The sequence below is a fragment of the Streptomyces qinglanensis genome, assembly GCF_900111245.1.
In the GTDB taxonomy this organism is placed as follows: domain Bacteria; phylum Actinomycetota; class Actinomycetes; order Streptomycetales; family Streptomycetaceae; genus Streptomyces; species Streptomyces qinglanensis.
Window position 1 is genome coordinate 1 of the sequence record NZ_FOGO01000013.1, and the last position, 57671, is coordinate 57671.

The 57671-nt window shown below is 73.1% G+C and carries 42 protein-coding genes and 1 pseudogene (1 of these 43 running past the window's edge); 25 read left to right on the forward strand and 18 right to left on the reverse strand.

Features of this window, described 5'->3' with window-relative positions; translation table 11 throughout:
• A partial coding sequence (gene ligA / locus BMX65_RS23905) for an NAD-dependent DNA ligase LigA (RefSeq protein ID WP_075002431.1) occupies positions 1 to 1977 on the forward strand: 1977 nt, incomplete at its 5' end.
• A 294-nt stretch (positions 1978 to 2271) separates the two neighbouring features.
• Entirely contained in the window at positions 2272 to 4509 is a 2238-nt protein-coding gene (locus BMX65_RS23910) for a putative bifunctional diguanylate cyclase/phosphodiesterase (RefSeq protein WP_239502226.1), read from the forward strand.
• Positions 4510 to 4630: 121 nt separating this feature from the next.
• Here BMX65_RS23910 and BMX65_RS23915 read toward each other — a convergent pair whose 3' ends face one another.
• The 5 genes from BMX65_RS23915 to BMX65_RS23935 are packed head-to-tail and all read right to left on the reverse strand — an operon-like array spanning position 4631 to position 8497.
• Complete coding sequence (locus BMX65_RS23915; protein ID WP_079172050.1) at positions 4631 to 5719, reverse strand: serine hydrolase domain-containing protein; 1089 nt, start codon at positions 5717 to 5719, stop codon at positions 4631 to 4633.
• Entirely contained in the window at positions 5716 to 6651 is a 936-nt protein-coding gene (locus BMX65_RS23920; RefSeq protein ID WP_075002432.1) for a DUF6895 family protein, read from the reverse strand. Before BMX65_RS23920 ends, BMX65_RS23915 begins: the two co-directional genes overlap by 4 nt.
• Positions 6648 to 7601 (reverse strand): DUF6895 family protein, encoded by a 954-nt coding sequence (locus BMX65_RS23925; RefSeq protein ID WP_075002433.1) that lies wholly within the window; start codon positions 7599 to 7601, stop codon positions 6648 to 6650. Before BMX65_RS23925 ends, BMX65_RS23920 begins: the two co-directional genes overlap by 4 nt.
• The gene (locus BMX65_RS23930) at positions 7598 to 8302 is read right to left on the reverse strand and encodes a hypothetical protein (protein WP_239502225.1); all 705 of its coding nucleotides are present in this window, start codon (positions 8300 to 8302) and stop codon (positions 7598 to 7600) included. Before BMX65_RS23930 ends, BMX65_RS23925 begins: the two co-directional genes overlap by 4 nt.
• Positions 8303 to 8311: 9 nt before the next feature.
• A complete protein-coding gene (locus BMX65_RS23935) occupies positions 8312 to 8497 on the reverse strand; it encodes a hypothetical protein (RefSeq protein WP_026004529.1) in 186 nt (61 codons plus the stop codon).
• A 238-nt stretch (positions 8498 to 8735) separates the two neighbouring features.
• On the opposite strand from BMX65_RS23935, the gene gatC reads away from it, so the two are divergent.
• Genes gatC through gatB form a run of 4 tightly spaced genes read left to right on the forward strand, consistent with a single transcriptional unit; the run spans position 8736 to position 12313 of the window.
• Positions 8736 to 9035, forward strand: coding sequence for an Asp-tRNA(Asn)/Glu-tRNA(Gln) amidotransferase subunit GatC (gatC, locus tag BMX65_RS23940; protein WP_075002435.1), 300 nt, complete (start codon positions 8736 to 8738; stop codon positions 9033 to 9035).
• 5 nt (positions 9036 to 9040) lie between these two features.
• A complete protein-coding gene (gene gatA / locus BMX65_RS23945; protein WP_075002436.1) occupies positions 9041 to 10537 on the forward strand; it encodes an Asp-tRNA(Asn)/Glu-tRNA(Gln) amidotransferase subunit GatA in 1497 nt (498 codons plus the stop codon).
• Complete coding sequence (locus tag BMX65_RS23950; protein ID WP_075002437.1) at positions 10534 to 10779, forward strand: hypothetical protein; 246 nt, start codon at positions 10534 to 10536, stop codon at positions 10777 to 10779. The genes gatA and BMX65_RS23950 overlap by 4 nt, the downstream gene beginning before the upstream one ends.
• 25 nt (positions 10780 to 10804) lie before the next feature.
• Complete coding sequence (gene gatB / locus BMX65_RS23955) at positions 10805 to 12313, forward strand: Asp-tRNA(Asn)/Glu-tRNA(Gln) amidotransferase subunit GatB (RefSeq protein ID WP_075002438.1); 1509 nt, start codon at positions 10805 to 10807, stop codon at positions 12311 to 12313.
• Between the two features lie 164 nt (positions 12314 to 12477).
• Here gatB and BMX65_RS23960 read toward each other — a convergent pair whose 3' ends face one another.
• A complete protein-coding gene (locus BMX65_RS23960) occupies positions 12478 to 13449 on the reverse strand; it encodes an MBL fold metallo-hydrolase (RefSeq protein WP_075002439.1) in 972 nt (323 codons plus the stop codon).
• 192 nt (positions 13450 to 13641) lie between these two features.
• Here BMX65_RS23960 and BMX65_RS23965 point away from each other — a divergent pair, with 192 nt between their 5' ends.
• Positions 13642 to 14085, forward strand: a complete 444-nt coding sequence (locus BMX65_RS23965; RefSeq protein ID WP_075002440.1) for a DoxX family protein — start codon at positions 13642 to 13644, stop codon at positions 14083 to 14085.
• 153 nt (positions 14086 to 14238) lie between these two features.
• Here BMX65_RS23965 and BMX65_RS23970 read toward each other — a convergent pair whose 3' ends face one another.
• Genes BMX65_RS23970 through BMX65_RS23980 form a run of 3 tightly spaced genes read right to left on the reverse strand, consistent with a single transcriptional unit; the run spans position 14239 to position 17457 of the window.
• Positions 14239 to 14991 (reverse strand): AIM24 family protein, encoded by a 753-nt coding sequence (locus BMX65_RS23970; RefSeq protein WP_075002441.1) that lies wholly within the window; start codon positions 14989 to 14991, stop codon positions 14239 to 14241.
• An 18-nt stretch (positions 14992 to 15009) separates the two neighbouring features.
• The gene (locus BMX65_RS23975; protein WP_075002442.1) at positions 15010 to 15696 is read right to left on the reverse strand and encodes an AIM24 family protein; all 687 of its coding nucleotides are present in this window, start codon (positions 15694 to 15696) and stop codon (positions 15010 to 15012) included.
• 12 nt (positions 15697 to 15708) lie between these two features.
• Positions 15709 to 17457: a TerD family protein gene (locus tag BMX65_RS23980; RefSeq protein ID WP_075002443.1), complete on the reverse strand. Its 1749-nt coding sequence runs from the start codon at positions 17455 to 17457 to the stop codon at positions 15709 to 15711.
• 550 nt (positions 17458 to 18007) lie between these two features.
• Between BMX65_RS23980 and BMX65_RS23985 the strand changes: the two genes are divergently transcribed.
• From BMX65_RS23985 to BMX65_RS24000, 4 genes are all read left to right on the forward strand, one after another.
• Complete coding sequence (locus BMX65_RS23985; RefSeq protein ID WP_075002444.1) at positions 18008 to 20320, forward strand: MMPL family transporter; 2313 nt, start codon at positions 18008 to 18010, stop codon at positions 20318 to 20320.
• Positions 20277 to 21068, forward strand: coding sequence for a hypothetical protein (locus BMX65_RS23990; protein ID WP_075002445.1), 792 nt, complete (start codon positions 20277 to 20279; stop codon positions 21066 to 21068). The genes BMX65_RS23985 and BMX65_RS23990 overlap by 44 nt, the downstream gene beginning before the upstream one ends.
• A gap of 307 nt (positions 21069 to 21375) precedes the next feature.
• Positions 21376 to 21570: a hypothetical protein gene (locus BMX65_RS23995; protein WP_075002446.1), complete on the forward strand. Its 195-nt coding sequence runs from the start codon at positions 21376 to 21378 to the stop codon at positions 21568 to 21570.
• A gap of 118 nt (positions 21571 to 21688) precedes the next feature.
• Positions 21689 to 24937, forward strand: a complete 3249-nt coding sequence (locus BMX65_RS24000; RefSeq protein ID WP_075002447.1) for a helix-turn-helix transcriptional regulator — start codon at positions 21689 to 21691, stop codon at positions 24935 to 24937.
• Between the two features lie 55 nt (positions 24938 to 24992).
• Here the strand turns inward: BMX65_RS24000 and BMX65_RS34190 are convergent.
• The 3 genes and pseudogenes from BMX65_RS34190 to BMX65_RS24010 all read right to left on the reverse strand — a co-directional run.
• Positions 24993 to 25148, reverse strand: a pseudogene (locus tag BMX65_RS34190) (DUF6191 domain-containing protein); the annotation flags it as partial.
• Positions 25090 to 26253 (reverse strand): PQQ-dependent sugar dehydrogenase, encoded by a 1164-nt coding sequence (locus BMX65_RS24005; protein WP_075002448.1) that lies wholly within the window; start codon positions 26251 to 26253, stop codon positions 25090 to 25092. The pseudogene BMX65_RS34190 and the gene BMX65_RS24005, both read right to left, overlap by 59 nt.
• A gap of 189 nt (positions 26254 to 26442) precedes the next feature.
• Positions 26443 to 27438: an aldo/keto reductase gene (locus tag BMX65_RS24010; protein WP_075002449.1), complete on the reverse strand. Its 996-nt coding sequence runs from the start codon at positions 27436 to 27438 to the stop codon at positions 26443 to 26445.
• Positions 27439 to 27644: 206 nt separating this feature from the next.
• Between BMX65_RS24010 and BMX65_RS24015 the strand changes: the two genes are divergently transcribed.
• The 6 genes from BMX65_RS24015 (at position 27645) to serA (ending at position 38017) form a co-directional block, all read left to right on the forward strand.
• On the forward strand, positions 27645 to 28622 hold the full coding sequence (locus BMX65_RS24015) for a 2-hydroxyacid dehydrogenase (protein WP_075002450.1): 978 nt from the start codon (positions 27645 to 27647) through the stop codon (positions 28620 to 28622).
• Positions 28623 to 28961: 339 nt separating this feature from the next.
• Positions 28962 to 32276 (forward strand): putative bifunctional diguanylate cyclase/phosphodiesterase, encoded by a 3315-nt coding sequence (locus BMX65_RS24020; RefSeq protein WP_239502224.1) that lies wholly within the window; start codon positions 28962 to 28964, stop codon positions 32274 to 32276.
• Between the two features lie 264 nt (positions 32277 to 32540).
• A complete protein-coding gene (locus tag BMX65_RS24025) occupies positions 32541 to 34403 on the forward strand; it encodes an acetolactate synthase large subunit (RefSeq protein WP_075002451.1) in 1863 nt (620 codons plus the stop codon).
• A gap of 29 nt (positions 34404 to 34432) precedes the next feature.
• A complete protein-coding gene (ilvN, locus tag BMX65_RS24030; protein ID WP_019355759.1) occupies positions 34433 to 34957 on the forward strand; it encodes an acetolactate synthase small subunit in 525 nt (174 codons plus the stop codon).
• Between the two features lie 80 nt (positions 34958 to 35037).
• A complete protein-coding gene (gene ilvC / locus BMX65_RS24035) occupies positions 35038 to 36036 on the forward strand; it encodes a ketol-acid reductoisomerase (RefSeq protein WP_075002452.1) in 999 nt (332 codons plus the stop codon).
• Between the two features lie 391 nt (positions 36037 to 36427).
• On the forward strand, positions 36428 to 38017 hold the full coding sequence (serA, locus tag BMX65_RS24040) for a phosphoglycerate dehydrogenase (protein ID WP_075002453.1): 1590 nt from the start codon (positions 36428 to 36430) through the stop codon (positions 38015 to 38017).
• A gap of 616 nt (positions 38018 to 38633) precedes the next feature.
• Here the strand turns inward: serA and BMX65_RS24050 are convergent.
• A complete protein-coding gene (locus tag BMX65_RS24050) occupies positions 38634 to 39866 on the reverse strand; it encodes a PucR family transcriptional regulator (protein WP_107437562.1) in 1233 nt (410 codons plus the stop codon).
• A gap of 252 nt (positions 39867 to 40118) precedes the next feature.
• On the opposite strand from BMX65_RS24050, the gene BMX65_RS24055 reads away from it, so the two are divergent.
• From BMX65_RS24055 to BMX65_RS34005, 3 genes are all read left to right on the forward strand, one after another.
• Entirely contained in the window at positions 40119 to 41045 is a 927-nt protein-coding gene (locus BMX65_RS24055; RefSeq protein ID WP_075002455.1) for a proline dehydrogenase family protein, read from the forward strand.
• Positions 41046 to 41113: 68 nt separating this feature from the next.
• Positions 41114 to 42745: an L-glutamate gamma-semialdehyde dehydrogenase gene (gene pruA, locus BMX65_RS24060; protein WP_075002456.1), complete on the forward strand. Its 1632-nt coding sequence runs from the start codon at positions 41114 to 41116 to the stop codon at positions 42743 to 42745.
• A gap of 421 nt (positions 42746 to 43166) precedes the next feature.
• Positions 43167 to 43295, forward strand: a complete 129-nt coding sequence (locus BMX65_RS34005) for a hypothetical protein (protein ID WP_275435231.1) — start codon at positions 43167 to 43169, stop codon at positions 43293 to 43295.
• 110 nt (positions 43296 to 43405) lie between these two features.
• On the opposite strand, the gene BMX65_RS24065 is transcribed toward BMX65_RS34005, so the two are convergent.
• Positions 43406 to 45022, reverse strand: coding sequence for a purple acid phosphatase family protein (locus BMX65_RS24065; protein WP_075002457.1), 1617 nt, complete (start codon positions 45020 to 45022; stop codon positions 43406 to 43408).
• A 150-nt stretch (positions 45023 to 45172) separates the two neighbouring features.
• Here BMX65_RS24065 and BMX65_RS24070 point away from each other — a divergent pair, with 150 nt between their 5' ends.
• From BMX65_RS24070 to cimA, 4 genes are all read left to right on the forward strand, one after another.
• Positions 45173 to 46240, forward strand: a complete 1068-nt coding sequence (locus BMX65_RS24070) for a 3-isopropylmalate dehydrogenase (RefSeq protein ID WP_075002458.1) — start codon at positions 45173 to 45175, stop codon at positions 46238 to 46240.
• 366 nt (positions 46241 to 46606) lie between these two features.
• Positions 46607 to 47713 (forward strand): branched-chain amino acid aminotransferase, encoded by a 1107-nt coding sequence (locus tag BMX65_RS24075; protein WP_075002459.1) that lies wholly within the window; start codon positions 46607 to 46609, stop codon positions 47711 to 47713.
• 166 nt (positions 47714 to 47879) lie between these two features.
• Positions 47880 to 49526 (forward strand): alkaline phosphatase D family protein, encoded by a 1647-nt coding sequence (locus BMX65_RS24080; protein ID WP_075002460.1) that lies wholly within the window; start codon positions 47880 to 47882, stop codon positions 49524 to 49526.
• A 330-nt stretch (positions 49527 to 49856) separates the two neighbouring features.
• Positions 49857 to 51515 carry a citramalate synthase gene (gene cimA / locus BMX65_RS24085; RefSeq protein WP_075002461.1) on the forward strand — a complete coding sequence of 553 codons (1659 nt, stop codon included), beginning with the start codon at positions 49857 to 49859 and terminating at the stop codon, positions 51513 to 51515.
• Between the two features lie 30 nt (positions 51516 to 51545).
• Here the strand turns inward: cimA and BMX65_RS24090 are convergent, their stop codons facing one another.
• The 4 genes from BMX65_RS24090 to ureA all read right to left on the reverse strand — a co-directional run bounded on the left by BMX65_RS24090 (position 51546) and on the right by ureA (position 56073).
• A complete protein-coding gene (locus BMX65_RS24090; protein WP_075002462.1) occupies positions 51546 to 52184 on the reverse strand; it encodes a TetR/AcrR family transcriptional regulator in 639 nt (212 codons plus the stop codon).
• Between the two features lie 155 nt (positions 52185 to 52339).
• Complete coding sequence (locus tag BMX65_RS24095; protein WP_075002463.1) at positions 52340 to 53377, reverse strand: agmatine deiminase family protein; 1038 nt, start codon at positions 53375 to 53377, stop codon at positions 52340 to 52342.
• Between the two features lie 165 nt (positions 53378 to 53542).
• Entirely contained in the window at positions 53543 to 55270 is a 1728-nt protein-coding gene (locus BMX65_RS24100; protein ID WP_075002464.1) for an urease subunit alpha, read from the reverse strand.
• Positions 55267 to 56073: an urease subunit gamma gene (gene ureA / locus BMX65_RS24105; RefSeq protein WP_075002465.1), complete on the reverse strand. Its 807-nt coding sequence runs from the start codon at positions 56071 to 56073 to the stop codon at positions 55267 to 55269. The genes BMX65_RS24100 and ureA overlap by 4 nt, the downstream gene beginning before the upstream one ends.
• Before the next feature lie 185 nt (positions 56074 to 56258).
• On the opposite strand from ureA, the gene BMX65_RS24110 reads away from it, so the two are divergent.
• Positions 56259 to 57671 carry the 5' portion of a cytosine permease gene (locus BMX65_RS24110; protein WP_075002466.1) on the forward strand. 57 nt of this gene lie beyond the right edge of the window, so 1413 of the gene's 1470 nt are visible here — the first part of the coding sequence; it begins with the start codon at positions 56259 to 56261; its stop codon lies beyond the right edge, outside the window.

Consider the following 57671-nt stretch of genomic DNA (forward strand, 5'->3'; position numbering starts at 1 on the left):
GAGTTCACGGAGGTCGCCCACCGGGAGCGGATGCTCTCGCTGGACAACGCCTTCGACGACGAGGAACTGGGCGAGTGGGCCGACCGCGTGGCCCGCGAGCTGGAAGGGGTGGACTACCACTTCCTGTGCGAGCTGAAGGTCGACGGCCTCGCGGTGAACCTCACCTACGAGCACGGCCGGCTGGTCCGCGCGGCGACCCGCGGGGACGGCCGCACGGGCGAGGACATCACCCCCAATGTGCGGACGATCTCCGACATCCCCGAGCGGCTGACCGGCGAGGGGCTGCCGGAGCTGGTCGAGGTGCGCGGCGAGGTGTTCTTCCCCATGGAGCGCTTCGAGGAGTTGAACGCCCGGCTGGTCGCGGCGGGTGAGAAGCCCTTCGCGAACCCGCGCAACGCGGCGGCCGGCTCGCTGCGCCAGAAGGACCCGCGGGTGACGGCCACCCGCCCGCTGCACATGGTGGTGCACGGGATCGGCGCCCTGGAGGGCTTCGCCAAGGAGGACTTCGCCCGCCTCTCGAACGTCTACCACCTGCTGCGCGAATGGGGCCTGCCGACCTCGGCACACGCCGAGGTGGTGGACGGGCTGGCAGGCGTACGCCGCTTCATCGCCCACTACGGCGAGCACCGGCACTCGGTGGAGCACGAGATCGACGGCGTCGTCGTCAAGCTGGACGAGATCCGCCTGCAGGGCCGGCTGGGGGCCACCTCGCGCGCGCCGCGCTGGGCCATCGCGTGGAAGTACGCGCCCGAGGAGGTCAACACCAAGCTGGTCGACATCCGCGTCGGTGTGGGCCGCACCGGCCGGGTCACGCCGTACGCGGTGGTGGAGCCGATCACGGTGGCCGGTTCCGAGGTGGAGTTCGCGACGCTGCACAACCAGGACGTGGTCAAGGCCAAGGGTGTGCTCATCGGCGACACGGTCGTGCTGCGCAAGGCGGGCGACGTGATCCCCGAGATCCTGGGGCCGGTCGCCGACCTGCGCGACGGCACCGAGCGGGAGTTCGTGATGCCCGCCGAGTGCCCCGAGTGCGGATGGACTCTCCAGCCCATGAAGGAGGGCGATGTCGATCTGCGCTGCCCCAACGCCCGCTCGTGTCCGGCCCAGTTGCGTGAGCGGCTGTTCTACCTGGCGGGCCGCAAGGCGCTGGACATCGAGCACTTCGGCTACGTGGTCGCCAGCGCGCTGACCCAGCCGCTGGAGCCCGCGCAGCCGCCGCTGCGCGACGAGGGCGGACTCTTCGACCTGACGGTGGAGGACCTGCTGCCCATCGTGGCGTACGTCCTCGACCCGGACAGCGGGCTGCCCAAACGGGACCCCGCGACCGGCGAGGACAAGACGGTCACCCTGTTCGCCAACAAGCAGGGCGAGCCGCGCAAGAACACCCTGGCGATGCTGGAGAACATCCGGGCGGCCAAGGAGCGCCCGCTCGCCCGGATCATCACCGGGCTCTCCATCCGGCACGTCGGCCCGGTCGCCGCCGAGGCGCTGGCCCGCGAGTTCCGCTCGCTGGACCGGATCGCCGCGGCCGAGGAGGAGGAGCTGGCCGCCACCGAGGGGGTGGGCCCCACCATCGCCGCCTCCCTCAAGGCGTGGTTCGCCGAGGACTGGCACCGCGAGATCGTGCAGCGGTGGAGAGCCGCCGGAGTCCGGATGGAGGCGGAGGCCGCGGGGGACGAGGGTCCGCGTCCGCTGGCGGGGCTGACCACGGTCGTCACCGGCACCCTCGCCTCCTACACCCGGGACGGGGCCAAGGCCGCGCTGCAGGAGCAGGGGGCCAAGGTCACCGGATCGGTGTCGAAGAAGACCGACTTCGTCGTCGTGGGCGAGAACCCTGGCTCGAAATACGACAAGGCGGTGGCGGCGAAGGTGCCGATTCTGGACGACGACGGGCTCGCCGTGCTGTTGGCCGAGGGGCCGGAAGCGGCCCGTGCGGCGGCGCTGGCGACTGGGGAGGAGGAGGAAGCGGACGTCTGACGGCGGAGCGGGCCACCAGGGGTGAGTCCGGGACATTCCCCAACGCACCGCCCCTGCCGCGCCGTTCACGCACAGGCCACATCCGGCCACCTCCGCCTCGCCCCTCACGTGCGCGGAACTCCGGCGTCCGCCCCCGCCGTCCGCGGGACGCGCTCCGGTCGGGCACGCACCGCGTAGACGCATTCAGGGCAAGAGCGGCCGATCGCTGCCCCTCTTCCCAGGCAGCGGCCTACTGTTGACACAGACGCCTGTCGTGGCGAGGGGCAGGCGTGGACGGCTGCGAGAGGGACCAGGATGCTGGATTTCTCCGGGGGATCCAGGCCCCCGTTCTCCCGCCTGCCCTCGGACGGCACCCGGGGCAGGGCGGGGCGAGACGCCGGGGCGGGCAGCTCCGGGGGTGCGACGGAGAGCCGGGACCCGGCAGCCCGCGGCGGCGCGGGCAGCGGACCGGAGGCCGGTGCGGGCGGCGGGGAGGAAGCGCCGTGGCTCCAGCGGCTCGTGGCGCTCCGCCCTCCGCTGCTGCCCGCCCTGGCGGTGGCCGCCGCGGCGCTCGCGCTGGCCGCGGGCGCCGCCCGGGTGCTGTGGCGGGGCGGCATGCTCTTCCCGGACGGCACGCCCGGTTGGTCGTTCGCGGTCCTCACCGGCTGTGTGGTGGCGCATCTGGTCACCATGAGCCGGGACCGCTGGTGGAGCGGCACCGGTTCGGGCCCGGCGCTGACCCTCGCCGTCCTGCTGCTGTACGGCTGGGTCCCCGCGCTGCTGGTCAGCCTCGCGGTCGTGGTGCTGGTCGGTGGGGCGCGACGGCACCGCTGGCGGCAGGCGTTCGTGCACGGGGCCATCGACATCCTCGGCATCGCCGCCGCAGGGCTCGCCCTCGCCCTGTGCGGCGTGCACCCCTCGGTCGAGGACCCGTGGCAGCCCGACGACTGGTCGCCGGCCGCCGGAGCTGTGATCCCGCTGGCGGCCGCCGGGTATCTGCTGACCACCCGGGGGCTGCAGTGGTTCTGCTTCGCCCCGCGCACCCGCGGACTGCCCTCGGCGCTGCGCACCGCAGTGGTGCGGCAGGGGCTGATCGCCGTCGCGCTGCTGGGCATCGCGCCGCTCATCGTCGTCGTCGCGGTGCACAAGTCGCCGCTCCTGCCGCTGTTCGCCGTCCCGCTGATCGCACTCGACTCCACCTTGCGCATCGCGCGGGCCCGCGCCGAGGAGCAGTTGCGCGACCCGCTGACCGGCCTGCCGAACCGGCTGTGGCTGCTGGAGCGCGCCTGGGCCGCCCTGGACGAGGCCGAACGCACCGCCGAACGCGCCGCGCTGGTCCTCATCGACCTCGACCGCTTCCGCTCCGTCAACGACACCCTCGGCCATCTCGCGGGCGACCGGCTGCTGCTGCAGATCGCCGATCGGCTGCGTGCCGCCCTGCCGCGCGGTGCCGAGGCGGCCCGGCTGGGCGGGGACGAGTTCGCCGTCCTGCTGCCCGTCGCCGACTCCACCACCAGCGCCCAGCGGATCGCCCGGGGCCTGGTCTCCGCGCTCAGCTCCCCCCTCGATCTGGACGGGCTCACGCTGGTGCTGGAAGCCAGCGCCGGGGTCGCGGTCTTCCCCGAACACGCCACCGAGGCGGAGGGGTTGCTGCGCCGCGCAGACGTGGCGATGTACGAGGCCAAACGCGACCGCACCGCCGTGGAGGTCTACGAAGCCACCCGCGACGGCAACACCCCCGACCGGCTGGGCCTGCTGGCCGATCTGCGGCGCGCGCTGGACGCGGGCGAGGTCGAACTGCACTACCAGCCCAAGGTCGGGTTCGACGGCACCGTCTCCGGGCTGGAGGCGCTGGTGCGGTGGGTGCACCCCGAGCGGGGCCGGGTCCCTCCGGACGAGTTCATCGCCATCGCCGAGACCTCGGGCCTGATGCCGCGGCTGACCGAGTACGTGCTGGAGACCGCGCTCGCCCAGGTGGCGGTCTGGCGCCGGGACGGGCTGACGGTGCCGGTGGCGGTCAACGTCTCGCCGCGCGATGTGCACTCGCCCGGTTTCGCCGGGGCCGTCGCGGCGCGGCTGGCCCGGCACGGAGTGCCGCCCGGAGCGCTGCAGTTGGAGATCACCGAGCATGTGCTGCTGGAGGACCCGCAGCAGGCGGCCGACACCTTGGCGGGGCTGACCGGGCACGGCGTGAAGATGTCGCTGGACGACTTCGGGACCGGCTACTCCTCGCTGGTGCATCTGCGGCGGCTGCCGGTGAGCGAGTTGAAGATCGACCGCTCGTTCGTGGCCCGGCTGGCGGTGGACACGGAGGACGCGGAGATCGTGCGGTGCACCGTCGATCTGGCGCACTCCCTGGGGCTGTTGGTGGTCGCCGAGGGCGTGGAGGACGACGAGACCTGGGAGCGGCTGCGGGATCTGGGCTGTGACGCGGTGCAGGGGTGGCTGGTGGCCGCGGCCATGCCGCCCGGCGAGACGACGGCCTGGCTGCGGGCCCGGGAGATCCCGGCGGACCGCTCCCTGCCCTCCCCACCGCCCGCGCGCACTCCGTGACGGGAGTCCGCGGGCATCCGGTGGCGCGGTGCCTGCGCGGACACCGCCACGGTGCGCGCAACCGCCGCCGGGCCCGGCCGACCCCGACGACGGTCGGGGCGCCCTGCCGCCGCGGCCCGGGTCACCCCGCCGCGGCCTCCTCCACCAGCGCGTACAGCAGGTCGTAGGCGGTCGGCACCAGTCGGCAGCCGCGGTAGCGGCGGGTGGCCACGGCCGTCAGGCCGGTGCCGGACGCCGGGTGGAAGCCGCAGAACGCCTGCTGCCCGAAGGTCGCACCGGCGTGGAAGAGGAGCGGCCCGCCCGGCGCGGGGTGCTGGAACCAGGTCAGGGTGTGGGTCTCACCGCGTTCCCCGCCCCGGTGCAACTGGGGCTGCTGCACCGCGCGCAGCGGGCCGCTCAGCGGCGTGCCCGCGGGGTCGAGGTGGGCCTCCAGGAAGCCGAGCAGATCGTGCGGGGTGGCCCGGACGGCGCCCGCCGCACCGAACCCGCCCATGTCGGCTGCGGGAACGGGAGTGCGGCCGTCCCTCCGGTGCCCGACCGCGTCCGCGCCCGCGGGGCCAGGGCCCAGCGTGGTGCCGGTCAGTCCGAGCGGCCGCAGCACCCGGGTGCCCAGCAGTGCGGGGAAGCTGCCGCCGCCCGCGTGGGAGAGGGCGGGGCCCAGCAGCGCGATCCCGAAGTTGGAGTAGATCCACCGGCGGCCCGCCGGATGCCGCGGCCGGGTGGCGGCGAAGCTGCGCAGCAGCCGCTCGGTGCCGAAGCGGGCGTAGCCGTTGCTGTGCGGCCGCAGCAGCGCGCCCGGAACGAGCGCGTGCGGGACGCGGGGCAGCCCGGAGGTGTGCGTGGCCAGGTGGCGCAGCGTGATGCGGTGGGCTGTGCTGTGGGCGGGCCGGACGGCGGGCGGCAGGTGGGCGGTGAGCGGATCGTCCTGGTGCAGCACGCCCTCGCCGGCCAGCGTCGCCAGCAGCAGTACGGTGTAGGTCTTGGAGAGCGAGCCCAGTTCGTAGCGCAGTGCCTCACGCGGAGTGGCCGGCGGCTGCGCCCGGCCGCCGGTCACCACGGTGCGCCGGCCGTGCCGGGTGACGCCGAGGACCACGTCCGGGGCGTCCACGCGGGCTGCCTCGCGCGCGAGGCGGTCGGTGAGCGCGGCCTCGGAGCCGCAGATGTTCACCCGCGGCTCGGCCGGCGCGGTCCGGGAGCCGGCCGGGCTCACGCGCCGCCGCCCGACAGGGCGCGGGAGGTGGCCATCGCGGAGGCGAACGCGGAGACCAGCGTGGGATGGTGGACCAGGTCGAAGACGTCGGACGGGTCGCCCTCCGGCATCGGTCCGCACACCGGCATCGCACCCGTGGGCGACTGCGCCGCCGCGTACCGCTCCCAGAGCGCCCCGTCCAGCGCGGCGCGTGGCAGGCAGGCGTCGACGATGAAGAGTTCGCCCAGCAGGTCCCAGTGCTCCAGCTCGGCCCAGTCCGCCGCCCAGGCCGGCAGATACAGCTCCAGATAGCGGGCCAGCTCCTCGGGGATGCCCTCGGGCTGTTCACCCCAGTTGGTCAGGTGGAAGACGGTGTGGGTGATGTCGTAGGCGATGTGCAACTGCACCGCCCACGGCTCCGGCTGCCGGCCCAGCACGGTGGTCGCGAGCGTCTCGGCGAAGTCGCCGCTCGGCTCCAGACCCATCCGGCGCTCCGCGTTGAGGACACCGAGCCGCCGGTTGGGGACCATCTCCAGCGCCTGCCAGGCGCGGGTGGCGCGCGGGGCGCGCAGCGCGGCCTCCAGCCCGGGGTGCCGGTGGCCCAGCTCGTGGAAGACGGCGTAGATCTCCAGCGGCACCGGGGAGAAGGGCTCGTCCTGCTGGAGCTTGGCCAGGACATTGCCGCCGTCCAGCAGCTCCCGCCAGGCGAAGTCCAGCAGCGAGGTGGCCCGCTCCCGCTGGCGGCCGCCCGCCACACCCTCCCGGGAGAGCATCCGCATGTTGATGGCCAGCTCGCCGATCGGCTTGAGGCGCTCCATCAGCGCGTCACCGCGCGCCCGGTCCGCCTCCGTGAGCCGGAAGTGGTCGCGGTTGGCGTCGAGCCAGGCCAGCGCGCGGTCGCCGACGCCGTGCAACAGGGCGGGAGGGGCGGGTGCGGGAGCGGTCGTGGTCATCCGGGGGCCTCGCTGTCCAGGGTCGCGGTCCGGGCCAGGGTGCCGGCGAACGCCAGCACGAGGGTGGAGTGGTAGCAGGCGGTGAAGCACTCGGCGGCGCCGGTGCCGGGCGGCGGCGGGTCGTCCCGCTCGGGCAGCGCGCCGTCGGCGGTGCGTGCCGCGGCCAGCCGCTGCCAGGCCGCCGCGTCGAACACGGCGCCCGGCAGGCAGGCGGCGACGGCGAGGAGTTCTCCGGCCAGGTCCCACAGCCGCTCCTCCAGCCAACTGCCCAGCCATGCCGGGAGCCACAGTCGCAGGTACTCGGCCGCGGCGGGGGAGAGCCGGGAGGGGGCGCGGCCCCAGTCGGTGAGGTGGAAGACGTCGTGGGTGAGGCCGTAGGCCGTCCGGCACTCCAGGAACCAGGGCTCGGGCCGCCGCCCGAGCCAGGTGTGCGCCAGTGCGGCGCCGAAGTCCGTGTGGTGCGGCAGCCCGATCCGGGCCTCGGCGTTGAGCACGGCCAGGGTGCGGGTGTGGTCCTCGCGGGCCAGTTGCCAGCCGCGCAGCCCGGTCGTGGTCCGAACCAGCTCCTCCACGGCGGCGTCGCGCAGCCCGGCCCGGGCGAAGCTGCCGTACAGCTCCACCGGGTAGGTCGCCTGCGGCTCGCCCCGTACGAGCTCCGCGAACAGCTCGCCCTGCCGGGCCTCCTGCCAGGCGTGCGCGAGCAGCCGCCGCGCCCGGGCGCGGAGCTCCGGCCGCGGATGGAGTTCCGCGATCAGGGCCGAGAGCTCGGCGAGTTCACCGAGCGGTTTGAGGGTCAGATTGGGATCGGCGGTGGTGGCCACGTCCGGCGGCAGCCGGAAGTGCGCGCGGTGCCGCTCCACCCAGTCCAGGCCCTCGGCGACGAGGGTGTCGAGGAGGTCCGCGCCGGGGTGGGCGCGCGGTCCCGCGGGTGCCGCGCGGGCGGTGGTCACCGGCCCCGTCCGAAGAAGGTCCGCGCGGCGGTGAGGTGCACGGCGGCCCGCGGGTCGCCGCTCATCTGCTGCACGAAGCGCAGCCCGCTGTCCAGCCCGAGCGAGGGCGGAGTCTGCGGCAGTCTGGCCAGCCATCTGCCGAGCCCGGCGGCCTGCTGCCAGTCGCGGCGGCGCACCGCGCGCACGAATCCGCGCGCCAGGTCCTCGGTCCGGCCCGACAGCCGGTCGGTGAGGGCGCCGGCGAGTCCGGGCAGCGCGAGCGAGGCGAGCTGGGAGACCCGGTGCGAGAGCCGGGGCCAGGGTTCGGTGTCCAGCCAGTCGTCCGCCGGGTCGGGCGCGGGCGGCAACTGTGCGGCGTGGGCGGGCAGCAGCGCGCGGGTGGCCTCGACCAGTCCGCGGTAGCTCCAGGTGGAGACGGCCGCGGGGTCGTCGCCGGGCGGGAAGGCGGTGAGCGCCTGCCGCACCATGGCCGCGTCCGCGCTCCCGGCGCCGTCGGCTCCGCGGCCGCCGTCCAGCGCGTACGGGGCGAGGGCGTCGGCCCCCAGCACCCGGACCGCGGCGGGGGAGAGCGCGTCTTCCTGGGGCAGGGTCCTGGTGAGCGCATACGGATCGCCCTCGCCGCGGAGGGCGAGGGCGATCCCGGATGCGGCATCAGCGATGACCGCGTTCAACGCGGCTGCTCCCTGTGCCTGTTCCGTCAAGGCGACCCCCTACTTGGTCTCCGTCTTGGGACGGGGGGTCGGGGGAGAGATCAGCAGCAGCGCGGCGAGGAGCAGCCCACCACCGCACTCCCGGGTGTCACGGAAGACGCCGTCCGGCTCCGGGGCGCTCATCAGACCTTCCACCTCGGCGGCGAGGGCTGCGGTCTCGGGCTGGGCGGTGCGATCCATAGGCATAAGATCACTCCTTTTTCGTTGGGGACGGCTTCCATGGTGACCCGGGTCTCAAAGGTACGCAATTCGGGTAAACGGTACATCTTTCCGGCTCGCTGACCAGCGACGACGCGCGCCGGGGCGCCCGAGCGGCCGTACCTCCACCGCTGGAGGCCCCGAGTGGGAAAGCCGTTCCCCGGCAGTCCGGAGCGCCCCATAGGATTGGGGCGGACAATCCGACACTCACCCAGAGGACCGCTGCATGCCTGGCATCTCGCGCGAGGAGGTCGCCCACCTCGCGAAGCTGGCGCGCCTGGAGCTGAAGGACGAAGAGCTCGACCACTTCGCCGGACAGCTCGACGACATCATCGGCGCGGTGGCCGCAGTCTCCGCTGTCGCCGACGACGCCGCCGTACCACCGACCTCCCACCCGCTCCCGCTCACCAACGTCATGCGGCCGGACGAGGTCCGTCCGTCGCTGACCCCGCAGCAGGCGCTCTCCGGAGCCCCCGCGCAGGAGCAGCAGCGATTCAAGGTGCCGCAGATCCTGGGGGAGGAGTGACCGGGATGTCAGAGGAACTGATCAGGCTGACGGCCGCCGAGCTGGCGGCGCGGATCGCGAGCGGCGAGGTCACCGCCGTCGAGGCGACCGAGGCCCATCTGGCCCGGATCGGCGCCGTGGACGAGAAGGTGAACGCCTTCCTGCACGTGGACCGCGAGGGGGCGCTCGCCCAGGCCCGCGAGGTCGACGCCAAGCGGGAGCGCGGCGAGAAGCTGGGCCCGCTGGCCGGCGTCCCGCTGGCGCTGAAGGACCTGTTCACCACCGAGGGGGTGCCGACCACCGCGGGGTCGAAGATCCTGGAGGGCTGGATCCCGCCCTACGACGCGACGGTCACCAAGCGCCTCAAGGACGCCGACGTCGTCATCCTCGGCAAGACCAACATGGACGAGTTCGCCATGGGGTCCTCCACCGAGAGCAGTGCCTACGGCCCGACCGCCAACCCCTGGGACCTCACCCGGATCCCCGGCGGTTCCGGCGGCGGCTCGGCCGCCTCGCTCGCCGCGCACATGGCGCCGCTGGCCATCGGCACGGACACCGGCGGCTCGATCCGCCAGCCCGCCGCCGTGACCGGCACGGTCGGCGTCAAGCCCACCTACGGCGGGGTCTCCCGGTACGGGATGATCGCCTTCTCCTCGTCCCTGGACCAGGGCGGTCCCTGCGCCCGTACGGTGCTGGACGCGGCGCTGCTGCACAGCGTCATCGCGGGCCACGACGAGCGGGACTCGACCTCCATCGCGCAGCCGGTCCCGGACATCGTGGCGGCGGCCCGCAACGGCTCGGCGAGCGGGATGCGCGTCGGCGTCGTCAAGGAGTTCCGCGGCGAGGGCTACCAGGACGGCGTGATGCAGCGCTTCGACGAGTCCGTCGAACTGCTGCGCGAGCTGGGTGCGGAGATCGTGGAGCTGTCCTGCCCCTCGTTCACCAAGGCGCTGGCGGCCTACTACCTGATCGCCCCGTCCGAGTGCTCCTCCAACCTGGCCCGGTTCGACGCCATGCGCTACGGCCTGCGCAGCGGCGACGACGGCAGCCACTCGGCGGAGGAGGTCACCGCACTGACCCGGGAGGAGGGCTTCGGCGACGAGGTCAAGCGCCGCGTCATGCTCGGCACCTACGCGCTCAGCTCCGGCTACTACGACGCCTACTACGGCTCGGCGCAGAAGGTCCGCACCCTGATCACCCGCGATTTCGAGAAGGCGTTCGAGCAGGTGGACGTGGTGGTCTCGCCGACATCCCCCACCACCGCCTGGCCGATCGGCGAACGCGTCGACGACCCGATGGCGATGTACCTCGCCGACGTCTGCACACTCCCGTCCAACCTGGCGGGCAACTCCGCCATGTCCATCCCGTGCGGGCTCGCGCCGGAGGACGGGCTCCCGGTGGGGCTGCAGATCGTCGCCCCCGCCATGGCCGATGACAGGCTCTACCGTGTCGGTGCGGCCCTGGAGGCCGCCTTCCAGGCACGTTGGGGGCACCCGCTGCTAGAGGAGGCACCGTCGCTGTGAGTTCGAAGCTGCAGAAGGCCAAGGGTTTCAAGAAGTCCAGGACCGGGCTGTACTTCTCCATCGCCACGTCGCTGATCGGTGTCCCCGGCACCGTCAAGCGCGCCAAGGAGGCGAAGCAGGAGGGGGACATGCTGCAGCTCGTCGATGTGGCGGTCTCCGCGGCCGGCATCGTCACCGGCGTCGTGCTGCTGGTGCGCGAGCTGCGCCGACTCGACGTCGTCGACGACATCCTCGACGACTGACGCGGGAGAGAAAGGTACGTTTTCCGTGACCGTCACCGAACTGGTGTCGTACGACGAGGCGCTGGCCTCCTACGACCCCGTCATGGGCCTCGAGGTCCACGTCGAGCTCGGCACCAGGACCAAGATGTTCTGCGGCTGCTCGACCGAGCTGGGAGCCGAGGCGAACAGCCAGGTCTGCCCGACCTGCCTGGGACTGCCCGGCGCGCTGCCCGTCGTCAACAAGGTGGGCGTGGAGTCCGCCGTCCGGATCGGCCTCGCGCTGAACTGCCGGATCGCCGACTGGTGCCGCTTCGCCCGGAAGAACTACTTCTATCCGGACATGCCGAAGAACTTCCAGACCTCGCAGTACGACGAGCCGATCGCCTTCGACGGCTATCTGGACGTCCAACTGGAGGACGGCGAGGTCTTCCGCGTGGAGATCGAGCGCGCCCACATGGAGGAGGACACCGGCAAGTCCACCCACGTGGGCGGGGCCACCGGGCGTATCCACGGCGCCTCGCACTCGCTGCTCGACTACAACCGCGCCGGCATCCCGCTGATCGAGATCGTCACCAAGCCCATCCAGGGCGCGGGCGAGCGGGCGCCGGAGGTCGCCAAGGCGTACGTCGCCGAGCTGCGCGAACTCATCAAGGCGCTCGGTGTCTCCGAGGCCCGGATGGAGATGGGCCAGATGCGCTGCGACGTCAACCTCTCGCTCCGTCCCAAGGGCGCCGAGAAGTTCGGCACCCGCAGCGAGACGAAGAACGTCAACTCGCTGCGCAGCGTCGAGCGCGCCGCCCGGTTCGAGATCCAGCGGCACGCCGCCGTGCTCTCCTCCGGCGGCACCATCATCCAGGAGACCCGGCACTTCCACGAGGAGGACGGGTCCACCACCTCGGGCCGGGTCAAGGAGGAGGCGGAGGACTACCGCTACTTCCCCGAGCCCGACCTGGTGCCCGTCGCACCTGCCCGCGAGTGGGTGGAGGAGCTGCGCGGCACCCTGCCGGAGCTGCCCCGGGTGCGGCGGATGCGGCTGCGCGAGGAGTGGGGCATCTCCGAGCACGAGATGCAGTCGGTGCTCAACGCGGGCGCCGTCGACCCGATCGTCGCCACCGTGGACGCCGGCGCCCCCGCCGACCAGGCCCGCAAGTGGTGGATGGGGGAGCTCGCCCGCCGCGCCAACGAGGACGGCGCCGAGCTGACAGCGCTGCCCATCACCCCCGAGCAGGTCGCCCGGCTCTGCGCCCTGGTCGCCGAGGGCTCGCTGAACGACAAGCTCGCCCGGCAGACCATCGAGGGCGTGCTGGCCGGTGAAGGCGGTCCGGACGAGGTGGTCGAGAAGCGCGGTCTCAAGGTCGTCTCCGACGAGGGCGCGCTGGGCACCGCCGTCGACGAGGCCATCGCCGGGAACCCGGACATCGCCGAGAAGGTGCGCGGCGGCAAGATCCAGGCCGCCGGTGCCCTGGTCGGCGCCGTCATGAAGGCCACCAGGGGCCAGGCCGACGCGGGCCGGGCCCGCGAGATGATCCTGGAGAAGCTGGGCGTCGAGGGCTGAGCCCAGCCGACCGGCCGTACGGCGAGGGGTGGGGCACCGCGACCGGTGCCCCACCCCTCGCCGTGTCGGTTCACCCGCCGTGTCGGTTCACCCCTCGCCGTGCCGGTTCGCGCACGCGCCCGGTCGGTGCACCCCGCCCTTGCCGCCGGACCGGGCCGGCACCCTCAGCGGCCGCGCTGCTCGGCGGCGAAGGCGATCATCTCGGGCAGCACCTCGGCGAGCGGCCCCGGCTCGGTGCCGTCCAGGTGCCGGTACTCGGTTCCGACGGTCACCACCAGCCGTTCCACCAGTCCGAGCTCGGGCCCCAACCCCTCCCCGGCGATGATGCGGGCCGCCTCGACGGCCGGCACCCCGCGGCCGTGCAGCGCGTGCGCGCGCTCCCGCAGCTCGGCCAGATGGTCGATGTGGGAGCGCAGCCCGGCGATGTCGAGCACCGGACCGTGGCCGGGGACGATGGTCTCGGCTCCGGTCTCCAGCACCCGCTCGCAGGCCCCGATGACGTTCTCCAGCGGCCCCGCCCAGTGCACCGGGTGGTCGCCGGGCTCCTCCGGCGTCGAACCGAAGACGACGTCGCCGGTGAAGACGGTGCCGTGGTCCGGCAGGTGCACGAGCAGGTCCCCGGTGGTGTGCGCGGGCGGCAGGCTGGTCAGCAGGACCGGATGGCCGCCGACCGTCAGCTCCAGCTCGCCCTCGAAGACGGTGCCGGGTTCCACGACCCGGGTACCGGACCAGTCGAAGTGCCCGAAGTGCTCGGCCAGATAGCTGCCGACCGGGGACCCCTCGCCCGCCGACTCGATCATCCGGCGCAACTGCTCCGGGCTCGGTTCCAGTTCGAGGTGGTGCCGGGCCTCCCGGGTGGCGATCACCTCGGCACCCGGCACGACCTCGGCACCCCACAGATGGTCGCCGTTGGCGTGGGTGACCACGATCCTGGCTATCCCGCGCCCGCCGAGTATCCGCTGCGACTCCGCCAGGAACGCCTCGGCCAGGGGCCGGTCGTACGGGGTGTCGATCCACAGGGCCTCGTCGGAGGCCGCCAGCAGCCCGCAGTTGGCGAGCCCCCAGCCGCGCTGCGGGGGCTTCCAGAGGTACAGGTCGTCAGCGAGCGGCCGCAGGGCCGAAGGGGAGAGTGCCATGGGCCCGATTGTGCCGTGCACCACTGCTGCGGGCCGTTGCCGGGGCGGGCCCCGGGCGTTGTACCGGGGTGCGGGGTGCGGGGTGCGGCGGTCGGCGGAAAGAGCCGACGAGTTCCGGTGCGGGCGATGAGTTCCGGCGGGCGGCGCGGTCTGTCCTTTCGAGAGCCGCCCGCACCTTCCCGAGGAGACCCGATGTCCCAGACCGTCAGCGCCCCGTCCGCCGCCACCGTCCGCCAGGACGGGGCCGGCCGCCGCGGAGAACTCGCGGCGAAGATCCTCACCGTGCTGCTCGCCCTCTTCTTCGGAACGGCCAGCGGAGCGCCCAAGCTGTTCCAGGCCCAGGCGGCGGTCGACGCCTTCGACCGGATCGGCTGGGGCGACTGGTTCATGTACACCGTCGGCGCGCTGGAGGTGCTCGGTGCGGCAGCGCTGCTGGTCCCGCTGCTGTCCGAGGCAGCGGCGCTGGCCTTCGTCGGTCTGCTGGCCGGTGCCACGGTCTTCAACCTGACCGTGCTCGACGCTCCCGAGGCCGTGCTCACCACCGTCGCCGTGGCCGCTCTGTGCGGCTTCGTCGCCAGAGTCCGGCGAGGTGCCACGGTGCGGCTGCTGCACCGTCTCCGCACCGATCGTCCGTGAGGCCGCCGCCCCGCCGACCGCCTTCGGCGGCCCGGGCCCTCGGGAACCGGCCTCCGCGTGCATCCTCCGGGACGCGGCGGGGCCGGTTCCCGGCTGTTCCCGCTCGCGGTGCCCCGGGAGGCACCGGGAAGGAACAGCCGGGGTGCTTCCGGCTCAGTTGGTGAAGATGTTGCCCTGGTTGTGGCCGCGGGCCCCCTGGGCGCCCATGCCGTACTGGGCGCGCAGCCCGCCGCCGAGCTGCGCGTGCTGCGGCGGGAGCAGCTCGCTGGGCTGGACGAGGGCGTAGCCCTGGCCCATGAACGAGAGCTCCCAGCCCTCACCGGTGCTGCCGCGGCGGCGCCAGACGCCCTGCGAGGAGGTCTGGGCCTGCATCTGCACCCGCAGCCCGCTGGACCAGGCGACGACCGCGTCCGAGTCGGCGTTGACGTAGGTGTCCGGGGTGACGTTCAGCAGCAGCGGCTGTCCTGAGGTCATCAGCGCCACCTTGCCGTGCCCGGTGATGTTGAGGTTGTAGGCGCCGGTGCCGGAGATGCCGAACTGGCTGTCCACCGAGATCACCTCGTGGTGCAGCGTGGAGTCCATGGCCAGGACGTAGGCCGCGTCGACGGTCAGTCCGTCCCGGTCGACGTCCACCACGTGGACGTACTGCGCCAGATTGGCCAGGAAGACCGTTCCCTGGCCGGAGCAGCGCATCAGCGGCACCTGCTCGCGGACCGGGCCGCGGTGCCCGCCGCGCGCCTGGTACTCGGCGTCGAACTCCAGCAGCCCCTGGTAGGCGACCATGGCGCCCTTGCGGGCCAGCACATCGTCGTGGCCCCCCAGTTGCACCCGCAGCAACTGCGGGTTCTGCACCGCGTAGCGGTCCTCGGTGGCGACCTCGGCGTATCCGAAGAGCGAACTCTGCACGGCTGTTCTCCTTCCCCCTCAGCCCCGGACCCGGATGCGGTCGGTGCTGTCCTCGCTCGGCTGGACCACCACGAAGCCCTGTCCGGAGAAGGCGATCTGGTACGCCTCGCCGCTGCCCCGGCCGATGAGCGCTCCGGCCTTCATGCTGCGCTTGCTCTTCATCTTCAGCCCGCTGGACCAGGCCACCAGTGCGTCCGGGTCGACGTAGGTCTCGTCCTCGCCGCGCCCGCAGTCCACGACCACGGGGGTGCCGCGCGAGGTCAGGGCCGCCCAGCCGGTGCCGCGCACGGAGACGTTGAACAGCCCCTGCCCGGCGAACTTGGCGAGCCCCTTGACCCGCTCCACGCCCCACTGGAGGTGCGCGTCGAAGGCGAGCAGGTTGGTGCCGTTGATCGACAGCGCCTCCTCGGCGAGGTTGACGCAGACCACGTCGGCGCCGTAGTCGGCCAGGTAGAGCAGGCCGTCGCCCCGGCAGAGCATCAGCGGGTTCTGCTCGCCGGTCAGCCACTGGGAGGCCATCTGGCGGACGGCGGGCGGATTGGCCTCGTACTGCACGAAGCCCTCGTAGGCGACCATCGAGCCCGGCCGCGCGAACAGGTCCTGGCCCGACTGCATGGCCACCTTGACCATGTGCGAGCCGTGGTTCTCCATGCGTGCTGCCACGGGAGCGGGCGCGTAGCCCGCGAGCGGTGCCGGCTGGTTCATGACGGGCTCCCCCTAGACCTCGTACGGCTGGACGACGATGAAGTTGCCGGGTGCCCCGCGGAACTGGAGGTTCACGGTCTCCCCGCTGTGCCCCGGATAGGCGTTGCGGTGCAGCCGCACCTGGCTGGTGACGATGACCTGTGCCGCCGCCGACCACGCCACGACCGCCTGTGCGTCGGCGAAGGTGGTGGGGGTGACGGGGAGGACGACGGGGGTGCCGCGGGTCTTGACGACCACGGTGCCGGTTCCGCTGAACTGCATCGTGAAGAGCGCGCCTCCGGGGATGCCGTGACCCTCGATCCGGCGCACCTCGTGGTGCAGCGACTCGTCGAAGGCGAGCACGTTCTCGGCCGAGACGCACAGCCCGTCGCCCTGCAGTTCGACGGGGTGGACGTGTGCCGCGTCCTCGGCGAAGAAGACCTGGCCGCGGCCGGTGCAGCGCATGAGCTGCATCTCCTGGCCGGTGGCGTTGCCGACCACGCGCCCGGTGAAGCCGGCCCCCTTGTAGGAGAAGTCGACCTTCCCCTGGTAGAGCACCATGCTGCCCTGTTTGGCGAGCACGGGCCGGCCGTCGACGCCGATGTCCGCCCGGACGAGGGAGGGGTTCTGCAGGGTCCAGCGCTGGCCGTCGGGCGCCTCGTGGAACTTCTGCAGCGCCGCACCGATGCCCGCGGCCGGGCCCTGCGGTACCTGAGGTGTGCCGTAACCGCCGGGCTGCTGCTGTGCGAACGGGTTGGAGAGCTGCTGTCCGCCGGGCGGCCCCGGCTGCTGCGGGGGCGGCGGCTGGTGCTGCTGGTAGGGCTGAGGTGCCTGAGGTGCCTGCGGCATCCCGCCGGGAGCGAACTGCGCTCCGCCGGGCGGCCCCTGCTGCGGCGGAGGCGGCGGCGGACCGCCGTGCTGCGGCTGGAGCGGACCCACCACGGTCGGGGCGCCGTGGATGTCCGGAGCGGTCGGCGGCGGTGACTGGGGCTGCTGGGGTGGCTGCGGCGCCTGAGGAGGTTGTGGCTGTTGCGACGCCTGCTGCTGCGGCATCTGCGGCTGCTGCGGTGCCGCTTGAGGCTGCGGAGCCTGCGCCGCCGCGGGCGCCGCGGCCTGCGGGACCTGGGATGCGGGCGCGGGACCCGCCGGTGGGGCGAAGCCGGGAGCGGGCTGTGGCGGAGCGCCTCCGCCCGGCGGCGCGAAGCCCGGCGCCGCCCCTGCCCCGGGAGCGCTCTGCTCCTCCTCCTGCTCCTCCAGCACCTCACCGCCGAAGTGCTCGAGCAGCGCGTCCAGTCCGCCGTCGAACCCCTGGCCGATCGCGGCGAACCGCCAGACATCGTCCTTCCGGTAGATGTCGCCCAGCATCACGGCGCGCTCGGTGGTGAACTCCGAGCCGTCGAAGGGGTAGCGGGCCACCTCCTGGCCGCCCGCCACCAGGCGGATGTAGCCGGGGCCGATCCCGGACATCTGCCCGGCCCCGTCGAGGGAGGCCGTGAACGACAGCCGCTGCACCTGCGCGGGAACCCGCTCCAGCGTCACCCGGAAGGACTCGGTGTCCCCGGCCTGCGCACCCAGGAGCTGCAGGGACTCCTCGGGCGAGGCGGGCTGGTTGAAGAAGACGAAGTAGCGGTCGTCCGAGAGCTGCTCCTGCCCGTCCAGCCCGAAGCAGCTGATGTCGAAGGAGAGTCCGGCTCCGGCGATCTGCACGCCCACGTACAGATCCGTGCCGGCCGTCAGGTCACTGATCCTGGCCTTGTGGCCGCGTTGGAATTCCCTGGACATACGTAACGACCGTCCCCCATCCCGTGTGGTGCGTGCGCCGGGCCTTCCGGCCTCCTGCGGACCGCCCGACCTCCGCGAGGGGATCGCCGGACGGCTCCCACAGGCTAATGGGTACCGACGACGGCGGTACCGGTCGCGTTCCTCCGGCGCTCTCGGCACGCGGCGCACGCCGGGCTTGCGTGGATTCGCGCCGGGCTCGCGCTGCCGAAGCCGCGCTGCGCTCTTCCGTGCCGCGCTCTTTCGTGCCGTGTCTCCCGCGCCGGGGCTCCGCCCCGCACCCCGGCACGGAGCGCCGCGGCGAGGGTGCCGTCCACGCGGTGAGGACGCGGTTACGGGCTGAGACACGGAAGCGGACTCGCTGTGGGTATCGCCACAAACGCCGCAATCGATCTCTGCGGGATGGCACGCTGCAGAGCACGGTCCTTGAGGTGAGGTGTTCTGCCGCCTCGGACCGCCGCTCCCGGCCGACGGCCGGGAGGCCCGATGCGGCGGACGGGAGTCGACGCACCCGTTCCCCGCCCGTACGACACCCGGGAGCAGGCGACCGCCCGTGACCGCTCTTGCCCGCTGGTGCCTGAGGCGCCGCCTCCTCGTCCTGCTGCTCTGGCTCGCCGCGCTGGCCGGTGCCGTGACGGCCTCCTCGCTTCTCGGCAGCGCCTACTCCGACGACTACGGTGCCCAGGGCACCGAGTCCGGCCGGGCGGCGGAGCGCATGGAGAGCGCGTTCCCCGACCGGGCCGGTGCCAGTGACACGATCGTGTGGCACTCGGAGCAGGGCACGGTGCGCGCCACGGCGGTCCAGGAGCGGATGACCGAGGCGCTGCACGAGGTCGAGGGCCTGCCCGGTGTCGAGTCCGTGGAGTCGCCCTACGGCGCCGGGGGCGGTGGCGCGATCAGCCCCGACGGCCACACCGCCTATGCCGCTCTCACCTTCGAGGGGCCCACCGACGAGCTGGGCGGGCAGACCGTGCAGCGCGTCCTGGACACCGTCCAGGACGCATCCGGGGACGGTCTGCAGGTCGAGGCGGGCGGCTCGGGCGTGGCGGTCGCCGAGGCCCCCACGGCCCACCTCGCCGAGGGCATCGGACTGGCGGCGGCGGCCGTCGTCCTCTTCCTCGCCTTCGGCTCGCTCGCCGCCACGGCGCTCCCGCTGATCACCGCGGTCGTCGCCGTAGGCACCGCGACGGCCGCTACCGGGCTGCTCAGCCGGCTGATGACCGTCGCCGACTTCGCGCCCATGCTGGGCATGCTCATCGGACTGGGCGTCGGCATCGACTACGCGCTGTTCATCGTCACGCGGCACCGGCGCGGGCTGCGCGCCGGGCTGCCGGTGGTCGAGGCCGCACGCCGGGCGGTGACGGTGTCGGGACGCGCGGTGGTCTTCGCGGGGGCCACGGTCTGCATCGCCCTGCTGGGCATGTTCATCCTGCGGCTCGGCTTCCTCAACGGAGTGGCGATAGCCGCCTGCCTGACCGTGCTGCTGAGCGTGGCCGCCTCCGTCACCCTGCTGCCCGCTTTGCTCGGCTTCATCGGCATGCGCGCCCTCAGCCGCCGGGAGCGCCGTCAGCTCATCGAGCGCGGTCCCCGTCCCGACCGCCCCACGGGCTTCGCCATGCGCTGGTCCGCCTTCGTCGAACGACGGCCCAAGCTGCTGGGCGGGGTCGCGGCGCTGCTGATGGCCGTGCTGGCGCTGCCCGCACTCGGACTGCACCTGGGCACCTCGGACCAGGGCAACGACCCGGCGGCCAGCACCACGCGCAGGGCCTACGACATGCTCGCGGACGGATTCGGGCCGGGCACCAACGGTCCGCTGACGCTGGTCGGCGAGCTGGACGGGGCCGGCGACAAACTGGCCTTCGACCACCTGCGCGGCGACATCCAGCACACCCCCGGTGTCGCCCAGGTGAGCGGGCCCGAGTTCAACGGCAGCGGCGACACCGGAGTGATCACGGTGGTGCCCGACAGCTCCCCGCAGTCCCGGTCCACCTCCGACCTGGTGGACCGGCTGCGTGGGGACGTCCTGCCGAAGGCCGAGGAGGGGTCGACGATGGAGGTCCTGGTCGGCGGGTCCACCGCGGGCCACGACGACTTCGCGGACATCATCGTCGGCAAGCTCCCGCTGTTCGGCGGCGTGGTCATCGGCCTCGGTTCGCTGCTGCTGCTGGTGGCCTTCCGGAGCATCGGCATCCCGGTCAAGGCGGCGCTGATGAACATCGCGGCCGTCGCCGGAGCCTTCGGTGTGGTGGTCGCCGTCTTCCAGTGGGGCTGGGGCAGCGAACTGCTCGGGCTGGGCAGTGCGGGCCCCATCGAGCCCTTCCTCCCGGTCATCATGATCTCGGTGCTGTTCGGGTTGTCCATGGACTACCAGGTCTTCCTCGTCAGCCGGATGTACGAGGAGTGGCGGCTGACCGGCGACAACCGGCGTGCGGTGCGGGTCGGCCTCTCGGAGACCAGCAAGGTGATCAACTCCGCGGCTGTGATCATGATCTCCGTCTTCGGCGGGTTCGTGCTCAGCGGTGACCGGCTCATCGCCATGTTCGGCATCGCGCTGGCCGCGGCGGTGGCCCTGGACGCGTTCGTCCTGCGCACACTGCTGGTACCGGCGCTGATGCACATGCTCGGGGGCGCCAACTGGTGGCTGCCCAAGTGGCTGGACCGGCGGCTGCCGCGGCTGAGCATCGAGCCGGACATCGAGTCGGACATCGAGTCGGACCCGAGCTGCGAGGAGGAGGCGCCCGTGACCACTCCCGTACCGGTGGTCGGGCAGCGTCCCGGCTCTCTCATCGGTCTCTCAGAAACCGCCCCTACCGTGGCCGCCCATGGCTACCGAAAGCACCAGGACCACGCAGAACACGACCGATAGGTCCCCGGACGAGGAACCGGCCGACGAGGCCGCAGCGGCGGAACAGCGCAGTCCGGCGGCGGAGGAGAAGGGCGGGCGCGGCCCGGCGCAGCGGGACGGCAAGAAGTCCCAGCAGGAGGCGCAGGAGGACGCGGCCCTCCCGACCGCCGCCGGGGCCGGGGACGGAAAGGAACCCGACGCCACCGCGGACGCTCCCGACAGCGACAGCGACACCGACAGCGACAGCGACACCGACCGTGACGACCCCGAAGATGGCGGCGACGGCGACGGCGACGGCGGCGACGACGGCAACGGGGACGACGGCGACCCGCAGGCCGCGGACTCCGCGTCCGGCCGGCGCCAGGACTGGGCAGGCGGTGCGGTGGCCGTCCTCAGCGCCGGGCTCGGCCTCGCCTCGCTGACCGGCACCTCCTTCAGCGACATGCTGCGCGAGCGCAAGAGCCTCATCGGCCAGATCGAGAGCAGCGCCCAGGGCTCCGGCGGCTCCGCGTCCGACCAGGTCAACGCCCTCTACGGAGCGCCCTGGCACGCGGCGGCCGTGGTCAACGGGATCTTCGCCGTGCTGGCCGTCGCGGTCGGCGCCCTGCTGCTGGCGGCGCTCACCGGCCGGAGCCGGGCGCGCGGCTGGGTCAAGGCCGTAGCGCTGGGCGGGGTGCTGCTCGGCCTGGTCGGGCTCCTCGTCGCCGGAGGCATGTACTTCGACCTGTTCGCCGCGCAGCCCGAGGTCCCCGCTGCGCCCGGCCAGTGAGCCCTGGGTCCTGCGGCCCCGGCCGGTGAGCACTCGGTGTCCCCGTGGTCTCCCTCGCTCCCGGCCGGGACCCGGACCCCGTTCCCGCCCCGGTCCCGGGTTCCCGCCCCGTTCCCACCTCGTTCCCCCCGGTCCGGACTGCGGACCCAGTGCGCGGTACCTCCGTCTAAGGCCCCACGGGCGACCCGCTCCGGGGTCCTAAGGCCCCCGGAGGGTCAGGACCGGGCAGTTGCCCGATGTGCCGGAACCCCCTCAGAGAGGACTGTGGAAGCACAGTTCGCAACCACTCCCCGAGGGGGCCATCGAGATGCTGTACGACCTCAACCACACCTACCACCAGAGCCGGATGGACGACCTGCGCCGCGAGGCCGAGCACGAGCGCCTGGTCCGCGCGGCCAAGGCGGCACGCCGGGAGCGGGGCCGCGGGGGTGCGCGTTCCTGGCTCGGCCGCAGGAGCCGGGACCGGGGCGAGGGCGAGCGGGTGTGGGTCCCGGCCGCGTGAGCGTGTCGCGCGCCGCCCGCGGCAGGGGTGCCGCGGGCGGCGGACCGGCGGCCGGACACCGCGCGGCCGTGCCCTGGGCGTTCGCTACCGGTGAGGCCGCGCATAAGGCAGGTGCCTTATGACGGTGCCGGATGCGATGCTGAGTGACGTGCCCCTGCAAACCAGTGTCAGTCCCGTGTTCGTCGGCCGTACCGCCGAACTGACCGCACTCACCACTGCCCTCACCCGCGCCGGTACGGGCGCTCCCCAGGCGCTCCTCCTCGGCGGCGAGGCGGGCGTGGGCAAGACCCGGCTGCTGGAGGAGTTCCTGGCCCGGGTCCGTGCGGCCGACGGCGTCACCACCCTCGGCGGCTGCCTGGAACTGGGCGCGGACGGCCTCCCCTTCGCGCCCTTCACCACCGCACTGCGCGGGCTGCGCGGCGCCGTGCCGCCCGCCGTGCTGGCCGCCGCCGCCGAGGGCCGCGAGACCGAGCTGGCCCGGCTGCTGCCGGACCTGGCGGTGCCCGGACCACCGGCGCCGCAGCGCGAGGAGTACGACGACGGCGCCGACGGCGGACGCGCCCGGCTCTTCGAGGCAACGGCCCAACTGCTGGAACGGCTGGCCGCCGACCGCACTCTCGTCGTCGCCCTCGAAGACCTCCAGTGGGCCGACCGCTCCACCCGGGAACTGCTCGGCTACCTCTTCCGCTCCGTACGCACCTGTCGGCTGGTGCTGCTGGCCACCTACCGGACGGACGACATCCACCGCCGCCACCCGCTGCGCCCCTTCCTCGCCGAGCAGGACCGGCTGCGGACCGTGCTGCACCTGGAGCTGCCCCGGCTGACCCGCAGCGAGGTGCGCGACCAGATCACCGGCATCAAGGGCACCGAGCCCGCGGGCGAGCTGGCCGAGGAGATCTTCTGCCGCTCCGAGGGCATCCCCTTCTTCGTCGAGGAGCTGACGGCCACCGAGGCCGCCTGCGCCATCAGCAACTCGCTGCGCGACCTGCTGCTCGTCCGCGTCGAGGCGCTGCCCGAACCCGCCCAGCGTGTGGTGCGGCTGGCGGCGGGCGGTGGCTCGGCCGTGGAGCACGCCCTGCTGGCCGCGGTCGCCGGGCTCGGCGAGGACGCGCTGCTGGAGGCACTGCGCTCGGCAGTCGGCGCCAACGTACTGCGCCCCACCACCGACGGCTCCGGCTATCTGTTCCGGCACGCCCTGCTGCGCGAGGCGGTGCGGGAGGACCTGCTCCCCGGCGAACTGGCCCGGATCAGCCGCCGCTACGCCGAGACGCTGGAGAGCGACCCGTCCCTGGTCCGGGCCGAGGAGCGGCTGGCACGCCTGGCGCACTACTGGCACCGCGGCCGGGACGCGGCCAAGGCGCTGCCCGCCGCGCTGTCCGCCGCCGGTGAGGCCCGGGACCGGCACGCGTACGCAGAGGAGCACAGCCTGCTGGAGCGGGTCATCGAACTGTGGGACGAGGTGCCCGAGGAGGAGCGGACCGAACTGCCCGCACTGCGGATCCCGCGCACCTTCCCATGTGCCGACGCTCCCGAGGACCCCGACAGCCACCGGGTTCCCCCGTTCCGGCCGCCCGGCTTCGTCGAGGTGCTGGCCGAAGCGCTCACCGCCGCCCGGGTCAGCGGCGACGTGGCGCGGGCCAAGGTCCTCGCCCGCCGTGCGCTGGCCCGGCTGGACGAGACGAAGGACCCGCTGACAGCCGCCTGGTTCCAGCTCAAGAGCGGGCTGCTGCTGGAGGACATGGGCAAGGGCGACGGCTGGGCGCAGATCGCCAAGGCCCAGGAACTGGTCCGCGGGCTGCCGCCGTCGGCGGTCCACGCGGAGGTGCTCTCCAGCGCCGCGAGCTGGGGCATGATCCACCGTCCCGGGCGGGAGGCGCTGGCGACCGCCGTGCGCGCGGTCGAGCTGGCCCGGGTGGTGGGCGCGACCACCATCGAGCTGGACGCCAGGGTCACCCTCGGCACCCTGCTCGCCGAGTCGGGCGACCTGGAAGAGGGGCTCGCCGAGCTGGCCCGGGCGCGGGACGAGGCGGACGAGGCCGGCGTCACCAGCGTGATGACCTGCGCCGCCATCAACATCGCCGTGGAACTGGAGGCGGTGGGGCGTTCGGCCGAGGCCGCCGAGGAGGCCGCCGGAGCCGCCCGTGTCGCCCGGGACCGCGGACGCCCCAACTCCTACGCCGGGGCCCTCGCCGGACAGGCCGAGGCGCTGCTCTCGACGGGGGACTGGCAGCGGGCGGAGGAGCTGCTCGAACGGGCCGCCGCCGCTGCCCGCGTGGCGGACGTACGCGCCTGGGTGGCGCTGCTCCGCGCCCGGCTGGCCCGCGACCGGGGGGATCTCCCGGGACTGGAGTCGGCCGTCGAGGAGGCCGCGGCCACCATGGGGTCGTCCCCGGCGGGCGAGCCGCAGCGGGTGGTGGCGCTCCGGCTCTTCACGATGGCGCTGGCCGCCGAGCGCGGCGAGTTCGCCGCGGCCCGCCGCGAGCTGGCGACCGCCCTGCAGGAGGGCTTCCCGCCGAGTACTCACCCGTACGCATGGGCGCTGTTGTACGCGGCCGCTTCGTACGAGGCGGAGCTGCGCGGCCTCCCGGACGCCGAACGGGGGCGCGGCGAGGTGCTGGCCGAACTGCACCGCACAGCTCGCAGGCTGCCCCGGCCGGCTCCGGTGTGGGAGGCGTACGCGCTGCTGCTGGAGGCCGAGCTGAAGCGGGCGGCGGGGGAGGGCGATCCGCGGCACTGGGAGGCGGCGGTGCTGGCACTGGAGCCGGTGGACCGCCCGGGTCCGCTGGCCCGTGCGCGGCTGCGCTGGGCCGAGGCACTGCTGGAGGACGCGGACGCGCGGCGCGGCGACTGCCCGGCCCCGCGGGAGCTGCTGGGACAGGCGCACTCCGCCGCCGTACGACTGGGCGCGGCGCCGCTGCGGGCCGAGGCCGAGCAGCTCGCGGCCCGCGCCCGGATCGCGCTCGGCGGCGGCGCGGACTCCGATCTCCCGGCCGCCGACCGGCCGGCACCCGCGCCCGCCGACCCGGCGGAGGCGTTCGGACTCACCCGGCGGGAGCGCGGCGTGCTGGAACTCGTCGCCGAGGGCCGCAGCAACCGGCAGATAGCCGAACGCCTCTACATCGCCCCGAAGACGGCGAGTGTGCACGTCTCCAACATCCTGGCCAAGCTGGGCGTGGCCACCCGCGGCGAGGCGGCGGCCATGGCGTTCCGGCTGCGGCTGGTGAGCCCGAAGGGGCTCAGCTCCGCGGTTGCTCCCCCGGACGCGGACGCCGGCGCGGATGCTCCGCGGACGGCGGCTGCTCCGGGCGCCGCAGGGTCCCCGACGGCTCCGGCCGTTGCTCGGTCCGTTGCTCGGGTGGACGGATGAGCGCCCGGCCGGAGGAGAGGTCGATCGGCCCCTTGCCGGGGTCGCCGACACCCTCCTGAACCCGGGTGTGCTCCAGCCGCCGCTGCTCGTCGTCCGTGTGCTTGCTGCCCGGTGTGAACAGCTCCTGCATCAGGTTGAACATCTGACCATCCTCAACGCACCTCGAGTCGCAGGATGCGGTCGTCCCCCTTCTCCGGCGAGCCGCGTCCATCCGTCTCGCTCGTGACCAGCCAGAGTCCGTGGCCGCCACCGCTGCTGCGGTCCGCGACCACCGTCCGGAGCCGTCCGTACTTCCCCTTCAGGAACGCCTGGGGGGCGGCGGCGGGTTCCCCGCCCTCGAGCGGGATCCGCCACAGCCGCTCCCCGCGCAGCCCGGCCATCCACACCGACCCCGCGGCGACGGCCAGCCCGCTGGGGGACGCCTCGTCCGTGCGCCACTGCTCGACGGGGTTCTCGAACCTCTTGTCGTCGCTCCTGCCCTCGGCGTCCGGCCAGCCGTAGTTCCCGCCCGGCTCGATCAGATTGAGTTCGTCCCAGGTGTCCTGCCCGAACTCCGAGGCCCACAGGCGCTTGCCGCGATCCCAGTCCAGGCCCTGCACATTGCGGTGCCCCCAGGAGTAGACGACCGAGTCCGGGTCGGGGCTGCCGTGCCCCGCGGGTTCGCCCTCGGGCGTCATCCGCAGGATCTTGCCGCCCAGCGACTTCTTGTCCTGCGCGAGTCCGCCGTCGCCGGACTCGCCGGTTCCGGCGTAGAGCATCTTGTCCGGGCCGAACGCGATCCGCCCGCCGTTGTGGATCCGTCCCCTGGGGATGCCCTTGAGGATGGTGTCCGGCGCCCCGAGCTGGTCGCCGGGCTCCTTGGCGGGGTCGTAGAGCATCCGCACGATCCGGTTGTCGGACGCGGAGGTGAAGTAGGCGTAGACCATCTTCCCGGCTTCCGCCCCGTCCGGCGGGACGGCCAGTCCCAGCAGCCCGCCCTCGCCGCCCGGCTCCACCCCGGGAACGGTGCCCACCTCGGTCTTCTTGCCGCTGTCGCCGTCGATCCGCAGGATCTTGCCGGTGTCCCGCGAGGAGACGAGCAGATCCCCGCCGGACAGCGGGGCCAGTCCCCAGGGCGAATCGAGCCCTGTGGTGAGCGTTCTGACCACCTTCACGGACCCTTTGGCGGGGGCGGCGCTCGGCGAGGGTGCGGCGGCCGAACTGCGCTGCGCACCCGAGGGTTCGTCCCCGCCTCCGCTCCCGCCTCCGCCGGAACATCCCGCGCTCAGCGCCAGTGCGCAGACCGCGACGATGCGCAAACCTGCCGTACGTCGCACGTTTCGGCTCCTTGTCCTCGAGCGTCCTCGGACCGTGTCCTCGGGCGTCTTCGAACTGTGTCCTCGGGCGTCCTCGAAAAGCGTCCTCGACAAGCGGACTCCTCAGGGGACCACATCCTCTCCCGGCGCCGCCGCCGAGGCGCGGCCGTCCCGCCGGATTCTCCGCCGGGCGCCGGAACGGCCCGCGGATCAGTCCCAGGAACCCTGCGCGGCGGGGAGTCCGTCGATCTCGGCCAGGTCCTCGGCGGTCAGCGCGAGTCCGGCGGCGCGGGCGTTCTCCGCGGCCCAGTGCGCCTTCTTGGTCCCCGGTACGGGGATCACGTGCCGGCCCTGGGCGAGCACCCAGGCCAGGCCGACCTGCGCCGGAGTGGCGTTGCCGTGCCGCCGGGCCACGCGGCGGAGCCCGGCCACGATGGGCTGGTTGGCGGCCATCATCTCGGCGGTGAAGCGGGGGTGCCGGGCGCGCACGTCGTCCGGCTCGAAGCCGCCCCCGGTGGTGAGCGCGCCGCTCAAGTAGCCGTTGCCCAGCGGCATGGCGGCGAGGAATCCGACCCCTCGGGCCTCGCACCAGGGCAGCAGGGTCTCCAGTGCCTCGCGGGACCAGACCGACAGCTCGGCCTGCACCCCGTTCACCGGGAACACCTGCTGGACGCGTTCGAGCTGTCGTATGGTCCCGTCGTGGATACCGGCGCCCGCACGCCGATCCGCGCGGGCGCCCACGGCGCAGAAGCCCAGCGCGCGCACCTTGCCCGCCGTCACCAGCTCGGCCATCGCACCCCAGGTCTCCTCGATCGGTACCTCGGGGTCGGCACGGTGCAGTTGGTAGAGGTCGATCACATCGGTCTGCAGCCTGCGCAGCGAGGCGTCGCAGGCGCGCCGCACGTAGCCGGGGCGGCCGTTGGCGACGATGTGCTGCTCGCCCACCAGCAGTCCGCACTTGGTGGAGACGAACGCCTCCGCGCGCCGCTCCTTCAGTGCGCGCCCGATCAGCAGCTCATTGGTGAAGGGGCCGTACATGTCGGCCGTGTCCAGCAGGGTCATGCCCGCGTCCAGTGCGGTGTGCACCGCGCGCAGTGAGCTGTCGCCGCGCTGCTCGGAGGCGGAATAGGCCCAGCTCATCGGCATGCAGCCGAGGCCCACGGCACCCACGCCGAGAGCCGCCGCACCGATTGTCCTGCGCTCCACCTGGTACCCGCTCCCTCCCGGACGGCCCCCAACGTAACGGTTGCCTCCGGCGCCACACACGTTCGCTCCCACCACAGCTTCCCCCGCGCTCCGTCCGTTCCCCCGCGCTCCGTCCGTTCCGCCGAGCCCCCGGAGTCTCCGGGCTCCCCGAGCCCCGTACGGGAGGTGCCCCGGATCCGCCGGCGCGGTCCGACTAGTCTCTCCCCATGGTCGAAGCGAAGGAGATCTGGCTCGCGCTCCCGCCGGAGAGCGTCGAGGGCCTCCCGGACAACCTGACGTACCGGTACTGGACCGGGGAGCAGGAGTTTCCGGCGGACCCGGCCGACTGCGCCTTCTACGTCGTCCCCTATTCCGTGCGTGCCGAGGTCGCCGTACGGCCGCTCGCGCGGATGACGGGGGTGCGGGTCGTCCAGACCCTCACCGCGGGGATCGACCACATCGCGCCCGCCATCCCGCGCCTCCCCACCGGGACGCGGGTGTGCAACGCCCGCGGCGTGCACGACGCGAGCACCGCCGAACTGGCCCTGGCACTCACCCTCGGATCCCTGCGCGACCTGCCCGGATCCGTCCGTGCGCAGGACCGCGGCCGCTGGCGGTCCGGCTTCCATCCGGCGCTCGCGGACCGTACGGTGCTGATCGTCGGATACGGCGCGGTGGGCGAGGCCGTCGAGCGGCGGCTGCTGCCCTTCGAGGTCGCCGCCGTGCACCGGGTCGCCCGCTCCGCGCGGCAGGCGCCGCTGGGACCGGTGCGGCCGCTGAGCGAGATCGGCGAACTGCTGCCGCAGGCGGATGTCGTGATATTGGCGACCCCGCTCACCGAGCAGACCCGCGGCCTGGTGGACGAGGACTTCCTCGCCCGGATGAAGGACGGGGCGCTGCTGGTCAACGTCGCGCGCGGGGCCGTGGTGGACACCGCGGCGCTGCTCGCCGAGACCGGGACCCCGGCTTCGGCCCCGGGCGCGGAGGACGGCGTTCCGGGGCGGCTGCGGGCGGCACTGGACGTGACCGACCCGGAGCCCCTCCCGCAGGACCATCCACTGTGGCGGGTGCCCGGTGTGCTGATCACTCCGCATCTCGGAGGGCCGACTTCCGCCTACTATCCCCGCGCCAGAAGGCTCCTCGCGGCGCAACTGAGGCGCTGGGCGGCCGGTGAGGAGCTGGCGAACACGGTGGCCGTGGCGTAGGGCCCGTAAACCCTTTGAGGCCGCGAGAGGCAACGCTACGGATCCGTACGACTGCACCCTGTTCCGAGCTTCCCTCTTATGGTTACGGTCTGTATTGGGACTATGTCCCTGAGTGACGAATCTGGTGTATCGTCCCGACCGGGGGGCGAAACCCGGACACGAGGGGGGCGACGGGCGAATGTACGATCAACGGACGAACTGCCGTGCGGGCCGCTGGGACGGCGCCCGCGAACATTCCAACTCTCCAGCGGAACTCCCGCGTTGCGGGGCTCCGGCGCAGGTGTCCCGGAACGGCCGGACGGGCGCGGCAACGCGACCCCCGTCTCCACGGGTGGCGCGATGACCACCCATGAAGCGGCCCCCAGGCGGGGCCCGTGCTGGACCGGCGCACAGACCGCCCGCCCCAACGGCACCGCCCGGAGCGAGGCACCGCCGCACGCACCGCACCCTGCGTATCCGCCGCACCCGCGGCAGCGGCGGCACACCCGGCCGACGGTGGCGGCCCGCCCGTCGCAGGCCGTGCCGCGGACCCGGGCGGCGACACCGGCGCTGCCGCCCACCGCCCGCCCGCGCGGGGGAGGCTGCGACAGCGGCGGACGCGGCACCACTCTGCTGCCGCAACTCGCCCTCATCGTGGTCTGCGCCGCCTACGCCGTGGGCGCGGCCTTCGGCTGGGGGTCCGAGACGGTCGCCGTCCTCATGGGCGACTTCGGACTCAGCGTCGCGGCGCTGCTGGCCGGTGCCTCGTGCCTGTGGTATGCGCACATCCAGCGGCGGGAGGCGGCAGGCCATCTGTCGGCCCCAGCCCGTGCCCGCCTGGAGGCCAGCCGCCCGGCCTGGGTGCTCTTCGGCCTCTCCTCGCTGATGGCGGGGTTCGGCAACGCCGTGTGGGGCTGGTACGAACTGGTGCTGCACCAGGCGGTGCCGCGCCCCTCGCTCGCCGACTTCTGCTTCCTGCTGTTCGCCCCGCCGGCCATCGTCGGGCTGCTGGTGCTCGCCAAGCGCCCGGTGACCCGCGCCGGATGGGTCTGCCTCAGCCTCGACGCCTGGCTCATCGGCGGCTCGCTGCTGACCCTCTCCTGGTCGCTCGCCCTGGCCCACACGGCCTACTGGGAGGGAGACTCGGTCGCCAGGGCAGCGCTCAACCTGGCCTATCCGCTGCTCGACATCGTGCTGGTCAGCATGGTGCTGGCGCTGCACTTCCGGCGCTCCTCGGCGCACCGCAGCGCCATCAACACCGCCATCGGTGCGCTCGCCCTCACGGTGCTGTGCGACGCGCTGTTCACCTCCCCGATGCTGCGTGAGCACTACTCCTCGGGGCAACTGCTGGACGCCGGGTGGTTCGCGGGCTCGCTGCTGCTGGCCTACGCACCCTGGGTCGGCCGGGCGCGCAGGAGCCGCGGTGCTGCGGCGTCCGACGCCGCCGCGCAGCAGCCCCTGGCCGCCACCGACCGGCAGGCCGAGGCCCGGGCCACCAACCCCAGCCGCCCCATCTCGGGATCGCTCAGCGCGCTGACCCCCTACCTGGCGGCGGCCGTCTGCACCCTGGGCATCCTCTACAACTCGGTGGACGGCCGCGACATCGACCGCGTCGTCCTCTACACCGGCTGCACGGTCGTCCTCGCGCTGGTGCTGCGCCAAGGCATCATGCTGCTGGACAACATCACGCTGACCAGGGAACTGGCGCAGAAGGAGAACCACTTCCGCTCCCTGGTCCAGGGCTCCAGCGACGTCATCATGATCACCGCGGCGGCGGGTACGCTCCGCTACGTCTCACCCGCCGCGGCCGGGGTCTACGGGCGCAGCGCCGAGGACATGGTGGGCTGCGAGCTCTCCTCCCTGGTGCACCCCGAGGACCTGGGCCAGGTGAACCACGAGCTGCGCCGCTTCCTGGCCACCTCCGCCGACCGGGAGTCCAGCACCCGCGTCGAGTGCCGGTTCCGGCACGGCGACGGGCACTGGCTCAACGTCGAGTCCACGGTCAACCGCTACCAGGGCGGACTGATCTTCAACAGCCGGGACGTCACCGAGCGGGTGCGGCTGCAGGCGCAGTTGCAGCACAACGCCTCCCACGACGCCCTCACCGACCTGCCCAACCGGGCGCTGTTCACCGAACGGGTCCGGCAGGCCATCGGCGGTCGCCGCGGGGGCGACTGCGGTACCGCCGTGCTCTTCATCGACCTGGACGGCTTCAAGGCGGTCAACGACACCGTCGGCCACCAGGCGGGGGACGAACTCCTGGTGCAGGCGGCACGGCGGCTGCACGACTCCGTGCGCTCCGGCGACACCGCGGCCCGGCTGGGCGGCGACGAGTTCGCCGTGCTCATCCGCGGCGACGGCGAGCCGGGGCGGATGCCGGACGCCGAGCGCGAGCTGCGCATCCACGACATCGCCGACCGGCTGCGGGTCACGCTCTCCGACCCGTACCGTGTCGAGGGCACGGAGCTGCGGGTCGCCGCCTCCATCGGCATCGCCTTCGCCGAGCCCGGCATCACGCCCGGTTCCCTGATGCGGAATGCGGACCTGGCGATGTACCGCGCCAAGCAGGCGGGCAAGGGCCGGGTGGAGCTGTACGCGCCGCAGATGCAGGCCGAGGTGGTCAAGCGGGCCGAGCTGGCCGCGCGGCTGCGCAGCGCACTGCACGACGGCGAGTTCGCGCTGCTGCACCAGCCGATCGTCGAGCTGGCCAGCGGCAAGATCACCGCCATCGCTGCCGAGGCCCGCTGGCGCTCGGCCCAGGGGATCCTGTTCACCCCGGCGGAGTTCCTGCGCACCGAGGGCGCCTCGGCGCGGGAGGCGCGCGGGAGCGGTGGTGAGCGGGCCGCCGAGGTGAGCCGGTGGCTGCTGGAGGAGGCGGTGCAGCAGGCCGCCGCCCGCCAGCGCGCCGGGTACGGCGCCCCGGTGACCGTGCGGCTGCCCGCGCGGCGGCTGACCGAGCCGGGCATGGAGCCCCGCAGCATCGGAGCCCTGCTGGCCCGGCACGGGCTCGCCGCGGCACCGGGCCCCACCGGCGGTACCGCCCTGGGTGCGCCCGCAGCCAACGCGGGAGTGCCGGGGGCGCCGGGGGCGCTGATCCTGGAGCTGTCGGACAGCGATCCGCGGATCCCGCTGGACGAGCTGGAGCGGCGGCTGACGGCGCTGCGCCGACTCGGGGTGCTGATCTCGCTGGACGGATTCGGCAGCGGCTATGCGGCGATCTCCGCGCTGCGCAGGCTGCCGGTCGACATCCTGCGGCTGGACCGGGGGCTGACGGACGGGATCCTGGAGTCCACCCGGCAGCGCAAGATCACGTCCGGGCTGCTGCGGATCGCCGGAGATCTGGGGCTGACCACCGTCGCGGAGGCGGTCGACCTGCCGGAGCAGGCCACGCTGCTGCGCGAGATGGGCTGCACCCACGGTCAGGGAGCGGTCTTCTCCGGTCCGCTGGACGAGCACCGGCTGCGCACCGCGCTGGCCCGCGGGGTCTATGCGGTGCCCGAGTCCACCCGCAGCGGCGGGGCCTCCGGGTACGGCGAGGAGCACCCGGAGGGCCGGGACGCGGCCGTGACCGTCCCGGCGACGGTGCCCCTGGCACGCGGCGCGGAAGCTCTGCCGGTGGGGCAGGAGGGTGCGGCGGATCCGCTGACGCACTCGCCCGCTTCGCCCAAATGCTGAGACGGCCGTCCCACTCACTTGACACTCGGGGCTTGACGGGGAGAGGGTCAGTGCCATGCGCACCCGAATTCTCGTACTTGGACAGCGCGTCGGCTGACCGCGGGACCCATCCGATCCCGCGTCCACCAGCGGCGCGCTCCCCTCGCTTGCCTCACGGCACGGGGGGTTTTTTGTTGCACCAGCACCTGAGCACGAACCAGCGGTGAACCGAAGAAACCGCCCATAACGAGCGTCAACCCTCACTCTCCGAGAAGAGATAAGCCGATGACCGATCAGGCCACCGGGGCCCCGAAACCGCAGCCGCGGGCCCGCAACAGCGGACAGTCCAACTCCGTGCCGGCCCAGGCAGCCCCCCGCATCACGGGCGCCCAGTCCCTCATCCGTGCTCTCGAGGAAGTCGGCGCCGACACCGTATTCGGCATCCCCGGCGGCGCCATCCTGCCCGCCTACGACCCGATGATGGACTCCTCCCGGGTCCAGCACGTCCTGGTCCGGCACGAGCAGGGAGCAGGGCACGCCGCCACCGGCTATGCGCAGGCCACCGGCAAGGTCGGCGTCTGCATGGCCACCTCGGGGCCCGGAGCCACCAACCTGGTCACCCCGCTCGCCGACGCCCACATGGACTCCGTGCCGCTGGTCGCCATCACGGGGCAGGTCGCCACCTCCCTGATCGGTACGGACGGCTTCCAGGAGGCCGACATCTGCGGCATCTCGATGCCGGTCACCAAGCACAACTTCCTGGTCAAGGACCCCGACGACATCCCCAGGACGATCGCCGAGGCGTTCCACATCGCCTCCACCGGCCGCCCGGGCCCGGTGCTGGTCGACATCGCCAAGGACGCGCTCCAGGGGGAGACCGCCTTCCAGTGGCCGCCCACCACCGAGCTGCCCGGCTACCGGCCGGTCACCAAGCCGCACGGCAAGCAGATCCGGGAGGCCGCCAAGCTGCTGGCCGAGGCCCGCCGCCCGGTGCTCTACGTCGGCGGCGGCGTCCTGAAGGCCGGCGCCACGGCGGAGCTGAAGGTGCTCGCCGAGCTCACCGGCACCCCGGTGACCACCACGCTGATGGGCATCGGCGCCTTCCCGGACAGCCACCCCCAGCACCTGGGGATGCCGGGGATGCACGGCACCGTCGCGGCGGTCACCGCGCTGCAGAAGGCCGACCTGATCATCGCGCTCGGAGCCCGCTTCGACGACCGGGTCACCGGCAAGCTGGACTCCTTCGCCCCGCACGCCAAGATCGTCCACGCGGACATCGACCCCGCCGAGATCGGCAAGAACCGCGCGGCGGACGTGCCGATCGTCGGGGACGCCCGCGAGGTGCTGGCCGATCTGGTCGTCGCCCTCCAGGCCGAGGCCGCCGAGCACCCCGACCGGCAGAGCGACCGCTATGCCGACTGGTGGACCCTGCTGGACCGCTGGCGCACGACCTATCCGCTGGGCTACGACCTGCCCGAGGACGGTTCACTGGCTCCGCAGCAGGTCATCCAGCGGATCGGGGAACTGGCACCCGAGGGCACCATCTTCGCCGCGGGCGTCGGCCAGCACCAGATGTGGGCGGCCCACTTCGTCACCTACGACCAGCCCGCCACCTGGCTCAACTCGGGCGGACTGGGCACCATGGGCTACGCGGTCCCGGCGGCGCTGGGCGCCAAGGTCGGGATGCCCGACCGCGCGGTGTGGGCGATCGACGGCGACGGCTGTTTCCAGATGACCAACCAGGAGCTGGTCACCGCCGCCCTCAACGGCGCGCCGATCAAGGTCGCGATCATCAACAACGGAGCGCTGGGCATGGTCCGCCAGTGGCAGACCCTCTTCTACAACCAGCGCTACTCCAACACCGTCCTGCACAGCAGCGAGGAGGGCGAGCCCGGCCGGGGCACCCGCGTGCCCGACTTCGTGAAGCTCGCCGAGGCCATGGGCTGCGTCGGTATCCGCTGCGAGGACCCCGCGCAGCTCGACGCGGTCATCGAGAAGGCCAACGCCATCAACGACCGGCCCGTCGTCGTGGACTTCATCGTCCACGAGGACGCCATGGTCTGGCCGATGGTGGCGGCGGGCACCTCCAACGACGAGGTCATGGCGGCCCGCGGGGTCCGCCCCGACTTCGGCGACAGCGACGACTGACCGGGAACAGGAACGGAAGGCACCGAACGATGTCCAAGCACACGCTCTCCGTGCTGGTGGAGAACACCCCCGGCATCCTGGCCAGGATCGCCTCGCTCTTCTCCCGCCGCGGCTTCAACATCGACTCGCTCGCGGTGGGCGTCACCGAGCACCCCGACATCTCGCGCATCACCATCGTGGTGAACGTCGAGGACCTGCCGCTGGAGCAGGTCACCAAGCAGCTCAACAAGCTGGTCAACGTCCTCAAGATCGTCGAGCTGGAACCCGCCTCCGCGGTCCAGCGCGAACTCGTCCTGGTGAAGGTCCGCGCGGAGGGTGAGACCCGCTCCCAGATCGTGGAGATCGTCCAGCTCTTCCGCGCCAAGACCGTCGACGTCTCCCCGGAGGCCGTCACCATCGAGGCCACCGGCAGCGCCGACAAGCTGGAGGCGATGCTGAGGATGCTGGAGCCGTACGGCATCAAGGAACTGGTGCAGTCCGGCACCATCGCCATAGGGCGCGGCGCCCGCTCCATCACCGACCGGAGCCTGCGTGCGCTGGAGCGCACGGCCTGACCCTGCCCCCGAACCCTCCGCCCGCCCGGCCGTCATAGGTTGGGCAGCACTTCCATCATCAGCACAAGGAGAAACCCCAAGTGGCCGAGCTGTTCTACGACGACGACGCCGATCTGTCCATCATCCAGGGCCGCAAGGTCGCGGTCCTCGGATACGGCAGCCAGGGCCACGCCCACGCGCTGTCCCTGCGTGACTCGGGCGTCGACGTCCGGGTCGGCCTGCACGAGGGCTCGAAGTCGCGGGCCAGGGCCGAGGAGCAGGGCCTGCGGGTGACCACGCCGGACGAGGCGGTCCGGGAAGCGAACGTGGTCATGGTCCTGGTCCCGGACCCGCTCCAGGCCAAGGTCTACGAGGAGTCCATCGCCCCCCACCTCGAGGACGGCGACGCGCTCTTCTTCGGCCACGGCCTGAACATCCGCTACGACTTCATCAAGCCCCCGGCCTCGGTGGACGTCTGCATGGTCGCCCCGAAGGGCCCGGGCCACCTGGTCCGCCGACAGTACGAGGAGGGCCGCGGCGTGCCGTGCATCGCGGCCGTGGAGCAGGACGCGAGCGGCGGTGCCTTCGCGCTGACGCTGTCCTACGCCAAGGCCATCGGCGGCACCCGCGCGGGCGTCATCAAGACCACCTTCACCGAGGAGACCGAGACCGATCTCTTCGGCGAGCAGGCCGTGCTCTGCGGCGGTACGGCCGCACTGGTCAAGGCGGGCTTCGACACCCTGGTCGAGGCCGGCTACCAGCCGGAGATCGCCTACTTCGAGTGCCTCCACGAGCTGAAGCTGATCGTGGACCTCATGTACGAGGGCGGCCTGGAGAAGATGCGCTGGTCCGTCTCCGAGACCGCCGAGTGGGGCGACTACGTCTCGGGTCCGCGGGTGATCAACGACCAGACGCGGGCCGAGATGAAGAAGATCCTCGGCGACATCCAGGACGGCTCCTTCGCCAAGAACTGGATGGCCGAGTACAACGCCGGTCTGCCCCGGTACAACGAGTACAAGAAGGCCGACGAGGACAGCCTGCTGGCCACCACGGGCAAGAACCTGCGCTCCCTGATGAGCTGGGTCGACGAGGAGAAGTGACCCTCGCCCGGCGGTGAGCAGCCGTCCCGGCCGCGCCCGCGGCTCCGCGGAACCGGAGCGCACCCGCGGCCGGGGCGGGCATGTCCGCGCCCGGGGGCCCGTACGGACCCCCGGGCGCGGACGCGCAGCGCGACGGGCGGGCGCCGGGTGCGCCCGGACCGGAATCCGCCGGAATCCACCCGAACCCGTCCCGCCCCACGCGCCGGGTGTTCCGTTCCGCGGCCCCGAGGGCACGATCAGGGGCGGAGGCCCGCCCCGCAGGCGGTGTGGACCGATCGGCCACATCGGGGTGGTGCCCTCGATAGACTGCGGGTCCACAGGCTCACAGCGTCGTGCGTCTGCTCCTCCCGCCCCGCAGGGAAACGCGCCGTCCCAAGAATTTGGAGACCACGTGAGCAAGCCCGTAGTACTCATCGCCGAAGAGCTGTCGCCCGCGACCGTCGAAGCGCTGGGGCCGGATTTCGAGATCCGGCAGTGTGACGGCGCCGACCGGGGCGAACTCCTCCCCGCTCTCGCCGATGTGGACGCCGTTCTCGTCCGCTCCGCCACCAAGATCGACGCCGAGGCCGTGGCCGCGGCGCACAAGCTCAAGGTGGTCGCCCGCGCCGGAGTCGGACTCGACAACGTGGACGTGCCCGCGGCCACCAAGGCGGGCGTGATGGTGGTCAACGCCCCCACCTCCAACATCGTCACCGCGGCCGAACTGGCCTGCGGCCTGCTCATCGCGACGGCCCGGAACATTCCGCAGGCCAACACGGCGCTCAAGAACGGCGAGTGGAAGCGCAGCAAGTACACCGGCGTGGAGCTGAGCGAGAAGACGCTCGGCGTGGTCGGCCTGGGCCGGATCGGCGTGCTGGTGGCCCAGCGGATGTCGGCTTTCGGGATGAAGGTCGTCGCCTACGACCCGTTCGTGCAGCCGGCCCGGGCCGCGCAGATGGGCGTCAAGCTGCTCTCGCTGGACGAGCTGCTGGCCGTCTCGGACTTCATCACCGTCCACCTGCCCAAGACCCCGGAGACCCTCGGACTCATCGGGGACGAGGCGCTGCACAAGGTCAAGCCGAACGTGCGCGTGGTCAACGCGGCGCGCGGCGGCATCGTCGACGAGGAGGCGCTGGCGGCGGCGATCAAGGAGGGCCGGGTCGCGGGCGCGGGGCTGGACGTGTACGCCTCCGAGCCGTGCACAGACTCCCCGCTCTTCGCCTTCGACCAGGTCGTGTGCACCCCGCACCTGGGGGCCTCCACCGGTGAGGCGCAGGAGAAGGCCGGTATCGCGGTCGCCAAGTCGGTGCGGCTGGCCCTGGCGGGCGAGCTGGTGCCGGACGCGGTCAACGTGCAGGGCGGGGTGATCGCCGAGGACGTGCGCCCGGCGCTGCCGCTCGCCGAGAACCTGGGCCGGATCTTCACCGCACTGGCCGGCGAGGTCGCCGTCCGCCTGGACGTCGAGGTGTACGGCGAGATCACCCAGCACGATGTCAAGGTGCTGGAGCTGTCCGCGCTCAAGGGCGTGTTCGAGGACGTGGTGGACGACACGGTCAGCTACGTCAACGCGCCGCTGTTCGCCCAGGAGCGCGGGGTCGAGGTGCGGCTGACCACCTCCAGCGAGTCCGCCGAGCACCGCAACGTGGTGACCGTGCGGGGCACCCTCGCCGGGGGCGAGGAGGTCTCGGCGTCCGGCACGCTGTCCGGCCCCAAGCACCTCCAGAAGCTCGTCGCCATCAATGAGCACGGTGTGGACCTCGCGGTCGCCGATCACATGGCGTTCCTGCGCTACAGCGACCGGCCCGGCGTCGTCGGCACCGTCGGCCGCGTCCTGGGCGAGGCGGGCGTCAACATCGCGGGCATGCAGGTCTCCCGCGCCGAGGAGGGCGGCGAGGCGCTCGTCGCGCTGACCGTCGACGGCACCATCGGCGCCGCGGCCCTCTCCGAGATCGCCGACGAGGTGGGCGCCACCCACGCCCGGGCGGTCAACCTGACCGAGTGACGCGGGGGCCCCGCGAGGGGCCCACGCCGGCAGAACGGAAGGGGCCGCACGGGAACCGCGTGCGGCCCTCCGTCGTCCGGGCCGCGATCTGCCCCGAGTGCCGGATCTGCCGCCGCGCCCGGCCGTGAAGTCGACCCCCGCTGTGTCCGCCGCCGTACCCCCGCCGACCCACTGATCCCCGTACGCCCACGCCCGTATCGTCACGCCCCGGTCCCCGAAGGGGGCGAGGAGAGCCGCGCCCCCGGACTCGTCGACCGTCGGATCGGTGAAGCCGTCGAGGACGAGGGTGCGCGGGGCGCCGTACCTGCTGCAGAGCAGGTCGGTCAGGTCCTGCGGATCCAGGTCGCCGGGCAGGTACAGACAGCCGTCCCGCGGGCCGAGGCGGGCCAGCAGGTCGTCGAGGTCCGATTGCGTGAGCTCCATGGCGGACAGTGAAGCGCACCGCACTGACAACGGACGTGCTCACAGACGGGTCCGACGTCGAACCGGCAGGTGCCGGACCCGACCCGTGGAGACCGCCACCGGACGGGGCCGTTGTCGACGGGACCGCGGCTCTGGTCATCCGCTGCCGGTCAGCCGCCTTCGTCACCGGCGAAGTCGCGGATCCCGGAGGCGGTCACAGCCGGGCGGCCTTGAGCGCCATGTGCAGCAGCAGGCGGTCCTCACCTTCGTCCAGGTCCAGGCCGGTGAGGCGTTCGACCCGGGAGAGGCGGTAGTAGAGGGTCTGCCGGTGGATGCCGAGCGCGGCGGCGGCGCGGCCCGCCTGGCCCGCGCAGTCGAGGTAGACCTCCGCGGTGCGGGCGAGTTCGCGATGGGTGGCGCGGAGGAGGTCCTGCACAGCGGGATCGGGAGCGGTGCCCGCGGCGCGGGGGATGCCGGTGAGCATCCGGTAGGGCCCGATGGCGTCCCACTCGGCCAGTGCGCCCGGCCGGGGTTCGGCCGCCGCGGCCCGCGCCGCGGCGCGGGCCTCGTACCAGGCCGCCGGCAGGTCCGCCAGCCCGCTGCGCGGGCTGCTCAGCCCGGCGGCCGGGGCCGGAGCCCCCGTCGCCGGGTCGGTGCTCCCGGCCCGGCCCGGCGCGCGCAGCAGCCGGTCTGCCGCCGACCGGGCCGCCTCCAGGCCGTGCGGGGTGCGCAGCCGCACAAGCGCGGCCAGTGCCCCGTCCCGCACGCACTGGGCCGCGAGCCGGGGGAGGGCGGCGGGGAGCGGGCCGCGGACCGCGGTCGCGTCCTCCTCGGGCCAGGGCAGCACCGCCACCAGCACCAGCGTCCCGGACGCGGTCTCGCCCAGGGCCGTCCGCAGTCCGGCGAGCGCCTCGTCCCGCGCGGCCCCGCCGCGCTCGGCCAGGGCGGCGTGCAGCAGTCCCCCGGTCTGCTCCTCGGCTCGGGAGTCCGCGGCCAACTGGGCGCCGGTGCGGTCGGCGACCGCCATGGCCGCGGCCAGCCGCGGGTCGGTGAGCTCCAGCGCCCCGTCGTCCAGCAGCCAGATGTAGCCGTGCACGACGCCGCGGTCGCGGACCGGCAGGCAGATCCGGCCGTGCACCAGTCCCGCGGCCGGATCCGGCGGCACCTCCTGGCCGGAGACCGGGGGAGGGATGCGCACCGGGCCGTTCGCCCGGGCGATGCCGTAGCTCTCGAAGAAGGCGCGCACGGCGGGGGTGGAGCGCCGCTGGAGGATGGTGCGGGTGCGCACCGGGTCCAGCGCGGGGCCGCCCTCCTGCCCCTCGTCGCCGTCGGCACCGCCCTCGTGCGCCCCGAAGGCGATCAGCGAGAAGTCCCGGCTCTCCAGCGTGGCCGGGGTGCCCAGCAACTGCGAGACCTCGTCGATCAGCGCCTGGTAGTCCTCGCGCATGCCGTGGCCTCCTGTGCCTCGCGCCGTGCCGGCTGTCCCTCGCGGCCGTGTCCTGCCGCGCTGCCGCAGCGGGCCGCGTGTCCCGCCGGTCCATTCTCATACATCTGTCTGAGAGCCGGACCACGGACGCGTGACACCTGTCGATGGCCCCCGTGGTAGAGCGATCCTTAACTTCTAGGTGGCTTCCGCGTCACGCCCCCGCTGCGCGTGCGCCATCGAGCCACCCGCAAGAAGACTCCGTGGAGGTGCCCCGTGCTGGGACCCGTGCTCCTCGCCGCCGCGCGCAGCGACAGCATCCGCCGCCTCGTCTCGGCCGCTCCGGTGACCCGCCCGATGGTGGACCGGTTCGTGGCAGGCGAGCGGCTCGATCCGTGTCTGGACTCCGTCGCGGCGCTGGCCGCGCGCGGCATGCAGGTGACCATCGACCACCTGGGCGAGGACATCACCGACCGGTCGGAAGCGCTCCGTAACCGCGACGCCTACCTCGCGCTGACCGACGCGCTGGCCGCCGCCGGGCTCGCGGAGCAGGCCGAGATGTCGGTCAAGCTCTCCGCCTTCGGCCAGGCGCTCCCGGGCGGGCACGACCTGGCGCACGACAACGTGCTGCCCGTCGTCGAGGCCGCTGCCGCCGCCGGGACGACGGTCACCCTCGACATGGAGGACCACACCACCGTCGACTCGACGCTCGCGATCCTCGCGCAGCTCCGCGAGCGCTTCCCCGGTACCGGTGCCGTGGTCCAGTCGTACCTCTTCCGTACCGAGGAGGACTGCCACGCGCTCGCCGGTGAGGGCTCCCGGGTCCGGCTGGTCAAGGGTGCCTACAAGGAGCCCGCCGAGGTCGCGTACCAGGACAAGCACGAGGTCGACCGGGCGTACGTGCGCTGTCTGAAGATCCTGATGGCCGGTGACGGCTACCCGATGGTGGGATCCCACGATCCCCGCATGGTGGCCATCGCCCAGAATCTGGCCGAGCGTTACGGTCGAAAGCGGGACGAGTACGAGTTCCAGATGCTCTACGGCATCCGCGCGGCCGAGCAGGAGCGGCTGGTCGCGGACGGGCACCGGATGCGCGTCTACGTTCCGTACGGCACCGACTGGTACGGATACTTCATGCGGCGGCTGGCGGAGCGCCCCGCGAACATGGGCTTCTTCCTGCGCTCGCTCGTCACCAGCAACTGAGAACACCGCATCCGGGCACCCGACCGGCGCCCCCACCGACCGTCCGAACCACGACCCGAGGAGCAACCGTGGACGCTGTGACCCAGGTCCCCGCCCCGTACAACGAGCCGGTGCACACCTACGCGCCCGGCAGCCCCGAGCGCGCGCGCCTGGAGGCCAAGCTCAAGGAGCTGGGCGACAGCCCCCGCGAGCTGCCGATGACGATCGACGGCGTCAAGCGGATGGGCGGCGGCGAGCGTGTCGACGTCGTCCAGCCGCACAACCACCGGAAGGTCCTGGGCACCTACGCGACCGCCACCCGCCAGGACGCACAGGACGCCGTCGACGCGGCGCTCGCCGCGGCCCCGGCCTGGCGTGCGCTGTCCTTCGACGACCGGGCCGCGATCATCCTCAAGGCCGCCGAGCTGCTCTCCGGCCCCTGGCGCGAGACCATCGCCGCCTCCACCATGCTGGGCCAGTCCAAGACGGCGCAGCAGGCCGAGATCGACGCGCCCTGCGAGCTGATCGACTTCTGGCGCTTCAACGTGCACTTCGCCCGTGAGCTGATGACCGAGCAGCCGCTGGTCCAGCCCAACGGGATCTGGAACCGCATGGACCACCGCCCGCTGGAGGGCTTCGTCTACGCGATCACGCCGTTCAACTTCACCGCGATCGCGGGCAACCTGCCCACGGCCCCGGCGCTGATGGGCAACGTGGTCGTGTGGAAGCCGTCCCCCACCCAGACGCACTCCGCCGTGCTGCTCATGGAGCTGCTGGAGGAGGCCGGGCTGCCCAAGGGCGTCATCAATCTGGTGACCGGCGACGGCAAGGAGGTGTCCGAGGTCGCGCTGCCGCACCCGGACCTGGCCGGCGTCCACTTCACCGGCTCGACCGCCACCTTCCAGCACCTGTGGAAGTCCGTCGGCGAGAACATCACGAACTACAAGTCCTACCCGCGCATCGTCGGCGAGACCGGCGGCAAGGACTTCATCGTCGCCCACCCCTCGGCCGACCCGGCCGTGCTCAAGACCGCCATCACCCGGGGCGCCTTCGAGTACCAGGGCCAGAAGTGCTCCGCCGCCTCCCGCGCCTACCTGCCCCGCTCCCTGTGGGAGAGCGGCTTCAAGGACGACCTGGCCACCGAGGTGCGGGGGCTGTCCATGGGCGATGTGACGGACCTGTCGCACTTCATCGGCGCCGTCATCGACGACCGGGCCTTCGCCAAGAACAAGGCCGCCATCGACCGCGCGGCAGCCGATCCGTCCTGCGAGATCCTGGTCGGCGGGACCTGTGACGACAGCACCGGCTACTTCGTCTCGCCGACCGTCATCGTCTGCTCCGACCCGGAGAACGAGGTCTTCAAGGCCGAGTACTTCGGCCCGATCATCGCGGTCCACGTCTACGAGGACGAGAACTGGGACGCGATGCTGGACCAGATGGAGTCGGCCTCGGCGTACGCGCTGACCGGTGCCGTCCTGGCCAAGGACCGCGCGGTGCTGGCCGCCGCCTCGGAGAAGCTGCGGTTCGCCGCGGGCAACTTCTACCTCAACGACCGGCCCACCGGCTCCATCGTCGGCCAGCAGCCCTTCGGCGGTGCGCGGGCCTCGGGCACCAACGACAAGGCGGGCTCGAAGTTCAACCTGATCCGCTGGTCCTCGCCGCGTGCGATCAAGGAGACCCAGGTCGCGCCGACCGACTACCGGTACCCGCACATGGGCTGACGCCCCCGTGGCCCCTGTGCGACGAGGGCCCGGCCCCCTTCTCCGCCCGTACGGAGGGGGCCGGGCCCGCCCCTTTTCCGCGCTTCCTGCTCTTCCTGCTCTTCCTGCTCTTCCCTCTCTTCCCCCTCTTCCCGCTCTCTCCTCCCTCTCTCCGTGTCTCTCCCCGGCCCGCCGCGACCGGCCGGTGTGGGGCTCGTCTCAGATAGTAGGAAGCCCAACTATTTGGCGAGACATCACGGGCTCCGGCTCCTATCGTTGGAGAGAGCCGATCGTCCCGCTCGACCGAGCGCTTCGCGGGTGCGACACCGTGCGTTTCCGGCAGGTGATCCCTGCCGCACCGGTTGTCCCCGCACCGTTGGCTGTCCGGCAGATCTCTCCTCGCGTCTTGCGTTCCACGCCGTGCAGAAGGAGTTGCATTCCTATGGCCACGCCTACAGCCACCCACGTTCCCGCCTCCCGCGTCCGCCGCTCCCGCGCGGCGGCCCGCCTCCGCGACGAGGACCGCCGCAAGGCAGCCGAGGCCCTCCAGCGGGCTTTCGACCGCCGCTGAGCGGCCGCCGCCGAGCGGCCACGGCCGAGAGCGCCGTTGGGTCGCTGACCGGGCCGGGTCCGTGCTCCGCGGTGCTCCGCGGGGGCGGCTCCCGGCCGCGGCGGGGAGCCTCAGCGGCGGCGCACCGCGAAGTGGTCGATGCGCTGCCCCGACTGCGCCAGCGCCGTCACCGAGAGTGCAGGCCGTGGCCCGGGGCGGGATTCCACGACCAGGAAAGAGAACCCGGTGTAGCGGACCCGGGACCACTCCACGTGGTCCCGCTCGGCGCTCCGCTCCCCGGTCCAGCGGATTCCCGGGACGCTGTCCCGCTCCCGGACCTGCCCCTCGTGGCTGTCCGGTGCCCGGAAGTCGTACAGCTTGCGCCCGCCCCCGCCCGCCGTGACGTACACGGTCCCGTCTGCCACCGGGTCGGTCGTCCCGCCGCTCCGCAGTGCGCGGGTGGGCCTGCCGCCGCGCAGTGGGTCGGTGCGCTCGTAGACGTGGTTGTGCCCGTTGACCACGAGGTCGACGTGGTGCCGTTCGAACAGCGCCACCCATCTCTCCCGTACTCCGCCGTCCGAGCCGTGGGTGGCGGTCGAGTACGCGCAGTGGTGGAAGAAGACGACCAGGAAGTCGACGCCCCGGCGGGCGCGCAGCCGCTGCAGTGTCCGCTCCAGCCACCGCGTCTGCGCCCCGCCGGTGCAGCCGCGGTTGGCCGGGATCTCGTAGGAGACGTCGTTGGCGTCCAGGGCCACCACACCGACGTTCCCGTACACGAACGAGTAGATCCCGGGCGCCCGCTCCGGGTCGGGCCCGTCGCCGGGCAGTGACCAGCGTGCGGTCTGGCCGCCGTAGCCGTCGGGCGAGTACCAGGCTTCCATGTCGTGGTTGCCGGTGGTCACCATCCACGGCACCCGGCGGGCCACCGGTTCTATCTGGGCGAGGAACCGGTCCCACGTCCGCGCGTCGTAGCGGTCGGAGTCCTCGCCGTGCCCGGTCCCGTCGGCGTAGCAGATGTCGCCCGCGTGCAGATGGAAGGCCGGGTCCCGGTCGAGCAGGAGCCGGCCGGCGGTGCGCGCCTCGGGGCTGACGCCCTGGTCGCCGAAGGCGGTGAAGACGAAGGGCCGGGTGCCGTCGGCGGGGGCCGTGGTGAAGGAGTCCACGGTGTGTGACCGCTCGGGCGCCGCGGGGTCGAAGCCGTCGTGGCCGACGCCGTAGTAGTACGTCGTGCCCGGGCGCAGCCCCTCCAGGCCGACGTGCAGATAGAGCTGCTCGACACTCGGCAGCGCGCTGCTCAGCGCGGGGGTGTGCAGCGCGCGGACCTCCGCCGCCACCCTGCCGCCCAGGTCCCACGGTGCGGTGCCCACCCGCAGGTAGGGGCGCCGGACCGGGAGCGGTACCTGCCAGGAGATCCGCATCTGCGACGCCGGGTCGGCGCCGAAGGCCAGATGGCGGCCGGACGGAGCGACCAGCGCGCCGTCCACGGCGGTCCGGGGCAGCAGCGCCGCGCTGCCGCCGGGAGTGCTCCCGCCGCCGCGCAGCACCCCGGCGTCCGCGCGCAGCGCCGCGGCGCCCGCCGCCAGCAGTCCGCCGCCGCGCAGCACCCCGCGCCGGGTCGGGCCGCCCGGCAGCACGGGACGGACGCGGCGGCCGAGCTTCTCGCGCAGGTAGGCGTGCTGCTCGGCCATGCTCAGGCGGGCGGCGAGCCGAGCGGGCACACCCAGGTCGGGCAGGTCGTTCGCGGCCATGGTGCCAAGGTCCCCACGGGGGCCAACTGGCGGGCGACAGCGGCGGATACGGCCGCTGAACAGCGTGCGTCCGCCGGTGCAACCGCGGGCCTCGTCCGTCATACGGACAGCTTTATGTCACAGCCTGGGACGGGGAGTAGTGTCTGGCGCATGTCTTCAGGAACGGCCTCCCGCACGGACCGCACCATCGACCTCGCAGTGATCTCCGGAGACGGAATCGGCCCGGAGGTCGTCGCCCAGGGCCTCAAGGTCCTCACCGCCGTCCTCCCGCCGGACGTCGCGCTGGAGACGCATCCCTACGATCTCGGCGCCAAACGCTGGCACGCCACCGGGGAGACCCTCACCGACGAGGAGCTGGAGCGGCTCGCGGGGCACGACGCGATCCTGCTCGGCGCCATCGGCGACCCCGGCGTCCCCTCCGGGGTGCTGGAGCGCGGGCTGCTGCTCAAGCTGCGCTTCGCCTTCGACCACTTCGTCAACCTGCGCCCCTCCACGCTCTTCCCGAACACCGAGTCCCCGCTGGCGGGCCGCCCGGAGATCGACTTCGTCGTCGTCCGCGAGGGCACCGAGGGGCCTTACGTGGGCAACGGCGGCAGCATCCGCAAGGGCACCCCGCACGAGGTCGCCAACGAGGTCAGCGTCAACACCGCGTTCGGTGTGGAGCGGGTCGTGCGCGACGCGTTCGCCCGGGCGCAGGCGCGCCCGCGGAAGAAGCTCACCCTGGTGCACAAGAACAACGTGCTGGTGCACGCCGGCCACCTGTGGAAGGACACCTTCGACCGGGTCGGGCGCGAGTACCCCGAGGTGACGACCGACTATCTGCACGTCGACGCCGCCACGATCTTCATGGTGACCGACCCGGCGCGGTTCGACGTGATCGTCACCGACAACCTCTTCGGCGACATCATCACCGACCTCGCCGCCGCCGTCAGCGGCGGGATCGGGCTCGCGGCCTCGGGGAACATCAACCCCACCCGGCAGTTCCCGTCCATGTTCGAGCCGGTGCACGGGTCGGCGCCCGACATCGCGGGCAGCGGGAAGGCCGACCCGACCGCCACCGTGCTGTCCGTCGCGCTGCTGCTGCGCCACCTCGGCCACGAGGCCGAGGCCGCCCGCGTCGAGGCGGCCGTCACCGCGGATCTCGCCGAGCGGGACGCCGCTCCGGTCCGCACCACCGACGAGATCGGCGACGCGCTCGCGGCCCGCGTGGCCCGCTGAGCCGACCGCCGAGCCGTCCGCTGGACCCTGGCGGAGCGGCCGGCACCGCCGGGTTCCGGGTTCCGGGCCCGTGCTGCCGCAGGCCGCCGGCCCCCTGATCCGGCCCGTCCCGCCGTCGCGGCGGGACGGGCCGCCCTTCTGCGCTTCTCGCACCCCTGTCCGAAAGTGTTCGGCCGACGCGCGATAATCGGTGTGTGGACAGCGCCGGGAGGCAGCTCCCGCGTCCCGGTACCGCGCCGCGGAGCGCGGTGGCGAGGCGGCGGCGTGCTCGGAGCGACTGCGCCGCCAGGGCAGCCGCACCGGAGGCCCGTACCGGCGGGGAGCCCGGCCGCGAGGTCCGTAACGACACGAGCTAAGGACGCGGACATGACGACCCCCCGTATCGCATTCGACCTCGAACCGACCGCCGAGCCGCTCGGCGCCGCCGAGCGGGAGGCGGTGCTGGCGAACCCCGGTTTCGGGCGGTACTTCACCGACCACATGGTGACCATCGAGTGGACCGAGGACCGCGGCTGGCACGACGCGCGTCTGCAGCCCTACGCTCCGCTGTCGATCGACCCTGCCAACATGACGCTGCACTACGCGCAGTCGATCTTCGAGGGGCTGAAGGCGTACCGGCAGCCCGACGGCTCGGTGAAGGTCTTCCGGCCGGACGCCAACGCCCGCCGCTTCCAGCGCAGCGCCCGCCGGCTGGCGATGCCCCAGTTGCCCGTGGAGACCTTCGTCGAGGCGTGCGACCTGCTGGTGGGTCAGGACAGCGCGTGGGTGCCCGGCGGGGGCGAGGCGTCCCTCTATCTGCGGCCGTTCCTGTTCGCCACCGAGGTCGGGCTGGGGGTGCGGCCCGCGAACCGGTACACGTTCATGGTCATCGCGTCCCCGGCGGGCGCCTACTTCCCCGGCGGCGTCGAGCCCGTCTCGGTGTGGCTCTCCGAGGAGTACGTGCGTGCGGCGCCGGGCGGCACGGGCGAGGCCAAGTGCGCGGGCAACTACGCCGCCTCGCTGGTCGCCCAGGCGGAGGCCGCCGAGCACGGCTGCGACCAGGTGGTCTGGCTGGACGCGGTGGAGCGCCGCTACGTCGAGGAGATGGGGGGCATGAACCTCTACTTCGTCCAGGGCTCCGGCGCCGGCGCGCGGATCGTGACCCCGGAGCTGACCGGCACGCTGCTCCCGGGCATCACCCGCGACTCGCTGCTGCAGATCGCCGCCGACCTCGGGTACGCGACGGGGGAGGTGCGGCTGACGACCGACGCGTGGCGTGCGGGCAACGCCGACGGCTCGATCAGCGAGGTGTTCGCCTGCGGGACCGCCGCGGTGATCACGCCGGTCGGTCAGGTGAAGTCGGCGCGCGGCGAGTGGAAGGTCGGCGACGGCGGCGCCGGGGAGATCACGATGCGGCTCCGGGAGGCGCTGCTGGCGGTCCAGACCGGCCAGGCGGAGGACACGCACGGCTGGATGCACACCCTCGGTTCCTGACGGGTAGGTCCTCGCGGACATCGTGGGGCGTGTCACGGTAAGCCCGGAACCGACCTGACGTACATGTACCTGACATGCAGGGGTCGAACTTCCGTAGCTGAAGGGCCTTTTGGCAGCGCTGTCATGACGATGTCATCGACCGCCTCCCGGGAGGGCCGAGATCCAGATGCCGCGTCCCCAGCCGACCCAGCAGGATCAGGACAGCCAGCAGGAGATCAGACGAGCGGCGGCGGCGCTGGGCCGCCGCCGCTTGCTGACCGTCACGGGCGCCGCCGCGGTGCTCGCCTTCACCACCGACCTGCCCGGCAGTGCGCAGGCGGCCGAGGCGGACGCGCGGACCGCTGTCCGCGCCGACCCCTTCACTCTGGGCGTCGCCTCCGGCGACCCGCAGCCCGGCTCCGTCGTGCTGTGGACGCGCCTCGCGCCCGAGCCCTACGAGCCCGGCGGCGGCCTGCCGAAGGCGCGGATCCCCGTCCGCTGGGAGCTGGCGCACGACCGCCGCTTCCGCCGCGTCGTGCGCCGCGGCACGGCCCTCGCGCACCCCGAGCTCAACCATGCCGTGCACGTGGAGGCCGAGGGCCTGGGCGCCGACCGCGTGTACTACTACCGCTTCCGGGCGGGGAAGTGGCTCAGCCCGGTGGGCCGCACCCGCACGGCACCGGCTCCCGGCGCCGACATCGGCGAGCTCCGGCTGGCCGCCGTCTCCTGCCAGGCGTACCACCACGGCTACTTCACCGCCCACCGGCACCTCGCCGAGGAGGACGTGGACCTGGTCTTCCACCTCGGCGACTACCTGTACGAGTACGCCGTCGACGCGCACGGCGGCGCCCGCGGGTACACCGACCGGGAGCTGCCCTCCCGCTTCGACCGGGAGACGGTCTCGCTGGAGGAGTACCGGCTGCGGTACGCGCTCTACAAGTCGGACCCCGACCTGCAGGCAGCACACGCGGCGCACCCGTTCCTGGTCACCTGGGACGACCACGAGACGGAGAACAACTACGCGGACGACGTCCCCGAGGACGGCGGCTCCTCGGAGGACTTCCTGGTGCGCCGGGCGGCCGCCTACCGTGCGTACTGGGAGAACCTGCCGCTGCGCCGGCCGCAGCGGCCCAGGGGCCCGGACATGCGGCTCTACCGCAGGCTGCGGTTCGGCAGGCTGGCGCAGTTCGACATCCTCGACACCCGGCAGTACCGCTCGGACCAGGCGTACGGCGACGGATGGCACCACCCGGGCCCGGAGTCGACGGACCCGGCCCGCACCATGGTCGGCGCGGCGCAGGAGCGCTGGCTGCTCGACGGCTGGCGCAGCTCGGACACCGTCTGGAACCTCGTTCCGCAGCAGGTCACCTTCTCCGAGCGGCGCAGCAACAGCACCTCGGCCTACAAGGTCAGCATGGACGCCTGGGACGGCGCCCCGGCCTCCCGCGACCGGCTGCTGGCGGGTGCCGAGGCGGCCGGAGTGGAGAATCTGATGGTGCTCACCGGGGACGTGCACAAGGGGTACGCCTACGACATCAAGCGGGATTTCGGCGACCAGGACTCCCGCACGGTGGGGACCGAGATCGTGGCCACCTCCGTCACCAGCGGCATGGACGGCGAGGACCGCCCGTCCAACTGGGAGACCTATCTGGCGGCCAACCCGCACATGAAGTTCTACAACGGGCACCGGGGCTATGTGACCGTGCGGCTGGACAAGCGGCAGGCGCGGGCGGACTTCCGCACGGTCGCCGTCGTCACCGAGCCGGGAGCGCCGGTGCGCACCGCTGCCTCGTTCGCCACCCGGGTCGGCGAGCAGGGCCTGCACGAGGTGTGAGCAGGCCGGAGCCGACCGTCTGAGCGGCGGGTTTTCGCATCGTGAGACGGGAGGGGGTGCGGGGGGCGGGTTGTGCGAGACTTCCCCCGTGCCCTCGTTCGTCATGATTATTGGCAGCAGGCGCGCCGGTCCGCAGTGACCGACTGCCGTGGAACGACCCGTACGGCAGCGGACACCGTGCCCCAGACCCGCGCGCAGACCTCTCGCACCCGCGAGGGGTTTTTTCGTTTTCCGGCCCACCTCAGCCGGAGCGGACGGCGCGAGGGATGATGGGGGCAAGTGGAGCGCTTCCTTCCGGAACCACTGAACCCAGCCCAGGAGCCACCAGCCATGACCTCCGACGCGGCAGGCGCCGCAGCAGCCACCGGCAGCCCGACGGGACCGCAGGCCCCCGACGACGGTTTCCACGTCTTCGACACCACCCTGCGCGACGGGGCGCAGCGCGAGGGCGTCAACCTGACCGTCGCCGACAAGCTGACCATCGCCCGCCACCTCGACGAGTACGGGGTCGGCTTCATCGAGGGCGGCTGGCCGGGCGCCAACCCGCGCGACACCGAGTTCTTCGCCCGCGCCCCCGAGGAGATCGACTTCCGGCACGCACAGCTCGTCGCCTTCGGCTCCACCCGCAGGGCCGGTGTTCCCGCGCAGATCGACCCCCAGGTCCAAGCGCTGCTGGACGCGAAGGCACCGGTGGTCACCCTCGTCGCCAAGGCCCACGACCGCCATGTGGAGCTGGCACTGCGCACCACGCTGGAGGAGAACCTGTCGATGATCGCCGAGACGGTCGGCCATCTGCGGGAGCACGGCCGCCGCGTCTTCGTCGACTGCGAGCACTTCTTCGACGGCTACCAGGCCAACCCCCGCTACGCCGCGCAGGTCGTGCGCACCGCGCACGAGGCCGGCGCCGAGGTGGTCGTCCTCTGCGACACCAACGGCGGCATGATCCCCGCGCAGATCCAGGCCGTCGTCCGCACCGTGGCGGCCGACACCGGGGCCCGGCTGGGTATCCACGCACAGGACGACACCGGCTGCGCGGTCGCCAACACCCTGGCCGCCGTCGACGGCGGCGCCACCCACGTGCAGTGCACCGCCAACGGCTACGGCGAGCGCGTCGGGAACGCCAACCTCTTCCCCGTCGTCGCCGCGCTGGAGCTCAAGTACGGCAGGCGCGTGCTGCCCGAGGGCGCGCTCGCCGAGACCACCCGCATCTCGCACGCCATCGCCGAGGTCGTCAACCTGACCCCCTCCACCCACCAGCCCTACGTCGGCACCTCCGCCTTCGCCCACAAGGGCGGGCTGCACGCCTCCGCGATCAAGATCGATCCGGACCTCTACCAGCACATCGCCCCCGAGCTCGTCGGCAACACCATGCGGATGCTCGTCTCCGACATGGCCGGGCGTGCCTCCGTCGAGCTCAAGGGCAAGGAGCTGGGCTACGACCTGAGCGGCGAGCGGGAACTGGTCGGCCGGGTGGTCGAGCGGGTCAAGGAGCAGGAACTCAAGGGCTACACCTACGAGGCCGCCGACGCCTCCTTCGAACTGCTGCTCAGGGACGAGGTGCACGGCGGCGCCACGGGCACCGCACCCCGGTTCTTCCGGGCCGAGTCCTGGCGCGCCATCGTCGAGCAGCGGCCCGACGGCATGCAGGTCAACGAGGCGACGGTGAAGCTGTGGGCCAAGGGCGAGCGCATCGTCGTCACCGGCGAGGGCAACGGCCCCGTCGATGCGCTGGACCGGGCCCTGCGGGCCGGACTGGAGCGCATCCACCCGGCGCTGGCGCGGCTGAACCTGGTCGACTACAAGGTCCGCATCCTGGAGGGCGCGCACGGCACCTCCTCCACCACCCGGGTACTGCTGTCCATGAGCGACGGCAGCGGGGAGTGGACGACGGTCGGCGTCGGCGACAACGTCATCGCCGCCTCCTGGCAGGCCCTGGACGACGGCTACACCTACGGGCTGCTGCGCGCCGGGGCCGAGGCACAGGACTGACCCCCGCGGCCGGTCGACCGGCAGGGCCGGTCAGCCGGCCGCAGGGGACAGGGACTGGTCGAAGTGGTCGCGGACGTGGCCCAGGACCAGCTCCCGGTCCACCCCCGGCAGGCCCACCACCAGATGGGTGCCGAAGCCGTCCAGGAGGGCCCGGGTGCGGGTGGCGAAGCGGTCCGCGTCGACCGCGGCGAACTCGCCCCGGCCCGCGCCCTCCACCAGCAGCGCCACCAGGTCCCGATGCCAGCTCAGCTCCAGTTCGAGCTGGCGGGCGCGCATCTCGTCGTCGCCCGACTGGGATCTGTTCCACACCTCCAGCCACAGCGCCCAGTGCGGATCGCGGTGGCCCTCCGGCAGATAGAGCGCCACCAGCGCGTCCAGCCGCTCACGCGCGGGCACCCGGCGGGCGAGAGCGGCCCGCCGCGCCGAGCCGAGCTGCTCCTCGCTCCACTGCAGGGTCTGCAGCAGCAACTCGTCCTTGGTCTTGAAGTAGTAGACGAGATGGCCGCTGCTCATGCCGACCTCGCGGCCGAGCGCGGCCATCGTCAGCCGGTCCAGGCCGCGTTCGGCGATCATCTCCATGGCGGTGGCCAGGAGCTGCTCCCGGGGCTGGGCAGCCCGCCGCCTGCCCCCGTCGGGGCGCTCGCGGTTGCCTCCGGTCCGTGCGACCACCGCCGTGCTCCTCCCTCGGCCGGTGCGCCCGGCGGCGCCGGCCGGCGCCGCGGCGCCCTCGGCTGCCGACCGTTCAGCCTAACCGGGTCCGCTCGTGCCGGTGCCGGTGCCGGTGCCGGTGCCGGTGCCGGGGCCTCCGCCGCCGCGCGGCCGGCTCAGACCCGCGGCTGCTGCTGGGTGATGCAGTGGACGCCGCCCCCCGCGGCGAAGACGGTGCGCGCGTCCACCAGCGTGACCGTGCGCCGCGGGAACAGGCGGCGGAAGATCCCGGCGGCGTGCTCGTCGCGCGGATCGCCGAACCCGCACAGCACCACCCCGCCGTTGCACAGGTAGTGGTTGACGTAGCTGTAGTCGACCGGTTCGCCGTCCGCCGTGTGCGTCACCGTCGGCGCGGGCAGCTCGACGACCTCCAGCCGCCTGCCCCGCGCGTCGGTGGCCGACCGCAGCAGCTTGACCGTCTCGGCGCACAGCTCGTGGTCGGGGTGCGCCGGATCCGGCTGGGTGTGGGCCACCACCACGCCCGGCGCGGCGAACGCGGCCACCAGATCGACATGCCCGCGGGTGCCGTAGGTGCCGTAGTCGGCGGTCAGTCCGCGGGGCAGCCAGACCGCCTTGCGGGTGCCCAGCCGCGCGTGCACCTCCGCCTCGACCTCCTCGTGCGTCCAGCCCGGATTGCGCTCGGGGCCCAGCTGCACGGTCTCGGTGAGCAGGACCGTCCCCTCGCCGTCCACGTGGATGCCGCCGCCCTCGTTCACCAGTCGCGAGGTGTGCACCGCGGCGCCCGCGCGTCCGGCCACGGCCGCGCCGATCTGCGCGTCCCGCTCCCACCGGGCCCACGACTGGGCGCCCCAGCCGTTGAACGTCCAGTCCACGGCGGCCAGCCGGCCGCCCTGGGTGACGAACGTCGGCCCGATGTCCCGCATCCACGCGTCGTCCAGCGGCTCGGCGACCACCTCGATGTCCGGGCCGAGCTGCTGCCGGGCCGCTGTCGCGTCGGCGGGCGAGGCGACCATCGTGACCGGCTCGAAGCGGCGCACGGCGCGGGCCACCGACGCCCAGGCGGCGCGTGCCCCGGCCAGCACCGCCGCGTCCTCGAAGGTCGGGTTGGCGCCCGGCCAGGCCATCCAGGTGCGCTCGTGCGGCGCCCACTCGGGCGGCATGACAGGGGCGGCGGCGGACGTGGGGGTGCTCATGGAGGCAGCTTCCTTGCGGTGGTCGGCGGTCGGTCGTGCCGCGGGTGCGGCCGAGCGGCGGGTCGGAAGGCGGTCGGTCGTGCCGCGGGTGCGGCCGCGAAGCGGTCGGAAGGCGGTCGGGACAAGGAGCGGACGGAGGTTCGGGGGAGGCACGCGGCGGGAGGGTCAGAGGAAGTAGAGGCGGTTGAGCGAGACCCGCTCGGCCGGGTCGGAGCGCAGCGGCTCACCGTCCAGCGTCACCAGTCCGCTGTGCTGGTCGACCTCGACCGAGCCCAGCCGCGCGTTGTGCACCAGGTCCGCCGGACCGATCCCGCGGGTGCCCCGCACGGCGACCCGGCGGCGGCGGGTCGGCAGGGTGTCCGCGCCGCGGTCGGCCGCGGCGGCGGAGACGAAGGCGACGGACAGCTCGGCGGGTGCCGCGCCGTGTGCCCCGAACAGCGGTCCCAGCACCAGCGGTTCGCTGGTGTCGGTCGCCGCGTTGGGGTCGCCGGTGACACCCCAGGCGGGGAAGCCGGATTTGAGGACGAGCTGCGGCTTGGCGCCGAAGTAGGCGGGGTGCCACAGCACGATGTCGGCCATCTTGCCCGGCTCCAGCGAGCCGATCTCGTGCGCCAGGCCGTGCGCCAGGGCCGGATTGAGGGTCAGCTTGGCGATGTAGCGCAGCACGCGCGCGTTGTCGTCGGCGTCACCGGTGGCGGTGCCGCGGTCCCCGGCGCCCAGCAGCGCCGTGCCGTCCTCCAGCGGTCCGCGTTCCGCCTTGAGCTTGGCCGCCATCTGGAAGGTGCGCCGCACGGTCTCGCCCGCGCGGCCCATGCCCTGCGCGTCGGAGGAGGTGATGCCGATGGCGCCCAGGTCGTGCAGGACGTCCTCGGCGCCCATGGTGCCCGCGCGGATCCGGTCGCGGGCCATGGCCGCGTCGCCGGGCAGGTCCGTCTTCAGGTCGTGCACCGAGACGATCATGCCGTAGTGCTCGGCGACCGCGTCCCGGCCGAAGGGCAGCGTGGGATTGGTCGAGGAGCCGATGACGTTGGGCACGCCCGCCATCCGCAGCACGTTCGGGACGTGGCCGCCGCCGCAGCCCTCGATGTGGAAGGCGTGGACGGTGCGCCCCTCCAGCACGGCGAGGGTGTCCTCGACGGCCAGCGCCTCGTTCAGCCCGTCGCTGTGCAGCGCGACCTGGACGTCGTACTCCTCGGCGACCCGCAGCGCGGTGTCCAGCGCCCGGTGGTGCGCACCCATGTCCTCGTGCACCTTGAAGCCGCAGGCGCCGCCCTCGGCCAGCGCCTCCACCAGCGGTGCGGGATGCGAGGAGGAGCCGCGGCCCAGGAAGCCGATGTTCACCGGCCAGGCGTCGAACGCGGAGAAGGCGTGCCGCAGTGCCCAGGGCGAGTTGACCCCCACACCCCACACCGGGCCGAACTCCTGGCCGATGACGGTCGTGGTGCCGGAGGACAGGGACGCCTCCATGATGCGCGGGGAGAGCAGGTGGACATGGGTGTCCACGGCACCCGCCGTGGCGATCATCCCCTCGCCGGAGACGATCGAGGTGCCGGTGCCCACGACGACGTCCACACCGTCGACGGTGTCCGGGTTGCCCGCCCGCCCGATCGCGTGGATCCGGCCTTCCCGGATCCCGATGGACACCTTGCGGATGCCCTGCACGGCGTCGATCACCAGCACGTTGCTGATCACGACGTCGCAGGTCTCGCGGACGGCGGCCGCCTTGAGATGCAGCCCGTCCCGGGCCGTCTTGCCGAACCCGGCCAGGAACTCGTCCCCCGGCTGCTGGGAGTCGGACTCGACACGGACGACGAGTCCGGTGTCGCCCAGCCGCACCCGGTCGCCCTTCCGCGGTCCGTGCACCGCCGCGTACTCGCGTGCGTCCCGGCTCATGCCTCTCCCTCCTCGCGGCGCGCGGCCGGCTCAGCAGCGCCCAGATATCCGCAGGCCGCCGCGCGCCGCAGCGCCTCCGCACGGGCCCCGGGCGCGTCCAGCGGACCGTCCACCAGACCGGCGAAACCGATGGCGATCCGGTCGCCGCCGAGCGGCACCAGCTCCACCGTGCGCGTGCCGCCCGGATCGAAGCGCACCGAGGAGCCGGCCGGTACCGCGAGCCGCATGCCGTAGGCGGCGGCACGGTCGAACTCCAGCCGCGGGTTGGCTTCGAAGAAGTGGAAGTGCGAGGTCACGCTGACCGGCACCGCCGCGGTGTTGCGCACGGTCAGCGACAGCGCGGCCGGTCGCGGTGCGTAGGCCGCGTCGGTGCCCTCGTCCGGCCCGGCGGGCAGCACGGCGCCGGGGCCCGCGTGCGCGTCCGCTCCGTCCGGGTCCCCGGCGCCGTATCCGCCGGTACCACCTGGCCCGGCGGCACCGGCGGCACCGGTGGTGCCGGGGGAGCGGAGCGGGTGGGGGAGCACGGCGAGCCGGGAGCCGTCCTCGAAGACGGCCTCCACCTGGATCTCGGTCAGCACGTCGGCCACTCCGGGCAGCACGTCCTCGGGGTCCAGCGCGGCGCGTCCGGCCGCGACGGCCTCGGCGAGCCGGAGCCCGTCGCGGGCCGCCTCGCAGACGGTGTCGGCGATCAGCGCCGTGGCCTCCGGCACGTTCAGCCGCAGCCCCCGGGCCCGCCGGGCCCGTGCCAGCTCGGCCGTGCCGAAGATCAGCAGGCGGTCTCGTTCGGTCGGACCCAGCCGCACGCTCTCCCCACCTTCCGGTCGTGGTGCATGACGCCGGTCGTGGTGCATGACGTCACGTGTGGGAAGCCAGCATTTAGAGCAACACTCAAATAGTCAAGTCTCGGCATCGACCATTGACCGCACGGCTAGGGATGCATCAGATTGAGCGCTGCTCAAACCAATGCCAGGACCCTCCAGGGAGCACCATGCAGATCGAGCAGCACGGCGTCGATGTCATCCCCGAAGCGGAACGCACCAGCAGTCCCCGCGACATCGTGAGCTTCCTCATCGGATCGAACCTGGCGCTCGGCGTCGTCATCTTCGGCTGGCTGCCGGTCTCCTTCGGGCTCGGCTTCTGGCCCGCCGTCACCTCGCTGGTGGCCGGAACCCTGGTCGGCACGGTGCTGGTCGCCCCGCTCGCGCTGGTCTCGCTGCGCACCGCCACCAACCTCTCGACCAGCAGCGGTGCCCAGTTCGGAGTGCGCGGCAGACTGCTGGGCTCCGCGATCGGGCTGCTGCTCTCGCTCGGCTACACGGCGCTCACCCTGTGGGTCGGCGGCGACGCGATGGTCGGCTCGCTCGCCCGGCTCTTCGGCCTCCCCGACTCCGCGGCCGGATACGCGCTCGTCTACGCCGTGCTGGCCGTGTGCACCGCCGGGTGCGCCGTCTACGGCTACAAGCTGCTGCTGCGGCTGAGCCGCGTCCTCGCTCTCGGCATGACCGCGCTGCTGGTCGTCGGAGCGTTCGCCTACGCGCCGCACTTCACCACCCAGGCGCCCGCCGGGACCTCCTACCTGCTCGGCGACTTCTGGACGACCTGGCTGCTGTCGGTCGTGGCGGCCGGACTCAGCGGCCCCATCGCCTTCATCACGCTGCTGGGCGACTACACCCGCTACATGTCACCGGCCCGGCACTCCTCCCGTCGGATCTACCTCACCACCTGCGTCGGACTGGTCGCCGGACTGCTGATCCCCCAGCTCTTCGGCACCTTCACCGCGGTCGCCGTCGGTGCGGCCACCGACTACGCGGGGCCGCTCGTGCGGGAGGCGCCGTTCTGGTTCCTGGTGCCGCTGCTGCTCGCGGCCTCGTTCGGCTCGGTCGGCAACGCGGGGCTGATGCTCTACTCGATGGGGCTCGACCTGGACGCCATCGTCCCGCGCACCACCCGCACCCGGGCCACCTGCACCGTGGCGGCCCTGGCGACCGCCCTCGTCTTCCTCGGTCACTTCGTGTGGGACGCGCAGGACGCGATGACCTCGTTCGTGCTGCTGCTGACCGCCGTGGGGACCCCCTGGGCGGTGATCGTCCTGATCGGGCACGCGCGCTGCCGGGGAAGCTACGACGCGGAGGCACTGCAGGTCCTCAACCGGCGCTCGGTGGGCGGCCGCTACTGGTACACCGCGGGCTGGCACCTCCGTGCCACGCTGGCCTGGGCCGTCGGTTCCGCCGTCGGACTGCTGGCCGTCGACACACCCCTGTACACCGGCCCGCTCGTCCCGCACCTGGGCGGGTTCGACCTCAGCTTCCTCCTCTCGGCCGCCGTCTCGGCCTCGGCGTTCCTCCTCCTGGCGGGGGGCCGGGCGGCGGCCGGCCCCGGCGGCGCCCCCGGCGGGCCGCCC

Excerpts from the sequence above, each read along its gene's own strand:
- BMX65_RS23910 (WP_239502226.1), top strand. The coding sequence starts at position 2,272 with ATGCTGGATTTCTCCGGGGGATCCAGGCCCCCGTTCTCCCGCCTGCCC.
- BMX65_RS23920 (WP_075002432.1), bottom strand. The coding sequence starts at position 6,651 with ATGACCACGACCGCTCCCGCACCCGCCCCTCCCGCCCTGTTGCACGGC.
- BMX65_RS23935 (WP_026004529.1), bottom strand. The coding sequence starts at position 8,497 with ATGCCTATGGATCGCACCGCCCAGCCCGAGACCGCAGCCCTCGCCGCC.
- gatC (WP_075002435.1), top strand. The coding sequence starts at position 8,736 with ATGCCTGGCATCTCGCGCGAGGAGGTCGCCCACCTCGCGAAGCTGGCG.
- gatA (WP_075002436.1), top strand. The coding sequence starts at position 9,041 with ATGTCAGAGGAACTGATCAGGCTGACGGCCGCCGAGCTGGCGGCGCGG.
- BMX65_RS23960 (WP_075002439.1), bottom strand. The coding sequence starts at position 13,449 with ATGGCACTCTCCCCTTCGGCCCTGCGGCCGCTCGCTGACGACCTGTAC.
- BMX65_RS23965 (WP_075002440.1), top strand. The coding sequence starts at position 13,642 with ATGTCCCAGACCGTCAGCGCCCCGTCCGCCGCCACCGTCCGCCAGGAC.
- BMX65_RS23975 (WP_075002442.1), bottom strand. The coding sequence starts at position 15,696 with ATGAACCAGCCGGCACCGCTCGCGGGCTACGCGCCCGCTCCCGTGGCA.
- BMX65_RS23980 (WP_075002443.1), bottom strand. The coding sequence starts at position 17,457 with ATGTCCAGGGAATTCCAACGCGGCCACAAGGCCAGGATCAGTGACCTG.
- BMX65_RS23990 (WP_075002445.1), top strand. The coding sequence starts at position 20,277 with ATGGCTACCGAAAGCACCAGGACCACGCAGAACACGACCGATAGGTCC.
- BMX65_RS23995 (WP_075002446.1), top strand. The coding sequence starts at position 21,376 with ATGCTGTACGACCTCAACCACACCTACCACCAGAGCCGGATGGACGAC.
- BMX65_RS24000 (WP_075002447.1), top strand. The coding sequence starts at position 21,689 with ATGACGGTGCCGGATGCGATGCTGAGTGACGTGCCCCTGCAAACCAGT.
- BMX65_RS24015 (WP_075002450.1), top strand. The coding sequence starts at position 27,645 with ATGGTCGAAGCGAAGGAGATCTGGCTCGCGCTCCCGCCGGAGAGCGTC.
- BMX65_RS24020 (WP_239502224.1), top strand. The coding sequence starts at position 28,962 with ATGACCACCCATGAAGCGGCCCCCAGGCGGGGCCCGTGCTGGACCGGC.
- BMX65_RS24025 (WP_075002451.1), top strand. The coding sequence starts at position 32,541 with ATGACCGATCAGGCCACCGGGGCCCCGAAACCGCAGCCGCGGGCCCGC.
- ilvN (WP_019355759.1), top strand. The coding sequence starts at position 34,433 with ATGTCCAAGCACACGCTCTCCGTGCTGGTGGAGAACACCCCCGGCATC.
- BMX65_RS24050 (WP_107437562.1), bottom strand. The coding sequence starts at position 39,866 with ATGCGCGAGGACTACCAGGCGCTGATCGACGAGGTCTCGCAGTTGCTG.
- BMX65_RS34005 (WP_275435231.1), top strand. The coding sequence starts at position 43,167 with ATGGCCACGCCTACAGCCACCCACGTTCCCGCCTCCCGCGTCCGCCGC.
- BMX65_RS24065 (WP_075002457.1), bottom strand. The coding sequence starts at position 45,022 with ATGGCCGCGAACGACCTGCCCGACCTGGGTGTGCCCGCTCGGCTCGCC.
- BMX65_RS24070 (WP_075002458.1), top strand. The coding sequence starts at position 45,173 with ATGTCTTCAGGAACGGCCTCCCGCACGGACCGCACCATCGACCTCGCA.
- BMX65_RS24075 (WP_075002459.1), top strand. The coding sequence starts at position 46,607 with ATGACGACCCCCCGTATCGCATTCGACCTCGAACCGACCGCCGAGCCG.
- BMX65_RS24080 (WP_075002460.1), top strand. The coding sequence starts at position 47,880 with ATGCCGCGTCCCCAGCCGACCCAGCAGGATCAGGACAGCCAGCAGGAG.
- cimA (WP_075002461.1), top strand. The coding sequence starts at position 49,857 with ATGACCTCCGACGCGGCAGGCGCCGCAGCAGCCACCGGCAGCCCGACG.
- BMX65_RS24095 (WP_075002463.1), bottom strand. The coding sequence starts at position 53,377 with ATGAGCACCCCCACGTCCGCCGCCGCCCCTGTCATGCCGCCCGAGTGG.
- BMX65_RS24100 (WP_075002464.1), bottom strand. The coding sequence starts at position 55,270 with ATGAGCCGGGACGCACGCGAGTACGCGGCGGTGCACGGACCGCGGAAG.